The sequence below is a fragment of the Corynebacterium sp. AOP40-9SA-29 genome (assembly GCF_052377405.1).
In the GTDB taxonomy this organism is placed as follows: domain Bacteria; phylum Actinomycetota; class Actinomycetes; order Mycobacteriales; family Mycobacteriaceae; genus Corynebacterium.
On record NZ_JBQSWR010000007.1, the window covers coordinates 57,672 to 114,030 of the forward strand.

Annotated in this window: 54 protein-coding genes and 1 pseudogene (2 of these 55 only partly in view); 35 read left to right on the forward strand and 20 right to left on the reverse strand. The window is 67.3% G+C overall.

Going from position 1 to position 56,359, the window contains the following annotated elements; translation table 11 throughout:
- The 3 genes in view from ACT3SZ_RS12645 to ACT3SZ_RS12655 are tightly spaced (at most 29 nt apart) and all read right to left on the reverse strand, a layout consistent with a single transcriptional unit that may run on beyond the window.
- A protein-coding gene (locus ACT3SZ_RS12645; RefSeq protein ID WP_444619132.1) for an N-acetylglutamate synthase, CG3035 family crosses the window boundary here: on the reverse strand, positions 1-686 show its 5' portion. 463 nt of this gene lie to the left of the window's left edge; only the first 686 of its 1,149 coding nucleotides appear in the window; its start codon is at positions 684-686; the stop codon falls past the left edge of the window.
- Positions 679-1,314, reverse strand: coding sequence for a peptide deformylase (locus ACT3SZ_RS12650; RefSeq protein WP_444619134.1), 636 nt, complete (start codon positions 1,312-1,314; stop codon positions 679-681). The genes ACT3SZ_RS12645 and ACT3SZ_RS12650 overlap by 8 nt, the downstream gene beginning before the upstream one ends.
- A 29-nt stretch (positions 1,315-1,343) precedes the next feature.
- A complete protein-coding gene (locus tag ACT3SZ_RS12655; protein WP_444619136.1) occupies positions 1,344-2,654 on the reverse strand; it encodes an MFS transporter in 1,311 nt (436 codons plus the stop codon).
- A 133-nt stretch (positions 2,655-2,787) separates the two neighbouring features.
- Here ACT3SZ_RS12655 and ACT3SZ_RS12660 point away from each other — a divergent pair, with 133 nt between their 5' ends.
- From ACT3SZ_RS12660 to ACT3SZ_RS12670, 3 genes are read left to right on the forward strand one after another with little or no spacing between them, the layout of a single operon-like run.
- Complete coding sequence (locus ACT3SZ_RS12660; protein WP_444619138.1) at positions 2,788-3,024, forward strand: DUF3263 domain-containing protein; 237 nt, start codon at positions 2,788-2,790, stop codon at positions 3,022-3,024.
- A gap of 52 nt (positions 3,025-3,076) precedes the next feature.
- Positions 3,077-3,913 carry a LytR C-terminal domain-containing protein gene (locus ACT3SZ_RS12665; RefSeq protein WP_444619139.1) on the forward strand — a complete coding sequence of 279 codons (837 nt, stop codon included), beginning with the start codon at positions 3,077-3,079 and terminating at the stop codon, positions 3,911-3,913.
- A 24-nt stretch (positions 3,914-3,937) separates the two neighbouring features.
- Positions 3,938-5,119 carry a glutamate--cysteine ligase gene (locus tag ACT3SZ_RS12670; protein WP_444619141.1) on the forward strand — a complete coding sequence of 394 codons (1,182 nt, stop codon included), beginning with the start codon at positions 3,938-3,940 and terminating at the stop codon, positions 5,117-5,119.
- A 93-nt stretch (positions 5,120-5,212) separates the two neighbouring features.
- On the opposite strand, the gene ACT3SZ_RS12675 is transcribed toward ACT3SZ_RS12670, so the two are convergent.
- Both ACT3SZ_RS12675 and ACT3SZ_RS12680 read right to left on the reverse strand, forming a co-directional pair.
- The gene (locus tag ACT3SZ_RS12675) at positions 5,213-5,812 is read right to left on the reverse strand and encodes a hypothetical protein (protein ID WP_444619143.1); all 600 of its coding nucleotides are present in this window, start codon (positions 5,810-5,812) and stop codon (positions 5,213-5,215) included.
- A gap of 228 nt (positions 5,813-6,040) precedes the next feature.
- A complete protein-coding gene (locus ACT3SZ_RS12680) occupies positions 6,041-7,465 on the reverse strand; it encodes a M20/M25/M40 family metallo-hydrolase (protein ID WP_444619145.1) in 1,425 nt (474 codons plus the stop codon).
- 177 nt (positions 7,466-7,642) lie between these two features.
- Here ACT3SZ_RS12680 and ACT3SZ_RS12685 point away from each other — a divergent pair, with 177 nt between their 5' ends.
- Positions 7,643-9,142: a glycosyltransferase family 2 protein gene (locus ACT3SZ_RS12685; protein WP_444619147.1), complete on the forward strand. Its 1,500-nt coding sequence runs from the start codon at positions 7,643-7,645 to the stop codon at positions 9,140-9,142.
- Between the two features lie 98 nt (positions 9,143-9,240).
- Here ACT3SZ_RS12685 and ACT3SZ_RS12690 read toward each other — a convergent pair whose 3' ends face one another.
- Entirely contained in the window at positions 9,241-10,164 is a 924-nt protein-coding gene (locus ACT3SZ_RS12690) for a response regulator transcription factor (protein WP_444619149.1), read from the reverse strand.
- Between the two features lie 182 nt (positions 10,165-10,346).
- Here ACT3SZ_RS12690 and ACT3SZ_RS12695 point away from each other — a divergent pair, with 182 nt between their 5' ends.
- The 3 genes from ACT3SZ_RS12695 to ppk2 all read left to right on the forward strand — a co-directional run bounded on the left by ACT3SZ_RS12695 (position 10,347) and on the right by ppk2 (position 14,983).
- Positions 10,347-12,056, forward strand: a complete 1,710-nt coding sequence (locus ACT3SZ_RS12695; RefSeq protein ID WP_444619151.1) for an ATP-binding protein — start codon at positions 10,347-10,349, stop codon at positions 12,054-12,056.
- A 164-nt stretch (positions 12,057-12,220) separates the two neighbouring features.
- Positions 12,221-13,870 (forward strand): chaperonin GroEL, encoded by a 1,650-nt coding sequence (groL, locus tag ACT3SZ_RS12700; RefSeq protein ID WP_444619153.1) that lies wholly within the window; start codon positions 12,221-12,223, stop codon positions 13,868-13,870.
- 192 nt (positions 13,871-14,062) lie between these two features.
- Positions 14,063-14,983: a polyphosphate kinase 2 gene (ppk2, locus tag ACT3SZ_RS12705; RefSeq protein ID WP_444619155.1), complete on the forward strand. Its 921-nt coding sequence runs from the start codon at positions 14,063-14,065 to the stop codon at positions 14,981-14,983.
- A 179-nt stretch (positions 14,984-15,162) separates the two neighbouring features.
- On the opposite strand, the pseudogene ACT3SZ_RS12710 reads toward ppk2, so the two are convergent.
- Together ACT3SZ_RS12710 and ACT3SZ_RS12715 are read right to left on the reverse strand one after the other, a co-directional pair.
- Positions 15,163-15,606: pseudogene (locus ACT3SZ_RS12710) on the reverse strand (MarR family winged helix-turn-helix transcriptional regulator); the annotation flags it as partial.
- A gap of 129 nt (positions 15,607-15,735) precedes the next feature.
- Entirely contained in the window at positions 15,736-16,044 is a 309-nt protein-coding gene (locus ACT3SZ_RS12715) for a rhodanese-like domain-containing protein (RefSeq protein ID WP_441579125.1), read from the reverse strand.
- Positions 16,045-16,103: 59 nt separating this feature from the next.
- Here ACT3SZ_RS12715 and ACT3SZ_RS12720 point away from each other — a divergent pair, with 59 nt between their 5' ends.
- Positions 16,104-17,666 carry a hypothetical protein gene (locus ACT3SZ_RS12720; RefSeq protein ID WP_444619157.1) on the forward strand — a complete coding sequence of 521 codons (1,563 nt, stop codon included), beginning with the start codon at positions 16,104-16,106 and terminating at the stop codon, positions 17,664-17,666.
- 75 nt (positions 17,667-17,741) lie between these two features.
- Here the strand turns inward: ACT3SZ_RS12720 and ACT3SZ_RS12725 are convergent, their stop codons facing one another.
- Entirely contained in the window at positions 17,742-18,215 is a 474-nt protein-coding gene (locus ACT3SZ_RS12725) for an inorganic diphosphatase (RefSeq protein ID WP_301444161.1), read from the reverse strand.
- A gap of 11 nt (positions 18,216-18,226) precedes the next feature.
- Positions 18,227-18,691, reverse strand: coding sequence for an SRPBCC family protein (locus tag ACT3SZ_RS12730; RefSeq protein WP_444619158.1), 465 nt, complete (start codon positions 18,689-18,691; stop codon positions 18,227-18,229).
- A gap of 110 nt (positions 18,692-18,801) precedes the next feature.
- Here ACT3SZ_RS12730 and dacB point away from each other — a divergent pair, with 110 nt between their 5' ends.
- From dacB to ACT3SZ_RS12810, 16 genes are all read left to right on the forward strand, one after another.
- Positions 18,802-20,253, forward strand: coding sequence for a D-alanyl-D-alanine carboxypeptidase/D-alanyl-D-alanine endopeptidase (gene dacB / locus ACT3SZ_RS12735; RefSeq protein ID WP_444619160.1), 1,452 nt, complete (start codon positions 18,802-18,804; stop codon positions 20,251-20,253).
- A 135-nt stretch (positions 20,254-20,388) separates the two neighbouring features.
- Positions 20,389-21,417 carry a tRNA lysidine(34) synthetase TilS gene (gene tilS / locus ACT3SZ_RS12740; protein ID WP_444619162.1) on the forward strand — a complete coding sequence of 343 codons (1,029 nt, stop codon included), beginning with the start codon at positions 20,389-20,391 and terminating at the stop codon, positions 21,415-21,417.
- Positions 21,417-21,995, forward strand: a complete 579-nt coding sequence (hpt, locus tag ACT3SZ_RS12745; protein ID WP_444619164.1) for a hypoxanthine phosphoribosyltransferase — start codon at positions 21,417-21,419, stop codon at positions 21,993-21,995. Before tilS ends, hpt begins: the two co-directional genes overlap by 1 nt.
- Before the next feature lie 61 nt (positions 21,996-22,056).
- Complete coding sequence (gene ftsH / locus ACT3SZ_RS12750) at positions 22,057-24,483, forward strand: ATP-dependent zinc metalloprotease FtsH (RefSeq protein ID WP_444619166.1); 2,427 nt, start codon at positions 22,057-22,059, stop codon at positions 24,481-24,483.
- 9 nt (positions 24,484-24,492) lie between these two features.
- On the forward strand, positions 24,493-25,116 hold the full coding sequence (gene folE / locus ACT3SZ_RS12755) for a GTP cyclohydrolase I FolE (RefSeq protein ID WP_444619168.1): 624 nt from the start codon (positions 24,493-24,495) through the stop codon (positions 25,114-25,116).
- A 14-nt stretch (positions 25,117-25,130) separates the two neighbouring features.
- Entirely contained in the window at positions 25,131-26,006 is an 876-nt protein-coding gene (folP, locus tag ACT3SZ_RS12760; RefSeq protein WP_444619170.1) for a dihydropteroate synthase, read from the forward strand.
- Positions 25,999-26,379, forward strand: coding sequence for a dihydroneopterin aldolase (gene folB, locus ACT3SZ_RS12765; RefSeq protein ID WP_301443570.1), 381 nt, complete (start codon positions 25,999-26,001; stop codon positions 26,377-26,379). Before folP ends, folB begins: the two co-directional genes overlap by 8 nt.
- Complete coding sequence (folK, locus tag ACT3SZ_RS12770) at positions 26,376-26,930, forward strand: 2-amino-4-hydroxy-6-hydroxymethyldihydropteridine diphosphokinase (protein WP_444619171.1); 555 nt, start codon at positions 26,376-26,378, stop codon at positions 26,928-26,930. The genes folB and folK overlap by 4 nt, the downstream gene beginning before the upstream one ends.
- The gene (locus tag ACT3SZ_RS12775) at positions 26,927-27,418 is read left to right on the forward strand and encodes a DUF3180 domain-containing protein (protein WP_444619173.1); all 492 of its coding nucleotides are present in this window, start codon (positions 26,927-26,929) and stop codon (positions 27,416-27,418) included. Before folK ends, ACT3SZ_RS12775 begins: the two co-directional genes overlap by 4 nt.
- A complete protein-coding gene (locus tag ACT3SZ_RS12780) occupies positions 27,415-28,524 on the forward strand; it encodes a DUF6779 domain-containing protein (protein WP_444619174.1) in 1,110 nt (369 codons plus the stop codon). The genes ACT3SZ_RS12775 and ACT3SZ_RS12780 overlap by 4 nt, the downstream gene beginning before the upstream one ends.
- Positions 28,525-28,535: 11 nt before the next feature.
- A complete protein-coding gene (locus ACT3SZ_RS12785) occupies positions 28,536-29,468 on the forward strand; it encodes a Rossmann-like and DUF2520 domain-containing protein (protein WP_444619175.1) in 933 nt (310 codons plus the stop codon).
- A gap of 83 nt (positions 29,469-29,551) precedes the next feature.
- Positions 29,552-30,493, forward strand: a complete 942-nt coding sequence (gene panC / locus ACT3SZ_RS12790) for a pantoate--beta-alanine ligase (protein WP_444619177.1) — start codon at positions 29,552-29,554, stop codon at positions 30,491-30,493.
- Positions 30,494-30,503: 10 nt separating this feature from the next.
- Positions 30,504-30,917, forward strand: coding sequence for an aspartate 1-decarboxylase (panD, locus tag ACT3SZ_RS12795; RefSeq protein ID WP_444619179.1), 414 nt, complete (start codon positions 30,504-30,506; stop codon positions 30,915-30,917).
- A gap of 212 nt (positions 30,918-31,129) precedes the next feature.
- Positions 31,130-31,621, forward strand: coding sequence for an RrF2 family transcriptional regulator (locus tag ACT3SZ_RS12800; protein ID WP_444619181.1), 492 nt, complete (start codon positions 31,130-31,132; stop codon positions 31,619-31,621).
- 56 nt (positions 31,622-31,677) lie between these two features.
- On the forward strand, positions 31,678-32,925 hold the full coding sequence (locus ACT3SZ_RS12805) for a globin domain-containing protein (RefSeq protein ID WP_444619183.1): 1,248 nt from the start codon (positions 31,678-31,680) through the stop codon (positions 32,923-32,925).
- Between the two features lie 11 nt (positions 32,926-32,936).
- Positions 32,937-33,512: a GNAT family N-acetyltransferase gene (locus ACT3SZ_RS12810; protein ID WP_444619185.1), complete on the forward strand. Its 576-nt coding sequence runs from the start codon at positions 32,937-32,939 to the stop codon at positions 33,510-33,512.
- On the opposite strand, the gene ACT3SZ_RS12815 is transcribed toward ACT3SZ_RS12810, so the two are convergent.
- The gene (locus tag ACT3SZ_RS12815; RefSeq protein ID WP_444619187.1) at positions 33,499-34,488 is read right to left on the reverse strand and encodes a MerR family transcriptional regulator; all 990 of its coding nucleotides are present in this window, start codon (positions 34,486-34,488) and stop codon (positions 33,499-33,501) included. The two genes, ACT3SZ_RS12810 and ACT3SZ_RS12815, sit on opposite strands and share 14 nt — an antisense overlap.
- Positions 34,488-35,117 carry a HEAT repeat domain-containing protein gene (locus tag ACT3SZ_RS12820; RefSeq protein WP_444619189.1) on the reverse strand — a complete coding sequence of 210 codons (630 nt, stop codon included), beginning with the start codon at positions 35,115-35,117 and terminating at the stop codon, positions 34,488-34,490. Before ACT3SZ_RS12820 ends, ACT3SZ_RS12815 begins: the two co-directional genes overlap by 1 nt.
- A gap of 258 nt (positions 35,118-35,375) precedes the next feature.
- Between ACT3SZ_RS12820 and ACT3SZ_RS12825 the strand changes: the two genes are divergently transcribed.
- On the forward strand, positions 35,376-35,768 hold the full coding sequence (locus ACT3SZ_RS12825) for a hypothetical protein (protein WP_444619191.1): 393 nt from the start codon (positions 35,376-35,378) through the stop codon (positions 35,766-35,768).
- Positions 35,755-36,144, forward strand: coding sequence for a hypothetical protein (locus ACT3SZ_RS12830; RefSeq protein ID WP_444619193.1), 390 nt, complete (start codon positions 35,755-35,757; stop codon positions 36,142-36,144). Before ACT3SZ_RS12825 ends, ACT3SZ_RS12830 begins: the two co-directional genes overlap by 14 nt.
- Before the next feature lie 89 nt (positions 36,145-36,233).
- Here ACT3SZ_RS12830 and ACT3SZ_RS12835 read toward each other — a convergent pair whose 3' ends face one another.
- The gene (locus ACT3SZ_RS12835; RefSeq protein WP_444619195.1) at positions 36,234-37,613 is read right to left on the reverse strand and encodes a hypothetical protein; all 1,380 of its coding nucleotides are present in this window, start codon (positions 37,611-37,613) and stop codon (positions 36,234-36,236) included.
- Between the two features lie 325 nt (positions 37,614-37,938).
- Here ACT3SZ_RS12835 and ACT3SZ_RS12840 point away from each other — a divergent pair, with 325 nt between their 5' ends.
- Positions 37,939-38,331 carry a hypothetical protein gene (locus ACT3SZ_RS12840; RefSeq protein ID WP_444619197.1) on the forward strand — a complete coding sequence of 131 codons (393 nt, stop codon included), beginning with the start codon at positions 37,939-37,941 and terminating at the stop codon, positions 38,329-38,331.
- 2 nt (positions 38,332-38,333) lie between these two features.
- Here ACT3SZ_RS12840 and ACT3SZ_RS12845 read toward each other — a convergent pair whose 3' ends face one another.
- Positions 38,334-39,596 (reverse strand): YkvI family membrane protein, encoded by a 1,263-nt coding sequence (locus tag ACT3SZ_RS12845; RefSeq protein ID WP_444619199.1) that lies wholly within the window; start codon positions 39,594-39,596, stop codon positions 38,334-38,336.
- Positions 39,597-39,698: 102 nt separating this feature from the next.
- On the opposite strand from ACT3SZ_RS12845, the gene ACT3SZ_RS12850 reads away from it, so the two are divergent.
- Positions 39,699-40,007 carry a DUF503 domain-containing protein gene (locus ACT3SZ_RS12850; RefSeq protein ID WP_444619201.1) on the forward strand — a complete coding sequence of 103 codons (309 nt, stop codon included), beginning with the start codon at positions 39,699-39,701 and terminating at the stop codon, positions 40,005-40,007.
- Here the strand turns inward: ACT3SZ_RS12850 and ACT3SZ_RS12855 are convergent.
- Together ACT3SZ_RS12855 and ACT3SZ_RS12860 are read right to left on the reverse strand one after the other, a co-directional pair.
- On the reverse strand, positions 40,004-40,216 hold the full coding sequence (locus tag ACT3SZ_RS12855) for a hypothetical protein (RefSeq protein ID WP_444619203.1): 213 nt from the start codon (positions 40,214-40,216) through the stop codon (positions 40,004-40,006). The two genes, ACT3SZ_RS12850 and ACT3SZ_RS12855, sit on opposite strands and share 4 nt — an antisense overlap.
- A 2-nt stretch (positions 40,217-40,218) precedes the next feature.
- Positions 40,219-41,232, reverse strand: a complete 1,014-nt coding sequence (locus tag ACT3SZ_RS12860; protein WP_444619205.1) for an SPFH domain-containing protein — start codon at positions 41,230-41,232, stop codon at positions 40,219-40,221.
- Between the two features lie 124 nt (positions 41,233-41,356).
- On the opposite strand from ACT3SZ_RS12860, the gene lysS reads away from it, so the two are divergent.
- The 3 genes from lysS (at position 41,357) to ACT3SZ_RS12875 (ending at position 45,949) form a co-directional block, all read left to right on the forward strand.
- Positions 41,357-43,006, forward strand: a complete 1,650-nt coding sequence (gene lysS, locus ACT3SZ_RS12865; RefSeq protein WP_444619207.1) for a lysine--tRNA ligase — start codon at positions 41,357-41,359, stop codon at positions 43,004-43,006.
- Positions 43,007-43,298: 292 nt separating this feature from the next.
- The gene (locus tag ACT3SZ_RS12870; protein WP_444619209.1) at positions 43,299-44,708 is read left to right on the forward strand and encodes an acyl-CoA dehydrogenase family protein; all 1,410 of its coding nucleotides are present in this window, start codon (positions 43,299-43,301) and stop codon (positions 44,706-44,708) included.
- A 35-nt stretch (positions 44,709-44,743) separates the two neighbouring features.
- On the forward strand, positions 44,744-45,949 hold the full coding sequence (locus tag ACT3SZ_RS12875) for an acyl-CoA dehydrogenase family protein (protein ID WP_444619211.1): 1,206 nt from the start codon (positions 44,744-44,746) through the stop codon (positions 45,947-45,949).
- Between the two features lie 338 nt (positions 45,950-46,287).
- Here ACT3SZ_RS12875 and ACT3SZ_RS12880 read toward each other — a convergent pair whose 3' ends face one another.
- Positions 46,288-48,057, reverse strand: coding sequence for an AMP-binding protein (locus tag ACT3SZ_RS12880; protein ID WP_444619213.1), 1,770 nt, complete (start codon positions 48,055-48,057; stop codon positions 46,288-46,290).
- 392 nt (positions 48,058-48,449) lie between these two features.
- Here ACT3SZ_RS12880 and ACT3SZ_RS12885 point away from each other — a divergent pair, with 392 nt between their 5' ends.
- Complete coding sequence (locus tag ACT3SZ_RS12885; protein ID WP_444619215.1) at positions 48,450-51,092, forward strand: ATP-dependent Clp protease ATP-binding subunit; 2,643 nt, start codon at positions 48,450-48,452, stop codon at positions 51,090-51,092.
- 36 nt (positions 51,093-51,128) lie between these two features.
- Here ACT3SZ_RS12885 and ACT3SZ_RS12890 read toward each other — a convergent pair whose 3' ends face one another.
- A complete protein-coding gene (locus tag ACT3SZ_RS12890; protein WP_444619360.1) occupies positions 51,129-52,064 on the reverse strand; it encodes an A/G-specific adenine glycosylase in 936 nt (311 codons plus the stop codon).
- A gap of 153 nt (positions 52,065-52,217) precedes the next feature.
- Between ACT3SZ_RS12890 and ACT3SZ_RS12895 the strand changes: the two genes are divergently transcribed.
- Both ACT3SZ_RS12895 and ACT3SZ_RS12900 read left to right on the forward strand, forming a co-directional pair.
- Entirely contained in the window at positions 52,218-52,904 is a 687-nt protein-coding gene (locus ACT3SZ_RS12895) for a carbonic anhydrase (RefSeq protein WP_444619217.1), read from the forward strand.
- 95 nt (positions 52,905-52,999) lie between these two features.
- A complete protein-coding gene (locus ACT3SZ_RS12900) occupies positions 53,000-53,734 on the forward strand; it encodes a hypothetical protein (RefSeq protein WP_444619219.1) in 735 nt (244 codons plus the stop codon).
- Here ACT3SZ_RS12900 and radA read toward each other — a convergent pair.
- Complete coding sequence (radA, locus tag ACT3SZ_RS12905) at positions 53,721-55,133, reverse strand: DNA repair protein RadA (RefSeq protein ID WP_444619220.1); 1,413 nt, start codon at positions 55,131-55,133, stop codon at positions 53,721-53,723. The genes ACT3SZ_RS12900 and radA overlap by 14 nt on opposite strands.
- An 83-nt stretch (positions 55,134-55,216) precedes the next feature.
- Positions 55,217-55,816: a hypothetical protein gene (locus tag ACT3SZ_RS12910; RefSeq protein WP_444619222.1), complete on the reverse strand. Its 600-nt coding sequence runs from the start codon at positions 55,814-55,816 to the stop codon at positions 55,217-55,219.
- A gap of 223 nt (positions 55,817-56,039) precedes the next feature.
- On the opposite strand from ACT3SZ_RS12910, the gene ACT3SZ_RS12915 reads away from it, so the two are divergent.
- Positions 56,040-56,359, forward strand: the 5' portion of a protein-coding gene (locus tag ACT3SZ_RS12915) for a CarD family transcriptional regulator (protein ID WP_444619224.1). Its footprint extends 271 nt past the window's final position; only the first 320 of its 591 coding nucleotides appear in the window; it begins with the start codon at positions 56,040-56,042; the stop codon falls past the right edge of the window.

Below are 56,359 nucleotides of genomic sequence, written 5' to 3' on the forward strand. Positions count from 1 at the left end.
GCAACGTCAGGCAGCACAGGCAGCTCACCTTCCAGAGTCCGGGTCATCACGATGATCTCCGGGCCGGACGTGGCCCCGGGCAGTCCTGCCAACTGCTCGGCTGGACGCGCCACGCGGTCGGGCAGCAGGATGCGCGTCGGCAGGTCGTGGTCGCGGTAGAACTCGCGGATCTGCTCCAACGGCACCGGGGTGGTGCCGGTCTCCGGGCCCAGCGGCACCGCCGAGTTGGAGCGTTCGGTGATGCCGTCGCCGGCGCGCATCAGCCAGCCGCCGACGCTGGCGTTGGTGATGCCCGGGAACGCCGCGGCCGTCGCCGCCTCGACGGCGCGGATATCGGAGGTGCGCACCGGACGGTCCGCCAGCGTCTTGAGAACCACCACGTCGGACGCCGCGATCTCGTGCACCTCCCCGGCCGCCGTGCGCAGGCGCAGCGGGTCGACGGAGTCGACGACGCCGATGACATCGGTGACGAGCGGACGGCCCGTCGCCGGATTCATCTCGGGGCGTCCTGCGCTATTTGTGCTGTTCGCGTTCGAACGCATCAGGCGCCGCACGGTGGCGCGCACGCCCACGCGCACCCCGGCGGGGTCGGTGTGGCGCGAGACCGGGAACGGCAGGCCCGTGACGGACGGGGCGACCGCCCCGGCGTGGGCGCCGGACCAGGAAGTGTCAGGTTGCTCAGTCATCGTGGCCGAAGGGATCCGGGTCCACCCCGGGGGTCCAGGAGTTGCCGGGCACGGTCCAGCCCTCGCGCTTCACAGTCTTCTTCGCCGCACGCTTGTTCCGGCCGATGAGGGTGTCGATGTAGAGGAAGCCGTCGAGGTGGCCGACCTCGTGCTGCAGGCAGCGGGCGAAGAAGCCGTAGCCTTCCACGCTGACGGGCTCGCCGTGTTCGTCGAGCCCGGTGACGCGTGCCCAGTCGGCACGCCCGGTGGGGAAGTCGTGGCCGGGGACGGAGAGACACCCCTCCACGTCGTCCTCCTCGTCCGGCATGGTCTCCGGGATCGTGGAGGTCTCCAGCACCGGGTTGATCACGCAGCCGCGGCGCATGGGGCCGCCCTGGGCGTCGATCTCCTCGGCGGGTTTGCGCGAGCCGTCCGGCCCGTCGATATCGGGGCAGTCGTAGATGAAGAACCGCTGGGCCACGCCGACCTGGTTCGCGGCCAGGCCCACCCCGTGGGCGCGTTCCAGGGTTTCGTACATATCGGCAACCAGCTGCTGGAAGCGGTCACCGCCGATCTCCGCCTCGGCGACGGGTTCGGTGGGGCTGTGGAGGACGGGGTCGCCGCAGATGACGACGGGGAGAACTGACATGTGCTCCAGAATAACCGCCCTGCGCGGTGTCACACGCTCAGGTCACACTTTTCCACGGACTTCGGCACCAGCCACACGGCGATGCCCGACACGATCGCGATGGCGGCGAGGTAGAGCCCGATCGTCCAGGACTGTCCCGTGGAGTCCAGCAGCAGCTGGGCGATCATCGGAGCGAAGGCGCCACCGAGGATCGAGCCCAGGGCGTAGCTGATCGACGTGCCCGAGTAGCGCACTTCGGCAGGGAACATCTCGGCGTACAGCGCCGACTGCGGGGCATAGGACGGTGCCAGCCCGAAGGTGAGCACCACGATCACCAGCACCAGCCAGAGCAGCTCGCCCTTGTCGACGAAGAACCACATCGGCACCGCCCACACCGCGATCAGCGCGTAGCCGATGATGAATGTCTCGCGGCGTCCGATCTTGTCGGAGACCCGCCCGGACCAGATGGTGAGCACCAGCCAGGACACACCGCCGATGAGCGTGGCGATCAGCGTGTGGGACTTCGGCATGCCCAGCGAGTTGGAGCTGTAGGAGGAGAAGAAGGCGATGATCATGTAGCCGGCGGCGTTGTTACCAGCGAAGATCAGGGCGGCGAGCACCACGCGGCGCCAGTGGTTCTTGAACAGGCTGCCCAGCGGTGCGGAGGCCTCCTTGCGGCGCGCCTGCATCTCCAGGAACACCGGGGACTCGTCGACGGCACGGCGGATCAGGTAGCCCACGGCGATGAGCACCACCGAGGAGATGAAGGGGATGCGCCAGCCCCAACTCTGGAACGCCTCATCGGACATGTTACTGGTCAGCAGGAACATGAAGGACGACGCCAGGATCAGACCCAGCGGGACGCCGATCTGCGGGTAGGAGCCGAACATGCCGCGCTTCTCGCGCGGGGCGTGCTCCACGGCCATCAGGGCCGCGCCGCCCCACTCGCCACCGGCGGAAAGACCCTGCAGGATGCGCAGCAGGATCAGCAGCAGCGGTGCCGCCACGCCGATGGTTTCGTAGGTGGGCAGCAGACCGATCAGCGCGGTGGCCACACCCATGCCGAACAGGGTGACGACCAGGACCATCTTGCGTCCATACCGGTCGCCGAGGTGACCGGCGACAACAGCGCCGAGCGGGCGGAACAGGAAGCTAATGCCGATGGTCGCCCAGGAGATCACCTGCGCCAGCGGGGAGTCGCCCAGCGGTGCGAAGAACAGGGGAGCGAAGACGAAGGCCGCGGCCTGCGCGTAGATGAAGAAGTCGTACCACTCGATGGTGGTGCCGACGAGCGTGCCTGCAAGGACACGTCTCTGCTCCGGTGTTTGCTTCTGTGGGGCTTCTGTCGTGGCGGTGCTCATGTGTGTCTCTCCGGGTCTCTTCCGTGGGGGACGATTCACTGGCGGGTCGTTCGTCCTGGCAGCAGTACTGTACGCAACAGTGGCGCTATGTTGAGGTGAAACTACCATCCTGGCTCGTCTAAACTGATTCACCGTGGAGGAACAGAGTGCAGATACGGGGGTGGGGATCTCGCAGCGTGACCGCGAGATGCTCGACTTCGAGTCGCTGTGGTGGCGCGACGAGGGGGCGAAGGGCGAGGAGATCCGACGTCGTTTCGGCGTGACCCCGGTGCGCTACTACCAGCAACTCAATGCGTTGATCTCGCGGCCGGAGGCGCTGGACGTGGCTCCGGTGGTGGTCAGGACGCTGCTGCGGCGCAGGGGGGACTGACTGCGGGGTGTCGTGTGGACGTGACGGGTGTGACTGTCGTTAGTATTGGGGCGTGACTGATCAGAGCGGACCCCGACACGGAGACGATTCCGTCTACGACCCGAACCCGGACACGGCCTACGACGAGGACTACGCCATCGCCCCTGAGGCCGGCGCAGCAGGCGCAGGTGCTGGTGCTGGTGCTGGCGCGGCGGGTGCCGGTGCCGCTGGTGGCACCGGCGGCCCACCGCTGCGTGGCCTGGCCATGGTGCTCACCGCCGTCGCCGTGATCCTGATCGCCTGGGGCATCTACGCCGTCGTCGGCGGGGACGATGACGAGACCGACACCGCCGGCGCGACCCAGAGCGAGTCCGCCGGGCAGGACGGCGCGTCCGACGCAGATTCCGACGCAGCGTCCTCCCCGCAGGACGATGCGGACGCCGGTGCGTCCGACGATGCCGCAGCGTCCGGCACGGACGGCGCAGATGGCACGGACGGTGCGGACGCCGCAGCGTCCGGCGACGAAGGCGACGGAAACACCGACGGCGATGATGGTGCCGACGAGCCGGCCGCCGGCGAGGTCGACCGCGCCGGGACCGCCGTCACCGTGCTGAACAACAGTGGTGAGCCCGTCGCCCAGTCCACCGCCGACCGCCTGCGCGGCGAGCAGTGGACCAATATCGGCTACGGCAACCTGCGCGGACGCATCGACGGCATCAGCGAAGAGTCCCGCGTCTACTACCCCGAAGGCAACGCCCAGGCGCAGGCCGCCGCCGAGCAGGTCGCCGGCGATCTCGGGATCTCCGCCGCCGCCGGCAACCCCGACTACTACAACCGCTTCGGCGAGGCCGACGTGCGCAACGGGCCGAAGGCCGACGGTGTGGTCGTCGTGCTGACCGGCCCGCTGTGACCGTGATGCAGTAATATCCTTCCCATGGAATTTCCGTCCTCCGCCCCGACGGTCGGCATCGAGTGGGAGGTCGCCCTCGTCGACCCCAGGACCAGGGACCTTGTGCCCCGCGCCCCCGAACTCGTCGACGCGCTCGACGAACGCTTCCCGGGCCACCGGGTCACCCGCGAGTTCCTCGCCAACACCGTTGAGATGGTCACCGGCGTGCACAAGACCATCCCCGACGCCGTCGAGGACCTGCGCGAACAGCTCACGCAGATCCTCACCGTCGCCGATGACCTCGGCGTGGGCGTGTTCTCCGCCGGCACACACCCTTTCGCGCACTGGGGCGACCAGATCCTCAGCGAGAAGGACAGCTACCAGGAGATCATCCAGCGCACCCAGTACTGGGGACGCCAGATGCTGATCTGGGGCATCCACGTGCACGTCGGCGTGGGCGGTCGCGACCGGGTGTGGCCCATCATCAACGCCGTGATGACGCAGTACCCGCACGTGCTCGCGCTCTCGGCGTCCTCCCCGGCGTGGGAGGGGCTCGACACCGGCTACGCCTCCAATCGCACCCTGCTCTACCAGCAGCTCCCCACCGCCGGCATGCCCTACCAGTTCGCCGACTGGGACGAGTGGGAGGCCTTCAACGAGGACCAGGACCGCTCCGGGGTGATCAACCACACCGGCTCCATGCACTTCGACGTGCGCCCCTCCAAGTACGGGACGGTGGAGGTCCGCTTCGCCGACGCCACCATGGACATCCGCGAGGTCGGCGCCATCAGCGCCTTCATCCACTGCCTGGTCGTGTACTACGAACGCGAGTGGGAGGCAGGACGCGACCTGCCGAGTCTGCAGCACTGGCACGTCGCCGAGAACAAGTGGCGCGCGGCCCGTTATGGCCTTGAGGCCCTGATCATCACCGACCGTGACACCACGGAACGCTGGATCACCGAGGACATCGCCGACTGGCTCGACGTGCTCGCCCCCATCGCCGAGGAGTTCGGTTGTGCGGACACCCTGCAGGACGTCCGGGGGATCATGGAACGTGGTGGCGACTACGCCCTGCAGCGCGCCGCGGCCCGCGAGGCCGGTGCCGCGCTGGAGCCTGGTGTGCGCACCCGTGGTGACGTGGGCGCGGAGGAAGGGTTCACCCAGCCCGAGGCATGGATCGCCGCGGTGGACCTCACGGTGGACACGCTGAAGCGCTCGGTGAAATAGTCGCCCCTCCAGGTAGGGTTTCGGGCTGAAATGCTGCCTGGAAGGGTGATCGCGCTGCGTTGTGGGGAGGGGCGCGGGGAGAGGGGAGAGCCTCTACCCGTGCAGTCGCCCGGCGGCGGAGGTCAACGCGCTGGCGATGGAGAGGTCACGGTCGGCGCCGAAGCCCACGGCCCACACCTTCTTCGTCTCGTGCTGCGCGAAGACGAAGGTCGCGGTGGCCTCGAAGATGTCGTACTGGTGGAATTCCAGGATCTCCACGCGTCGACCGTGGTCGGCGAGGATCTGGGTCATGGCGGACGCCGCGCCCATCGAGGTGATGGAGACCTGTGTGCCGGCGTCCTCCCGCAGACCGGTCAGCGTGATGTCGAAGCAGCGCCGACCCGCAGGACGCCGCGTGGTGGTCATCGACTCGACCCGGTAGGTGGCAGGGGCGTAGGTGGCGACGAACTTGCGCCATTCCATGCCGCGGGCTTCCTGGCGCATTCCGGCGGGCAGGCGGTAGCCGAAGCGGGCCCGGAAGGGGTCCTCGGCGAAGACGCGGCTGCGGCGCTTCTCCAGGCGGGTGGGGTTGCCCTCCCGGTAGGTGACGGCGGTGGAGCGTCGCACACCAGGACGGGCGGTGTAGACGGGGGTGAGGCGTTCGTCGCGGGCGTCGTCCGTCCGTGCGAAGCGAATCATTGTGGTGGTGGGCATCCGGTTGTCCTGTGACTCGAACATCAGTGGGTCTTCCCTTTGTGCTGGTTACCGTCGGTGGGATGTGGACCGACGCAGCATCCTGCGAGTAGCGTGACTTCCCCGTGGTGGAGGGGTCAGTCCGCGCCTCCACCCGGGTGGGCTACTCGCTTGAGGGTGTTGATCATGGAGATGATGTTATCTGCATCACTGTCTGAGGGCAACCCCGCGGTGGACGGGGCCTGAACCCTAGGTGGACAATGCCCCCGAACGGGCGAGGAACAGCAGCTCGGCGGTGCCGATCGCGGCGATCTCGGTGGGGTCCACGGACTCGTCGGCGGAGTGGATGCGGCAGGACGGTTCCTCGATGCCGAACAGGGCGAGCTCGGCGTTGGGGTAGCGCTCCAGCAGGGCGTTGCTCAGCGGGATCGAGCCGCCGGAGCCGATCTCGGCGGTCTCCTCGGCGTCGTAGGCGTCCGCCAGGGCCTGCGCGAGCAGTTTCAGGGCGGGCCCGGAGGTGTCCGCGGAGAACGGGGACGCCAGCGACTGGCGTTCGATGCTGATCCGCGCGTGGTGGGGGACGTGCTCCTCCAGGTGCTTGACCAGTGCGTCCTGCCCGACCTTGGGGTCCATTCCCGGCGGGATGCGTAGGCTGACCACGGCACCGGCCTCGGCGACGACGGCGTTGACGGAGTCGGCGACCGAGAGGGAGTCCAGGCCGGTGACGGTGATCGAGGGGCGGGAGATGGTGAGGTCATTGGGGTTGAGGCCCTGCGCCGCACCGAGGACGTCGACACCGTCGAGGACGCCGGCGTCGGCGCGGAAGGTGGCCTCGTCGGGGCCGCGTCCTTCCCAGCGTGCGTCGGACGTGAGCCCGTCGACGGCGACGAGGCCGTCGTCGTCGTGCAGGGTGGCGAGCAGTCGGACGAGGGCGAGCAGGGCGTCCGGCGCGGCACCGCCGAACTGGCCGGAGTGCATGGGCTGCTCCAGGGTGCGCAGCCGGACGGTGACCGGCGCGGTACCGCGCAGGGCGGTGCAGACCGCGGGGACGCCGAGGGCGTCGTTGCCGGAGTCGGCGATGAGGAAGGTGTCGGCGGCGAAGAGCTCCGGCTCGGATGCCAGGAGGTCCTCCAGGCCGTAGCCGCCGCGCTCCTCGGAACCCTCGACGACGACGCGCACGCCGATGCTGCGCAGGGCGGTGGCGGTGGCATCGTCCAGATCGCCGGAGTCGAGCAGCGCGTTGATCGCGCGCAGCACCGCGAGGTGCATCACGACGTGGCCCTTGCAGTCCGCCGCGCCGCGTCCGTACCAACGCCCGTCGCGCTCGGTGAGCTCCCAGGGGGAGGACGTCCAGTTCTCGACGTCGCTGGCGGGCTGCACATCGTAGTGCGAGTAGAGCAGCACCGTGGGCCAGCCCTCGGCGGCCTCGCGCACGCCGATGGCCGACACCGAGCCGTCGGAGGTGGTGTGCGGCTCGACGGGCACGCCCTCGGCGCGGAAGGCGTCGGCGACCCAGCGGGCGGCGCCGGCGTTATCGTCCTCCAGGCCGGGGGTGGAGTGCACGGAGCGGAAGGCGACGAGGTCGGTCAGCGCCTGCTGCAGCCACGGCATCTGCGCGGTGACGGCGGCGCGGGCGATCTCGGCGGAGAAAGCGGTCGAAGTGTTCTCAGGCATGTCCACCAGCCTAGTCCGGTGGGTTTTGGACCCGCCCGAGTGCCTTCCGGGTGGCTTCCGGGTGGCTTGCGGGAGACCACGGTGATTTCTTGCGGAAAACTTGCGGGAAGACGGGGTCGTTCCTTGAGGTCGGTCGTTCACAATGAGTTCACAGCCACCCGGAGAGAGGAAAAACCGATGACCACCACCCAGCCCCACATGGACTCACCCGTCGTGATGCCCGTGCAGGAGAAGATCGCGCACGAGAAGATCGTGGAGACCACCGACAACGGGTTCGTGACCGTCACGTCCCAGGGGTCGGTGTCGAAGACGCGCCCGCACACCTCCATCGCCTGCGTGATTCCGGCATACAACGAGGAGGACTCCATCGCCGGAGTCCTGGACTCGCTGCTCGGCCAGTCCCGCCCGCCGGAGGTTGTTCACGTGGTCATCAACAACACCACCGACCGCACCTTCCCGATCGCCCGGAGTTACGCCGGTGAGCACCTGCAGGTGGGCGAGGGGCCCGGGCACACGGTGGAGACCTATTCCACCTATGTTTTCGTCCACGACATTGGTGAGAACGCGGATAAGAAGGTCGGGGCGCTGAACTACGGTTTCGCGAAGGTCTGCGACAGTTTCGACTACCTGCTCGGCGTCGACGGCGATACGATCCTGGAGTTCGACACCGTGGAGCGTCTCGAGCAGGAGGCGCGTTCGGAGTCGCGTATCGGCGGCATCTCGGCGATCTACACCGTCGACCACGCGTCGAGCCGGGGCATCATCTCTTCCTTCCTCACCACCGGTCAGCGGGCACAGTTCGCGGCGTTCACCATGGACAACCTGCTGCGCGGGCGCAATATGGCCGTTCTGGGCGGGCAGTGCTCGTTGTTCTCCATGCAGGCGCTGAAGGACGTGATGGAGGCCAACCGGCAGGCAACTCCGTGGGTGCGTGACAGTGAGGTCGAGGACTCCCTGCTCTCGCTGCAGCTGCGCAACATCGGGTCGGCGACGAAGATCAGCGCCACCGCGCGGGCCTCGGTCGGCGGCATGCACACGGTGCGAGCGCTCGACGGTCAGCAGGTGAAGTGGAACTTCGGGGCCATCGACCTGATGTGGCCGGGGCAGCGGTCGACGACCGCAGGCCAGCCGTTCCACCCGAATCTGCGGCTGCGGTGGTTTGAGAACATCTCGATGCTGGGCAATATCCTCATCCGCCTGGGGTTCCTGCTCCTGGTCGCCGCCTCGCTGAGCATCGACGCCTTCGTGTTCAGCCCGATCTGGCTGATCCCTCCGGCAGTTTCGGTGGTGCTGAACCTGAGGATCGCGATGTCGATCAAGGGGCACACCATGCGTGACATCCTGTTCGCCCTGCTGTTCTTCCCCTCGGAGATCTACCTGTGGATCCGCATGGGGCACTTCGTTCGGGCGTGGGCGAAGTTCTTCAGCAAGGCCCAGACCGACAACTGGGCGGCGCAGGCGAAGGCCGAGGGTGGCCGCGGTTCGGCCTTCCTGGTCCCCCTCATCGTGGCTGTGCTGATCGTCGGTGGCGCGATGTACGCGTGGTTCCAGCAGGCGGCGGTTGTGCAGTCGGCGATCCTGTCGCTGGGCTGGCCGGTGCTGTACATCACGACGATGGTCATGACCTTCTTCATGCTCCGCAAGGCAGTTCGCCGCCACCACGGTTTCACCGTCTAGTCGTGAATACGATAAAAGCAGGGCAGGACGCCCCGGCCACCTCGCGAGGCGGCCGGGGCGCTGGGGGCGTCCGGCGTGTTAGGCGCGGAGCGTGCAGGTCAGCTGGACGCAGAGGCGAGTTTGTAGCCGACGCCGCGGACCGTCTCGATGACGGCGGCTGTGGACGTGGCGGACGCCGCCGCTTCGCCGCGTCCGAGTTTCCGGCGGAGGTTTCCGATATGTACCTCCACCGCACGCTCGTCGGCCTCGCTGACGTAGGTGGCGGAACCCATCGAGTCCTCCGCCCGGAGATGCCGGACGAGGTCGGCTTTGGTGCGGACCCGGCGACCACTCGACAACAACGTGTGCAGGAGCTCGAATTCGGTCCGGGTGAGGACGATTTCCTCGGTGCCGACATTCACCGTCCGGGTGTCCGGGTCGAGCCGGAGGTCGTTGTGCGAAAGGACCTTCGAGCCGTCCGACAGGGTTGGACGCGCCGGTGCGGTGCCAAGCGGCTCGGTGATTTCGATGGATGCAGCGGATCCCGCGAGTTCAGCGTTTGCAGCGTTTTCAGCGCCTGCAGCGTTTTCAGTGGATTCGGCGGCTTCGGCGGACTCGGGGAATTCCTCGGGTTCGCCGTGCTCTGTGGCGGTGCGCGGGCGACGGAGCATGGCCGTTACGCGTGCCCGGAGTTCACGCGGACGGAAGGGCTTCGTGATGAAGTCGTCCGCCCCGGTGTTCAACGCCATCAGGGTGTCGACCTCGTCGGTGCGTGCCGAGATAATAATGACGTAGCAGTCGCTGAGCAGGCGGATCTGCCGGACGACTTCGAAGCCGTCGATTCCGGGAAGGCCCAGGTCGACGGTGGTGATGTTGGGCCGGTGGCTCTCCACGGCGTCGACACCCGTCGCCCCGTCGGAGGCGACGTGGACCTGGAAACCGGATTGTTGGAGAACCGAGGAAATCAGATCCCGGATATCGGGGTCGTCCTCGATGACCACCGCCGTCCCCGCTGCCTCCTGGCTGTCACGGCGATGAGCCATTCGGACCACTTCCCATGTTCAGATTCGTTGATTTGTCATTCAGGTTTCGCACGTCGAAGTATATCCTACGAACCGACCTGGTGCCGTGGTGAACGAGTGGGTGACTGCGGCGGCATTTTCCGTGCAGTACACAGGGCTGTTCACCGTGGCCAGGATGTGAGAGAAGCCCTATGATGAGCATCATGCCCTGGTTGATTCCCGCACTCGGTGCCTCTAAACCCCATATGCGGGAATTGGATGCCGGTGAGCGCGCGATCATCAATCAACGACCGTTTCTGATCACGGTCGGTTTTGTCGTCGTCCTGACCGCCGTCGTCCTGCCTGAGATCTACAAGGCCCCGTTATTCCTTGCCGGAATCGTGGTCGCCGTGCTCAGCAGGCTGCCCAGCTCACTGCCGTCATTACGGCACCGGGACACACTGCTGAACTGGCTGACCCCGCTGCTGCAGTTCCTCGCTATCGCCCTCCTTCGCGCCGGGGGAAGTGACAGCCTGACAGGGTTGAGCCTCATCGCCGTCTTCCCACTTATCTGGATCTCGTGGATTTTCTACGGATATCGGTGGATTCATCTTGTGAATCTGGTGGCGACGGTGGTGGTCGTCTGGAACCCGATCGTCCTTGCGGACGTGGAACTCACAGCGGCGTCGATCCTCGGACTCGTCCTCGTCCCGACGATCCTGAGCGTGGTCGGCGGCTTCACCGCGAGCTTCAGCGAGAGTATCCACGCCCAGCAACGGGAGTTGAAGGACAAGGACGCGGAACTGCGGGTCGTCGCGGCTGAGAATCAGCGTCGCGCCCAGTTGCTGGATACCGTCATTGAGGCGGTTCCGACCGGGGTGGTCGTCGTCGACGGCGACGGAAACGACGTACTGATGAACTCCCACCAGAGACAACTGCATCAGTTGGCCAGGCCCAGCGAGGTGCAGGTTCCCCGCGAGGATCAGCTGCTTGTCTTCGACGCGGACAAGACCACGGTGCTCACCGCCGAGGAACGTCCGGTCCGTCGGGCGATAGCAGGGGAGGAGGTGGTCAATCAGCTCATCTGGATCGGGGAAAACTACCCGCGTGCACTGTCGGTGTCGGCGAAGGCGATCCAGGACGAGGACGGAGCGTCCGCCGGCTCGGTGATCGTCTTCAATGACGTCACCGAGCTCATGGAGGCGCTCAAGGCGAAGGACGACTTCCTGCGTCGGGTCAGCCATGAGCTGCGCACGCCGTTGACCTCGATCCTCGGCTATGTGGACCTGGCGTTGGAGGAGGTGTCGGGGGAAGTGTCGGGAGAAGGCCCCGACCTCCGGCAGCTCGGGGCCAACCTTGAGGTGGTGGAGCGCAACGCCGAACGGCTCCTGCTGCGGGTCTCGGACCTGTTGGAGTCGGCGGCGCGTCCGTCCGTCCGGCCGCGCTCGGCGGACCTTGCCGAGGTCGTGGGTTCCGCCCTGGAGTCCGCGAAACCGTTCGCCGAGTCCGCCGGGGTCAGCCTCATCGACGAGACGACACCGGGCCTCCTCGGGGAGTTCGACCCGGCCCGTATGCACCAGGTCTTCGACAATCTTGTGGCGAACGCCGTCAAGTACTCGTCGTCCGGGGACACCGTCACGGCGACCTGCCGTACGGACGGTGGGCACCTGGAGGTCCGAGTCAGTGACACCGGGCGCGGGATGAGTGAGCAGGATAGGCTGCGGGTTTTTGACCAGTTTTACCGGAACTCGGAGGTCAAGGAGTCCGCGATTCCGGGCCTGGGGCTCGGACTCACCATCGCCAACGCCATCGTGCAGGAACACGGGGGCACCATTGCGGTAGAGAGCATCCTCAGTGAGGGCACGTCATTTACGGTGCGGATCCCGGCCGCTACCTTGCACTCGGCGGGGGAGACTGCTAGAAACGGGTGTTAGCACTTGCTCTAGTGGAGTGCCAGAACGAAGAACAACAGATTTCAAGTCTCACTCAGGTGTAGTGAGGGTGGACGTCGCGGCATGCGTCCTCCCGTGCCGTCGCGGGCGCTGGACCTGATCCGAACGTGTCGCTCCTATCTCTACAACGGAGGATCAAGAGCCACATGGCAAAGATGATTGCATTCGACGAGGAAGCTCGCCGCGGTCTGGAGAAGGGTCTGAACACCCTCGCCGACGCGGTGAAGGTCACCCTCGGCCCGAAGGGCCGCAACGTTGTGCTCGAGCGCAAGTGGGGTGCCCCGATGATCACCAACGACGGCGTCACCATCGCCCGGGAGATCGACCTCGAGGACCCCTACGAGAAGATCGGTGCCGAGCTCGTCAAGGAGGTCGCCAAGAAGACTGACGACGTCGCAGGCGACGGCACCACCACCGCCACCGTCCTGGCGCAGTCCCTGGTCAAGGAGGGCCTGCGCAACGTCGCGGCCGGCTCCAACCCCATGGGCATCAAGCGCGGCATCCAGGCCGGCGTCGAGAAGGTCACCGAGGCACTGCTTGCCGGCGCCAAGGAGATCGAGACCCGCGAGCAGATCGCAGCGACCGCTGGCATCTCCGCCGCGGACGAGAAGATCGGCGAGCTCATCGCCGAGGCGATGTACGCCGTCGGCGATGGCCAGCTCAACAAGGACGGCGTCATCACCGTCGAGGAGTCCAACGCCTTCGGCGTCACCCTCGAAACCACCGAGGGCATGCGCTTCGACAAGGGCTACCTCTCGGCTTACTTCGCCACCGACGTCGAGCGCGGCGAGGCCGTCCTGGAGGACCCCTACATCCTCCTGGTCTCCTCGAAGATCTCCAACGTCAAGGACCTGCTGCCGCTGCTGGAGAAGATCATGCAGTCCGGCAAGCCGCTGCTGATCATCGCCGAGGACCTCGAGGGTGAGGCCCTGTCCACCCTGGTGCTCAACAAGATCCGCGGCACCTTCAAGTCCGTCGCCGTCAAGGCCCCGGGCTTCGGCGACCGTCGTAAGGCGCAGCTGCAGGACATCGCCATCCTCACCGGTGGCCAGGTCATCGCCGAGGAGGTCGGCCTCTCCCTGGAGACCGCCGACCTGCCCCTGCTGGGTACCGCCCGCAAGGTCGTCGTCACCAAGGACGACACCACCATCGTCGACGGTGCAGGCTCCTCCGAGCAGCTCGCCGGCCGCGTGCGTCAGATCCGTCAGGAGATCGAGAGCGCCGACTCCGATTACGACAAGGAGAAGCTGCAGGAGCGTCTGGCCAAGCTGGCCGGCGGTGTTGCAGTTCTCCAGGTCGGTGCCGCCACCGAGGTGGAGCTCAAGGAGCGCAAGCACCGCATCGAGGACGCCGTGCGTAACGCCAAGGCTGCCGCCGATGAGGGCATCGTCGCCGGCGGTGGCGCCTCGCTGCTGCAGGCCGCCCACGTGCTGGACGGCAACCTCGGTCTCGAGGGTGACGAGGCCACGGGCGTGCAGATCGTCCAGGCCGCGCTGTCCGCACCGCTGAAGCAGATCGCCTTCAACGCCGGCCTCGAGCCCGGCGTGGTTGTCGACAAGGTCTCCGGTCTCGAGGCGGGCCACGGCCTGAACGCCGCGACCGGCGAGTACGTCGACCTGCTCTCCGCAGGCATCTCCGATCCGGTGAAGGTCACCCGTTCCGCACTGCAGAACGCTGCCTCCATCGCCAGCCTCTTCCTCACCACCGAGGCTGTTGTCGCCGATAAGCCGGAGCCCGAGGCTGCCGGCGCCGGTGCCGACGAGATGGCCGGCATGGGTGGCATGGGCGGATTCTGATCCACCCACCGCTCCCCGTGAGCTAATACCGGTGCACCCCGCTCCCGGACCGCGACTTTCTCGTGGCCCTGGGGCGGGGTTTCCGTGTGTCCGGGGCAATCCGCCACATCATCACCCCCGACCTCCTCTGACCGGGGGTGATCTGGTGGCGGCGTCGTGTGGGGACGTCGGTGACGCATTAAGATGGGGGACATGACCAACGACAGTGGCGATCAGGGCGCAGCGGCCGAGCATGACTTCCACATCGTCGACCTGGCGTCCACCGAGGGCTACATCGTGGACGACTCGGACGAGGATGATCCCGTCCTGATCACGCCGGACGGACACCGCGTGGACACGTGGCGGGAGAACTACCCCTACAGCGAGCGCATTGGCCGCGAGGAGTACGAGACGACCAAGCGTGCCCTCCAGATCGAGCTGTTGAAGTGGCAGAACTGGACCAAGGACACCGGTCAGAAGCACATTATCCTCTTTGAAGGACGCGACGCCGCCGGTAAGGGCGGCACGATCAAGCGTTTCAATGAGCACCTCAATCCCCGTGGTGCGCGCACCGTGGCGCTGGAGAAGCCCAGCCCGCGGGAGTCCACGTCCTGGTACTTCCAGCGCTACATCCAGAACTTCCCCTGCGCCGGTGAGACGGTCTTCTTCGACCGTTCCTGGTACAACCGCTCCGGTGTGGAGCGCGTGATGGGTTTCTGCACCGACGATCAGCACTCGGAGTTCCTGCGCGAGGTGCCGATGTTGGAGAACATGCTCATGGGTTCCGGGATCAGCATCACGAAGCTGTGGTTCTCGGTGACGCAGAAGGAGCAGCGCACCCGCTTCGCCATCCGTCAGGTCGATCCGGTGCGTCAGTGGAAGCTCTCGCCGATGGACCTGGCGTCCCTGGACAAGTGGGACGACTACACCCGGGCGAAGGAGGAGCAGTTCCGCTACACCGACACCAATGAGTCGCCCTGGATCACCATCAAGTCCAATGACAAGAAGCGTGCCCGGCTCAACGCCATGCGCTACGTGCTGAGCAAGTTCAACTACACCGGCAAGGACTACGACGTGGTCGGTGAGCCGGATCCGCGGATCGTCAAGCGTGGACGCGACCAGATCGGCGACTGACGCCCTGCGGCGGGTCGCCGCCGGTGGCGTCAGGCGGGCGCTGCGTCCTTCACGCCCTTGGCGTTCTTGCCGTCCTTCGCGCTCTTCGAACTCCCGGTAGCCCCCTCGGCTGCCGGGATCTTCGCGTCCGCGTCCACATCGCCGTCCCCATTGATGTCCACACCGTCGAGGTCCTCTCCATCTTCCTCGGCGGCGATGATCGACTTGGCGAGCTTCTTCAGGTGCTTGAGCTGCTTGGAGGTGGACTCGTCCAAGGCGTCGTCCTCCGCGGTCTGCACGATGGGGGACAGGACGAGCTGAGCCTTGCGGCCCTTCTTCGTCACCGAGATGATCTGCCGGCGACGATCGTTGGGATCCTTGTCCCGCTTGGCAAGTTTGCGCTTCTCCAGCGAATCCACCAGCCGTACCATGTCCGACCGGTCCACCCCGATGATCTCGCCCAGCTCCGCCTGGCTGGCGGCGTCGCCATCCACGAGGTAGGTCAGCACCCAGTACTCCCGGAGGTTGAACCCCTCGTCCTCCAGCGCGGTCTCCACGAACGTGCGGGTACGCCGACGCAGCCGTTCGAGCTGGAAGGACGGCGACTTCAAGAGCTCGCTGGGGAGGTTCGCGGTATCCGGCATGTCCCCACCCTAACGGGTGGCGAATGGGATGTACGAACTATGGGGGTCCCCCGCTATTGCGGTGGGGATGTTCCCGCCGGGTTGACCTGTGTGGTGTCGGCCCCGGGCGAGCCCTCTGCTAACCCTCTGCTAACCCTCGGTGCCGATGATCGGCAGTCCCGCGTCGCGCCAGCCGATGGTGCCGGAGCCGACGTTGATGGTGTCGATGCCGTTCATCTCCAGCCACTGCGCGGCCTTCGCCGAACGCCCGCCGGACAGGCAGATCAGGTAAATGTCGCGGTCCAGGTCGAACTCACCGTAGCGGGCCTGGAGCTCGGAGAGCGGCAGGTTCGTCGCGCCCTCGGCGTGCCACTGGTTGAACTCATCCGGCTCGCGGATGTCGATGAGCTGTGCCCCTGCCGGGACGTCGGTCGGTGTCACTGTTTCGAAATCACTCATGGTGCCCCAGTGTACGCAGCGCCCTGCGGCCTTCGCCGTACCCCGGTACGGTCAGTGGCATGGCGGATAAGGACGAGACAAGAGCGGCCGAAGAGTTCCGCGTGGAGATGCAACGCATTGCGGTGCCACCGCCGGAGCCCGCACCCGCCGGTCACCGGACACTGCCGGTGGAGATCGCGTCCTGGATGATCGAGGATGACGGGTATCCGCTGCCGTCGCTCGGTGACACTGAATCGTTTCTTCTGGTGTTCGCGGAGGTCGCAGACGGGGACCACGGTGGTGCCGATGTCGTGACGCTGGATGCCTGGGCGGAGGAGGTCCGCTCGCCGACCTGGCGCGTCGCGCGGGGAGGCACGTGGCAGTGGTCGACGATTCTGCGTGGCGACGGGTGGACGGCGCAGTGGGCGGCACCGCGGCCCGTGGTCGGCTATGTGAGGGTGACCGGCACTCTGCACCACGATCCTTACCGGATCGGTCTTCCCGACATATCTCCGACGCGGGGCCGGGTATGTCGTATCCAGCTGGCAGGTGACGACGTAGAGGTCGATGTCGGAGCTGTGCGACTGCCATTCCCGTCCGGGAGGGCCAAAAGCCGCTATGTCGACGTTCGGTCAGTACGGTTCACACTGGATCTCGACGAGGCAAAAGCGCCGGAGCCGTGGAAGGCGACACCTACCTGGTCCGAAGGATTCGCTGTCAGCCTAGGCGGCGCCGCGGATCAGTCCGAGAAGTCGGGGAGGTCGGGGAGGTCGGGGATGTCAGGGGCCCTCTGGCGTGTTGATGAGTCGCTTCCCCTGGTCTGGAAGACTGACCTGCACAGTGGAGAGTCGGAGACAGTGACTCTCCCGGTGAAGATCAGCGAATTCAAGCAGTATCCGCGGGTGATTCTGGGTCCACAGGGAAACGGGTGTGTGGTGGCGCTCAAAGGTCACCGCAGACTTCTGCTTGAGGGCGGCGACGACGGTAGCGGTATTTCTGTGAGCGAGGTGCCGGTTCCGCCGGTCCTGATGGATCACATGGACCAGGTTGTCGATGCGCCGGAGGCATGGGGCGGTTGGATTGTCGGCAGATATGAGGAGGCTGATGTGCAGGCGTCGCGTACGGCGGACCGGACGTGGCACGGCCCGGAGCAAAGGGGCGCCCTGCATCTCGGACACGTCAGCGATGAAGGGTATCTGAGCTGGCTGAACAAGGACGACTCCAACGGGCCGACCACGTGTGCCCGGATACTTGCCACGGACGAGGTAGTCATGACCTGGAAGAACAACGAGCTGCAATACCTCGACTCTGGTCTGCAGGCCGTCGGCGAGTCGCGACTGCCCGACGACGTCTCGTCCGAGTACATGGAGGTCGACACCGCGGGTCCCTGGGTGACCGTGAGGTCGGTCGTCATCGGAGGGTCTGGCAGGGGGTCGGGGTCAACGGGGCTGAGGATCTCCCTGGTCGACCCCGGGACCCTGGACGTCGTGTTCAGCGAACCCTGTGGTCCGCGCGCCCAGGTGCAGGCGGACGGTCGGGACACCGTGTGGCTCGCCGACGGCGATCTCCGGTGCGTCACCCGCGACGGGGACGGCGACTGGACGGCCCGCACGCTGTGGCGCGAGCAGGAGTCCACGGAATGACGAAACCCCCGCCGCCGTGAGGTCACGGCGGCGGGGGAGGGGGACGCCCGGGGTACCCGGGGCGTCCGGTGCGTCCTACTTGTGGCGCTCCACGGCCTCGGCGAGGATGCGCTCGGCCTCGGCCTTGTCGCCCCAGCCGGACCCGTTGACTTCCTTGCCGGGCTCCAGGTCCTTGTAGTGGACGAAGAAGTGCTCGATCTCGTCCTTGACGTCCTGTGCGACGTCGTCGATGTCCTGGAACTTCTCGAAGCGCACGTCGTCGACGACGCAGAGCAGCTTGTCGTCGCCGCCGGCCTCGTCGGTCATCTTGAACACGCCGACCGGGCGGGCCTCGACGATGACACCCGGGAACACGGACTCCGGCAGGATCACCAGGGCGTCCAACGGGTCGCCGTCCTCACCGAGGGTCTCGTCGATGAAGCCGTAGTCGGCCGGGTAGGCCATCGGGGTGAAAAGGTAACGATCCAGGTAGACCTTGCCGGTCTTGTGGTCGACCTCGTACTTGTTGCGGGAACCCTTGGGGATTTCGATGGTGACTTCGATGCTCATGGGAGGTGAGTTTACCCTGCCCGCTCCGCGCTCGACGCGATTGCCGCCAGGGTCTGTTCGATCCCCTTCTGCAACTCCCCCTCGAAGGTGTCGTTGCCGCCGAGCGCGGTGGCGACGAGAACCCGCGAGAGCAGGGACGTGTCGCCGTCCACGATGCGTGACTCGGTCAGTTCGGTGGTGCCGTCGCCGTTGTCGGTGAGTTCGAAACGCCAGTGTGAACCATTGATCGGGATCCGCCACTCCAGGGTTTCGTTGGGGCTCCACCGGGTGATCTTCGACCACGTCGGCCAGAACAGCACGCCCCGGCGGTTCAGGTTCAGCGTGGTGGTGCCGACCCCGGGCGTGCCGCCGAGCACGAACATCTTGCGGCACTGGGGGCTGCGCTCGCCGATGGCGTCGAGGTCGGTGACCGCGGCCCAGACGGCGTCGGGGGAGGCCTGGACGGTGCGGGAAGCGGTGATCAGTTCGGTGGTCATGGGGCAGACACTACGGTCCGGCGCACCTCCGCCGCAGTGTTTCGGCGAGGAAACTGCCACTCTGGCGCCACTCTGGCGCTGCCGGCCGCGTGCCAGCCTGGGACACCCCGGTGTCGTCCGATACTCTGGTGGGGATTCAGTACCGCCCCGATCCGCCCCGTCCCGACCCGTCCCCGCAGGAAGGCCCCGATGCCCCGATGAGCAAGTCCTCCTCGCGCCGTTGGCTCTACGGCATCCTCGCCTTCGTCATCGTCGTGGCCGTCGTGGTGGCCGCCGCCCTGGTCATCCACCAGCGCAACGCCTACACCGTGGCGGACGCCCCCGAGCTTCCGGAGCCCACGCCGGTCCTCGCCGCGGCACAGACCGAGGGCGCGGCACCGGATGTCAGCGACGAACTCGCCACCCCGGCGTCCGACCCGGCGTTGGGGACCCTGTCCGGCCACGTCACGGACATCGCCACCGGCGAGGAACTCTGGTCCCAGAACCCGGACAATATGCTCGTCCCGGCGTCCGCCACGAAGCTGGCTACCGCCACCGCCGCGCTGCTGACCCTTGGCGATGATGACCGTGTCGAGACCCGCGTCTACCGCGGTACGAAGCCCGGTCAGATCGTGCTCAAGGGCGACGGCGACATCACCCTGGAGCGCTCCGAGGGTTCCGGTTTCTTCACCGACCCCGCCAATGTCGACGACCTCGCCGCGCAGGTCAGCGAGTCGCTCGGGGAGGAGCAGGTCACCGAGGTGATCGTGGACAATTCCGTGCGCGCCGGGTCGCTGTTTAATGAAACCTGGTCGCGCGACGATATCGGCATGGGCAATGTCGCCCCGCTGTCGGCGGTGATGATCGACGCCGGACGCTTGGACGCCGGCGACTCCTACTCGCCGCGCTCGACGACCCCGGGGGCGGACGTCGGCAACGCGCTGGCCTCCGCGCTGGGGGCCGACGGTGCCACAGTCAGCACGTCCGACAGCGAAGTCGCCATCGGTGAAGACGCAGAGGCAGCAGATGCAGCACTGGGCACGGTCACCTCCGCCCCGCTGACCACGCGGGTGCGCGACATGCTGCTGCACAGCGACAACCTGCTGGCCGAGGCCGTGGCCCGGGAGGTCGCGGTCGCCGGTGGCGAGGAGCCGACGTTCGAGGGTGCGGCCACGGCCACGCTCGCCGCGCTGACCGAGGAGGGTCTCGACGTGGACGATGCGGTGCTGCGCGATAACTCGGGGATGAGCGAGGCGAACCGTCTTAACGCGCGCATCCTCGACGGCCTGATCACCGCCGCGGGTACGGACGATGATCTGCGCGTCCTGCTGGACGCCCTGCCGGTCGCCGCGGGCGACGGGACCCTGGTCGACCGCTACGGTACCGATTCCGGTGCCTCACAGGCCGCCGGTTGGTTGCGGGCGAAGACCGGCACGCTGGACGGGGTGAACACCTTGGCGGGCACGGTGACCACGGAGTCCGGTCGGGCGCTGAGCTTCGCTTTCCTGTCCAATGGTTCGGACATGGACGCAGGACGCGCCGCGTTGGACCGGCTGGCGGCGTCGCTGCGCGCGGCGGCGTGACGGGATGATGGCGCTGCTGCCCCGGCCCGTCCAGAAGTGTTACCACTTTTCCGCGCTGCGATTTTCGGCGACCAGGGGTTTTGCCGCTAGCCCTCCCGGAAAAGTGGTAACACTTCTGAGCGCCGGGCGGCAGCCGTGATCGACACACCCCACACCCTCGCCGTGCGGCGCAGTCTGCGTCGATTCCTCGACGCGTACGCAGGACGCACCGGCGGCCATATCGTCTGCGGCGTCTCCGGCGGTGGCGACTCGGTGGCGCTGGCCGCCGCGTGCGTCCACGCCGGCCTGCAGGTCACCACCGTCACCGTCGACCACGGCCTGCAGGACGCTTCGGCGCAGGTCGCTGAGGACGCCGCGCGTACCTGCACCGCCCTGGGAGCGTCGGCCACCACGGTGCGGGTGCAGGTCACCGGTGCCGGGGAGGCCGGCGCGCGGGCGGCGCGCTACCGGGCGTTGGGCGACTACGCGGACGGACGTCCCGTGTTCGTCGCGCACACCGCCGATGACGATGCCGAGGGGCTGCTGTTGTCGCTGGCCCGCGGGTCGGGCACCGGCAGTCTGGCCGGGCTGCGCGAGCTCGCCGAGGATCATCCGGTGGTGGACGCCGGGGCGGCGTGGCTGGGCCGCCCGGTGCTCGGGGTCTCGCGTGCGGACACCCTCGGCAGCTGCGCCGAACTGGGCCTGCCGGTGTGGCACGACCCGCACAACGAGAGTCCGGAGATCCTGCGTTCGCGGGTGCGCAATGAGTTGCTGCCCTTGGCGCGTGAGATCCTCGGCGAGCGGGTGGGGGAGTCGCTGGCCCGCTCGGCGCGGATGTTGCGACAGGACGCTGACCTGTTGGATGCACTTGCTGGAGAGGTGCTGGCCGGCGAGGACGCGACGGAAACGGATCTGCCGGTGGACGCGCTCGCCGGACGCGCGGCACCGCTGCGTCGTCGCGTCCTGCGCCAGTGGCTCGGCGGTGCAGATGGTGCTGCAGGCCCCTTGACGTCGCGGCACCTGGACGCGTTGGACGCATTGGTCGCCGACTGGCACGGGCAGGGCGGCGTGGCGGTACCGTACCGGACCTCTACAATGGGGGATACCCGTCGTCTGGTGGTGCGTCGCCGCCGGATGGACACCGGCAGCAAGTTAGTACTAGAGCTAGAGGACAGGACCCCGTGATGATCGCCAAGAACGACGACGTGCCGGACAATTGCTACCAGGACGATGTCGAGGCTGTCCTCGTCGACGAGGTCACGCTGCATGCGCGGATCGCGGAGATGGCGAAGGCCGCCAGCGACCGCTATCGCGGTGAGGACGAGGACACGATCCTGTTGTGCGTGCTCAAGGGGGCGACGTACTTCATCGCCGACTTCGCCCGCGCGATGGACGTGCCCACCCAGATGGAGTTCATGGCGTTGTCGACCTACGGGCAGTCGGCGGAGTCCTCGGGCACGGTGGAGATCCGTATGGACCTCACCCGTGACATCGAGGGGCGCAATGTGATCATCCTCGAGGACATCATCGAGTCCGGCATCACCCTGCACTGGCTGGTCGACCACCTCAAGGGGCGTGGGCCGAAGAGCCTGGAAGTGGTGACCCTGCTGCGTAAGCCGGAGGCGGTGGAGCGCCACGTGGAGACCACCGACATTGGCTTCGACATCCCCAGCGACTTCGTGGTCGGCTATGGGTTGGACTACGCCGAGCGCTACCGTGACCTGCCGTGGGTCGGTACGTTGCGGCCCAGCGTGTACAGCTAGGTGCACAGCTAGGAGTACAGCTAGAACGGCCCGCCGCGTCCTGCGATACGCTAGTGGGACTATGAACAAGAAGAGGGTTCTGAGGATCGCCGCCATTGTCGCCGCGGTTCTCGTCGTCATTTACGCCTTCGGTGTGCTCACCGATTCCACACGTGGTTACGACGACGTCGACACGTCCGTGGCCATGCAGCAGTTCGACGACAGCAATGTCGCCGAGGTGCAGATCAACGACCGTGAGCAGCAGTTGCAGATGACGCTGCGCAACGAGATCAGCGTGGACGGCAAGGACGGCATCGATCAGGTCACCGCGCAGTATCCCGCGCGTGCGGCGGACACGGTCTTCGACCGCGTCGAGGCGTCGGACGCTGACAGCTACTCCACGAATGTCACGCAGGACAGCCTGCTGGGCTCGATGCTGGTCATGCTGTTGCCGATCATCCTGATCGGTGGTCTGCTGCTGTTCTTCCTCACCCGGATGCAGGGTGGCCCGGGCGGGGCGTTCAACATTGGCAAGTCGAAGGCCAAGGAACTCAACGTCGACAACCCGGACACCACCTTCGACAATGTCGCCGGTGCCGATGAGGCGGTCGAGGAGCTCGACGAGATCCGTGACTTCCTGCAGAATCCGGAGCGCTACGAGCACCTGGGCGCGAAGATCCCGCGCGGTGTGCTGCTCTACGGTCCTCCCGGTACGGGTAAGACGTTGCTGGCCCGGGCCGTGGCCGGTGAGGCCGGTGTGCCGTTCTACACGATCTCCGGTTCGGACTTCGTGGAGATGTTCGTCGGTGTGGGTGCCTCGCGTGTGCGCGACCTGTTCAAGACCGCCAAGGAGAACAGCCCCTGCATCATCTTCGTCGACGAGATCGACGCGGTCGGCCGCCAGCGTGGCGCCGGTATGGGTGGTGGCCACGACGAGCGTGAGCAGACCCTCAACCAGCTGCTGGTGGAGATGGACGGCTTCAGCGACCGCGAGAACGTGATCTTGATGGCCGCGACGAACCGTCCGGACATCCTGGACCCGGCGCTGCTGCGCCCGGGACGATTCGACCGTCAGATCCCGGTGAGCAACCCGGACATCGCCGGGCGTGAGCAGATCCTGCGCGTGCACTCCGAGGGCAAGCCCCTGGCACCGGACGCGGACCTGAGGTCACTGGCCAAGCGGACCGTCGGCATGTCCGGCGCGGACCTGGCCAATGTGCTCAATGAGGCAGCACTGCTGACCGCCCGAGTGGACGGCAACGTGATCACCGGCGATGCGCTGGAGGAGGCGACCGACCGAGTGATCGGCGGTCCGCGCCGCAGCACGAAGATCATCTCGGAGCACGAGAAGAAGGTCACCGCCTACCACGAGGGCGGCCACACGTTGGCGGCGTGGGGCATCAAGGACATCGAGCGGGTGTACAAGGTCACGATCCTCGCGCGCGGGCGCACCGGCGGCCACGCCATGGCCGTGCCGGAGGACGACAAGGGCATGTACAACCGCTCCGAGCTCTTCGCCCGGCTGGTGTTCGCCATGGGCGGGCGCTCTGCCGAGGAGCTGGTCTTCGGCTCGCCGACGACCGGTGCGTCCTCCGATATCGAGCAGGCCACGAAGATCGCCCGCTCGATGGTCACCGAGTACGGCATGAGCCCCGAACTCGGCGCGGTGAAGTACGGCGAGGAGCAGGGCGACCCGTTCGTGGGCCGTGGTGGTCAGGGATCGCTGGAGTACTCCCCGGCGGTCGCCGCCACCATCGACGAGCAGGTTCGTATGCTCATCGAGAAGGCACACGGGGTGGCCTACCGCATCCTGCGCGACAACCGTGACTACCTGGACCGACTGGCGGAGAAGCTGCTGGAGAAGGAGACGTTGCGTCGTCCCGACCTCGAGGCGATCTTCGACGACATGGAGCCGGTGGAGGTCAGCGACGTCTTCCCGAACCAGGACGCCGGGCATCCGAAGGACTTCCGCGAGCCGGTGAAGACCCCCACCGAACTGGCACGCGAGCGTGGCGAGGAACTGCCCGCCCGCAACGACTTCTTCTCCGAGGCGCGTAAGGCGCGTATCGAGCGTCGGCGTCGTCAGCAGGCCGGCGAACTGGAGGATCAGCGCGACGGAGGCGAGCAGGGCGGCCCCGGCGCAGCCTCGCATCCGGGGCAGCAGACTCCGGGCCAGCAAGCTCCGGGCCGCTGGAGCGGTGCCTCGCACCCGGACCACCTGTGGGGTGGTCAGGACCGCGTCGATCCCGAGGCGGCCCCGGAAGCGGGAGGACGTCACCCCGGTGAGAGCAGCTACGGTGCGGGACCGTCCGGCCCCGCCTCCGCACCGGCGGAGCAGGAGCTCCGTGGTTTCCAGTTGCCGGAGAGTGAGCGTCCGGACAACCCGTGGACGAGTGATGATGCGCCGACGCGTAACCTGAGGGCCCAGAATGGCGGGGCCCAGAACGACAGGACCCCGGATGACGGTGGTCGCCATCACCGCCGCGACGACACTGACGAGAAAGACTGAACCGACACCGTGACTGACACTGAACACGATCCGGAGAACGCACCGGTCTCGCTGAGTACCGGACGTCCCTTCGACCAGGCCCGTGCCGAGGCGGCCGTGCGTGAACTGCTGCTCGCCGTGGGCGAGGACCCTGATCGCGAGGGACTGCAGGAGACCCCGGCCAGGGTGGCACGTGCTTACCGTGAGTCCTTCGGCGGGCTGTACGACGATCCTCGGGAGGTGCTCGCCAAGACCTTCAACGAGGACCACCGCGAGCTCGTCCTGGTCAAGGACATCCCGGTGTACTCCACCTGCGAGCACCACCTCGTGCCGTTCTACGGTCATGCCCACATCGGCTACATTCCCGGCGACTCGGGCACGGTCACCGGGCTGTCGAAGTTGGCGCGTCTGGCCGACGGCTTCGCCAAACGTCCCCAGGTGCAGGAGCGTCTGACCAGTCAGATCGCCGATGCGGTGTCGGAGAAGCTCAAGGCGCACGCGGTGATCGTGGTCATCGAAGCCGAGCACCTGTGCATGGCGATGCGCGGTATCCGCAAGCCCGGTGCGACCACGGTGACCTCCGCGGTGCGCGGTGGTTTCCGTGAGGACGCCCGCTCCCGTGCCGAGGCCATGAGCCTCATCCGCGGGCACTGAGCACGGCAGGCACCATGACCGGAACACCAGCATTCCCGACCGCGGTGATGGGGATCCTCAACGTCACGGACGACTCCTTTTCCGACGGTGGCATGTGGTCCACGACCGACCGTGCCCTGGCACATGCCCGGGAGATGGTCGCCGCGGGCGCGCACATCATCGACGTCGGCGGGGAGTCCACCCGCCCCGGTGCCACCCGTGTGCCGGCGGACGTCGAGGCGTCCCGGGTGGTTCCGGTGATCCGTGAACTCCACGCCGAAGGCATTATGACCAGCGTGGACACCATGCGCGCCAGCACGGCCGCCGCTGCGATGGAGGCCGGCGCGGAGATCGTCAACGACGTCTCCGGCGGGCTCGCCGACCCCAAGATGTACGCCACCGTCGGTGACGTCGGGGCCGACTACTGCCTGATGCACTGGCGCGCGCAGCGCTTCGAGTCCGCGGAAGGACGCGCCGACCACGGCGGGGACGTCGTCGCCGACGTCTGCCGGGTGCTGGCGGAACTTTCCGAGAAGGCGCAGGACGAGGGCCTCGACCGCGACCGCATCATCGTCGATCCCGGCCTGGGGTTCGCCAAGGACGCCGATGACAACTGGGCGCTGCTCTCGGGCATGAGTTCCTACCTGGAGTTGGGCCACCGGGTGCTCATCGGCGCGAGCCGCAAGAGGTTCCTCACCGCCCTGCGTCCCGGCGACGACGGTGCGCCGGGGACCCCGGAGTCCGCAGACGACGCCACCGCCGCGGTCAGCGCCCTGGCCGCGGCGTCCGGCGCCTGGGCCGTGCGCGTCCACGACGTGGCACCCAACCGCGCGGCCGTCGACGTCGCATATGCCGTGGCCACCGGCCACGGACCCGCACTACCTGGAGGATGGAGGGCCCGTCGTGGCTGACCGCATCGAATTGGCCGGCCTGGAGGTCTACGGCTACCACGGGGTCTACGACTTCGAGAAGGAGCAGGGCCAGAAGTTCATCGTCGACCTGGTGGTCTGGACGGACTTCACCGACGCCGTCGCCGACGACGACATCACCCGCACCATCTCCTACGTCGACCTCGCCGACATCGCCGTGGACATTGTCTCCGGGCCGAGCATGGACCTCATCGAGACCGTCTCGGCGACGATCGCCGACCGCATCAACGAGGTGGCCGGCGTGGTCGCCGTGGAGGTGACCGTCCACAAGCCGGACGCGCCGATCCACCACCCGTTCTCCGATGTGCGGGTCGTGGCGCGCCGGTCGCGCAAGAGCCCCGGGACGCGCACATGAGCGCCGATCGTGCTGTGCCTGCGGTGCTCGCATTCGGCTCGAACCTGCCCGGCACGCTGTCGGCTCCGGAGGACCAGATTCGCCGCGCCGCACATGCCCTGGCCGGGACGGACGGGGTGGACGGGGTCACGCCGCTGGCCGCCAGCGCGATGTACGCCACCGAGCCGTGGGGGGTGACCGACCAGGAGGAGTTCCGTAACTGCGTGCTCGTCGTGGAGACCACCCTGTCCCCGCTGACCCTGCTTCACCACTGCCAGGATCTGGAGCAGGCCGCGCGCCGCGTGCGCTCGCGGCACTGGGGGCCGCGCACCCTCGACATCGACATCATCGACTACGCCGGGGTGCGCAGTGAGGGACGCTGGGGCGAGGAACTCGTGTTGCCGCACCCGTGGGCGCACCAGCGCGCCTTCGTCCTGGCGCCGTGGCTGGACGCCGACCCGCAGGCGGTGCTCGACGGACGGCCCGTGCGTCACCTGCTCGCCGACCTCGATAGCGGGGACGGAGGGGACGCCGGAATCCGGGCGTTGCCCGACGTACGATGGGCCCCATGAACCAGACCAGTGTGGGGCTGCTCGCCACTTCGGCGGTCGCCGCCGGGGTCGTGTCCTTCGCCGCGGTGTGGGTGTTCTACGGCAGCTACCCGCCGATGCGGGTCAGCGGTTCGCTGGCGTTGTGGGTCTTCGCCGCCGTCGCCGGTGTGCTGGCCGTGATGGTGCGCCGTCGCATCGCCGACGGGGAGGTCGGGCAGGACCGGTCGCAGATGTCGCCGGTGTTCATCTCCCGCTGTGCGCTGTTCGGCACCGCCTCGGGGTGGATCGGTGCCCTGGCGATCGGTTTCTACGGTGGGGTGGCGGTGTACGTGCTGCTGCGTCACAGCGATCTACTGGCCGCCCAGCAGGACGCCCCGGGGGTGGTGGTGTCGTTGCTGGCGGCGGTGGCGATGACGGTGGCCGGTGTGCTGCTGGAACGAAGTTGTCTGGTCCCTCCCGGCGATGCCGACGGTGAGGACGGGCGCGGCGATGTATTCTTGACTCCATGAGTTCCGCGTATTCGCCCGACGATTCGCACCGGCTACCCGATCCGTCGAGCCGGAGCGGTTCCTCCACGCCGGGAAATGGTCTGAAGCTGCTGATGTACCTGGTGTTCGTTCTCGCCCTCGCGGCGACGATCATCATGTTCTTCGTCGACTCGGAGGTGTGGCTGAATGTTGCCGTGATCACCTCCCTCTGGGCGGCGTTCTTCGGCGCGATCCTCGTGTCGCGCTACTCCGGGGTTCTCGGAGAGGAGCGCAGCCGTCGGCGGGAGCAGGAGCGCCGCCACAAGGCGGAGCTGGACCGCGAACGCTCGGAGTCGCAGCGCCGCGAGGTGCAGTTGGAGAATGACTACCGCAGCCGTCTCGGCAGCGAGCACGACAAGACCCTCGACGCCATCCGCAAGGAGCTCGAGGCGATGCGTGAACAGCTCTCCGATCTGTCCGGTGGGGCGTGGGACGGCGAGCAGGTGTCGCTGAAGGCCCGTGCCGAGCGCATCATCGAGCTCGAGCGCAATGTCTCGCGTGCTGGTGAGAACGCCGGTGGCTCCGGTCATCCTGGGGCGCACGAGCGCCCCGAGGCCGCCGAGCCTGCTTCTGAACCGGCCGCCGAGCCCGCGCAGAAGAATGGGCAGAACCGTTCCGGTGGACGCCGCGGTGGTTTCTCCACGGGCACCTTCGCCGCAGTGCGCTGGTCGGGTGCGGACAGCGAGGACACCACGCAGATCCCGATGGTCGTTGACACCCGCTCGATGGATCCTGCCGATTCGGACGCCGATTCCGCCTCCGATTCCGCCTCCGATTCAGGAGCAGAGACCACCCCGGCTCCCGAGCCGCGTCCGCGTTGGTCGGAGCAGCAGGACGCAGCGGCCCCCGCGGCAGAGCCCGCCGCCGAGCCGGCACAGCCTGAGCAGCCTGCCGCACCGGTGGCTGCGCAGCCAGAGCAGCCCGAGGAGACCGCTGCACCGGCCCCGACCCCGTCACAGGGTGAGACGCAGGGCCGCCGCCGTCGCGCCGAGGAGGCCGAGGTCCATGGTCGTCGTCGTGCCGACGAGTCCGACCAGGGCGTCACCGTCGCCGAGCTGATGGCACAGATGAAGAAGAACGCCCGGTAGACTCGTCCCCCGTGAACGACACCGCACCCACCGACCGACAGGAACCACGCCTGTCGGTCGGAGTCATTTCCGCAGGCGCCGTGGGCACCGCCGTCGCCGAGAGTCTGCTGCGTGCAGGCCATCATGTACACGGTGTGGTCGCCCGTTCCGCACCATCGCGTGAGAACGCCCGAGCACGACTGCCCGGCGTGGCCGTTCACGGTGGCTCCGATGCCGAGATCGCCGAAGTCGCCCAGGCCGCACTCGTCGTGCTGGCTGTACCGGATCCGCAGTTGCCCGGGGTGGTCGAGCAAGTGGCCCGCACCGTGCGCGCTGGCCAGATCGTGGTGCACACCGCCGGTGCTTTGGGCTGCGAGGTGCTCCAACCGGTCACCGACACCGGTGCGCTTCCTTTGGCATTGCACCCGGCGATGACCTTCCGTGGACGCCCCGAGGACACCGACAACCTCGCCGGTTGTGCGTGGGGTGTGACCACCGACTCCGAGACCGGCACGGCCGTCGCCGAGCTGCTCGTCGCCTCGATGGGTGGGATCGCCGTACCGGTGGCCGAGGAGCAGCGCACCGTGTACCACGCGGCTATGGCGCATGGTGCCAACCACGTGGTTACCCAGATCGTCGAGGCCCTGCGCATGCTCGACTTCGCGCTCGGCAGCGAGGATACCGACGCGACCGCAGCGGCAGAGGATCCACGGTCGGCATTGCTGCTGCGCCGGATCCTGCCCGCCGCGGTCACCGGGGTGTTGGAGAGCAGGACGGCCGCACTGACCGGGCCGACGGCCCGCGACGACGCTGCCACCGTCCTGCGCCACCTCGCCGCACTCGGCGAGATTGGCACGCACGCTGGGGAACACGGCGGGCTCGCGGCGTCCTACCGGCAGGACGCGCTGCGCACCGCGCGAGCGGTCGGTTCATTGAACGTGGAACGCGCACTCGACCAGCCCTGACTGGGGTGGGCGGCGCCGGGGCGACTAGGGTGTTCTAGCGTTCCACGAATTTTCGTACCGTCACCCCGCAAGGAGAGTCACCGGTGAGTTTCACCCCGGGTCAGGCCACCGTCTACACCGACATCGACAGCATCGGTGAGCTCACCCGCGCCATGCGCAAGGCAGGACGCCCCGTCGTCCTCGTGCCCACGATGGGTGCGCTGCACGAAGGCCACCTCGCGCTCGTGCGCGCCGCCCAGCAGCTGCCGCGGGCGCTGGTGGTGGTGTCCGTGTTCGTCAACCCGCTGCAGTTCGGCGAGGGCGAGGACCTCGACGCCTACCCGCGCACCCTCGACTCCGACGTGGAGAAGCTCACCGCCGCCGGCGTCGACGCCGTCTTCGCCCCCAGCCCGCGGGAGATGTATCCCAACGGCCCGCGCACCACCGTGCTGCCCGGCGACACCGGCGCGACCCTGGAGGGTGCGCAGCGTCCCACGCACTTCGCCGGGGTGCTCACTGTGGTTTCCAAGCTCTTCCGAATCACGAACTGCAGCGACGCCTTCTTCGGGGAGAAGGACTACCAGCAGCTCGTGCTGATCCAGCAGATGGTCACCGACCTCAACCTGGGCGTGCAGGTCCACGGCGTGCCTGTGGTGCGTGAGGCCGACGGACTGGCGAAGTCCTCGCGCAATATCTACCTCTCGGCGGAGGAGCGCAATGCGGCGATGTCGCTGTCCGCCGCGCTGCTCGCCGGCGCGCACGTTGCCGAGGACGGGGCGGACGCCGTGCTCGATACCGCCCGCCAGGTGCTGGCCACCTCGCCGGGGATCGAGGTCGACTACCTCGAACTGCGCGGTCTTGACCTTGGCGAGGCACCCGAGAAGGGCGATGCCCGGCTGCTCGTCGCCGCCCGGGTTGGTGCCACCCGCCTGATCGACAACGTGGGTGTGCCGCTGGGTATCGGGTTCCGCAATATTGGTGACGAACAGGGCGATGGGCAAGGCGAAGAACCGGAAGCGGTTACGTCCGGCACGTCGAGCGAGTAGGGTACTGCACGTGATCCGCACCATGATGAAGTCCAAGATCCATCGGGCGACTGTCACCCAGGCCGACCTGCACTACGTGGGCTCGTGCACCATCGACGCCGACCTGATGGAGGCCGCTGATCTGCTCGAGGGCGAGCAGATCGATATCGTCGACGTCGACAACGGCGCTCGGCTGACGACCTACGCCATTACCGGCGAGCGTGGCTCCGGCATGATCTCGATCAACGGCGCCGCCGCCCACCTGGTTCACCCCGGTGACCTGGTGATCATCATCGCCTACGGCCAGTACAACGCCGAGGAGCTCAAGGACTACAACCCTCGGGTCGTCTTCGTTGATGACGCTAACGAGCAGGTCACCCTGAGCAGCGATCCGGCCGATGTGCCGGTCGGCTCCGGGCTGCTGAACCCGCGCTACCCGGCGTAGGGGGCGAATCCGGCGGGGGCTGGTCGGGGGCCGGTCGGGGGCCGGCGAGCCGAGTGACCGAGAAAATGTGACCGAGATCAATCGCCGGTCGGGCGTCCGGGGCGAACCCGCCGGTGGGGGAGCGGTAAACGTACCCTGACCTGCTGGTGGGGTGATCTTTTACGGGGTATTTCAGATGTACCTTTTAGGCGGTGGGGCCTAGCGTTGGGGTCATGCACCTCACGAAGTTCACCGACCTGGGGCTCCGCTCGCTGATGATCCTCGGTGACACCGGGGCGGCCGGGGCAGTCGATCCGGCGCAACGACGCACCATCGGCGAGCTCGCGGTCCAGACAGCGGCACCAGCCTCGCACGTGAAGAAGGTCGTGGCCCGGCTGACCGGATCCGGGATTCTCGGTTCAGTCCGTGGCCGCGCCGGTGGGGTGTACCTCGCCGAAGGTGCGCGGGCCGTCGACGTCGGCGCGCTGCTGCGCGAGCTCGAAGGACAACACGAGGTCGTGGACTGCGACGGGGACACCCCGTGCCCGCTCGCCGGGCGCGGCTGCTCACTGCGCCACCTGCTCGCCGAGGCCCAGGAGAACTTCTACTCCACCTTCGACGGCATCACCCTGGGCATGCTCATCGACCGCAACGCCGCGGGCGTGCCCCGCGGGGCAGTCGGGGTCGGTATGCCCCAGATCCCCGCATCGCGGACGCGCCCGTAGCGGCGTCCGCCCCGGCACCTGTAACCACCCGTACTCACCTCTAAGGAAGCTCCCCGATGTCAACCACCGCAACCACCGCACCCACCGCCCCCGACCTCTTCCGCGCCGGGCACCTCACCCCGGAACACGAGTCCACGGTGAAGGCCACTCTTCCGCTCGTCGGGGCGCATATCAACGAGATCACCCCGAACTTCTACGCCCGCATGTTCGAGGAGCACCCCGAACTCCTGCGCGACACCTTCAACCGTGGCAACCAGCGCGCCGGGGACCAGCAGAAGGCCCTGGCGGCCTCGGTCGCCACCTTCGCCTCGATGCTCGTCGACCCCTCCGCGCCGGACCCGGTGGCGATGCTGTCACGCATCGCCCACAAGCACGTCTCCCTGGGGATCACCGCCGACCAGTACCAGATCGTGCACGACCACCTGTTCGCCGCGATTGTCGAAGTCCTCGGCGACGCGGTCACCCCGCCGGTCGCCGAGGCCTGGGACGAGGTCTACTGGCTGATGGCGCAGGTGCTCATCGACGCCGAGACCGGGATGTACCAGTCGGCCGGGGTCGCACCCGGCGACGTCTTCCGCGATGCGGTGCTCACCGAACGCCGCGCCCTGTCGGCGACGGTCACCGAACTGACCTTCGTCGCCGCAACCGACTTCGCCGATGCCCGCCCGGGACAGTACGTCTCCATCGGCGTGGTCATGGCCGACGGTGCCCGCCAGCTGCGCCAGTACTCCCTGGTGGCGTGGGATGCCGAGGGATTCCGCATCGCCGTGCAGCGCGACGGGGAGGTCTCCACCGCGCTGGTGGACGGCATCGCCGTCGGCGACCGGGTGGACGCCACGCTGCCCGCCGGCGACCTGGTGCTGCACCGGGACGTCCTCACCGGCGCGGCACCGGTCGTCCTGGTCAGTTCCGGGATCGGTTCCACGCCGATGACCGGCATGCTGTCGGTGCTGGCCGCGCGCCCGGCGGCCGGAGCACCGGCCACAGTGACCGTCCTGCACGCCGACGAGGACGCCACCTCCCATGCGCAACGCGAGGTCACCGAGGGCTACGTTGAGGCGCTGCGGGCGGCAGGGGCGACGGTGCACGTGCAGACCGCCTACCGCGCCGACGGTGCCCGGATCGACCTTCCCACCCTCGCCGACGAGGGCGTCCTGCCGAGTGGCGCGCACTGGTATCTGTGCGGCGGCAACGGCTTCCTACAGGACATCCGTGCGCAGCTCGAGAACATGGCCGAGAGCCTCGCACCTGCTGGCGTGAACGTGGAACTGTTCAGCCCGAACGACTGGCTGCTGGGCGAGTAGTCTCGACGGGCATGAATGATCCTCATGCGCCGTTGAGCTGGCCCCTGCCGTCCGCGGACATCGTGGGCGAACTCGCGGACGGATCCACGCTGCGACTACGCGCCCCGGTGAACACCGACATCGCCGGGCTGGTCACCTCCAGCAGGCACGAGGACTCGCGGCGTTTCACCTCGCTGTCAGAGAACTACTCCACTCGCGACGCCGAGATATTCCTGCTCACCATGGCCCGCTCACCGGCGGCGATGCTGTGGATCGTCGATGACCCGACCGCGCCGGGAAGTTTCGGCGGCACGCTGGAAGTCCGCCTCGTCGACCGCCACGCTCGGTGTGTGGAGCTCGGTTATACCACCGCCCCACACCTGCGCGGCCGTGGTCTGATGAGTGCTGTGGTGGGCACGGTCGTCGACTTCCTCTTCGACTACCGGGTGCATCGCGCGCAGATCAAGGCGAACCCGGAGAACCTGGCGTCCTGCGCGGTGGCGCGCAAGGCGGGATTCCGGCACGAGGGTACGGCGCGGGACGCCGAACTGCTGCACGGAACCTTCAACGACCTCGACACCTTCGCCCGGTTGGCTACCGACGACTAAGCGCTTGGGCGGTTTTGGCAACCCGCGGGTCGGGGTCGTCGGTGAAGGGAGCGAGGGCGTCCGGGGAGTCCGGCGCGATCTCGGCGAGCGCCTGGACCACGCGCAGACGCGCGTCCGGGGCAGCGCCGGCCGCCGCCGCGACCAGGCTCGCGGGGATGTCGTCGCCGGACGCTGACCTGCGCGTGCGCATCGCCGCGAGCGCCTCGGCGGCCTCCACGTCGTGGTCGCCGGAACACACCATGTCGATGAGTGCGCCCACCAGGGCAGGGGAGTCGGTGCGGCGGGCGAGGGCGAGCGCACTGGCACCGCGGACCGGGGGAGGATCGTCCAACAGGTCGGTGAGGGCCGCGGTGGCGCGGTCATCGTCGATCTCGCGCAGCACTTCCACGATGCGCAGGCGCACCGCGGTGTCGCTGTCGGGGAGATGTGCCAGGAGTGCCGAGGTGATGTCCTCATCGGTGCGCACGAGCGACCAGCGCAGTGCGCCGGCCACGTTCGGGTCGTCCTCCCGCAGGTAGAGCGCCACCAGCGTCGCGACCGTAGGACGCTCGGGCGCGGTGAGCGCGGCCGCCTGGCGGCGTGCGGGGTCTGCAGAGCGCAGCGCCGTGAGCAGTGCGGTGAGTCCGAGGACGTCGTCCCAGGAGTTCGGGGGCGCGCCGGGACGTCCGCGTACCGCGTCGAGATGGTCCAGGAGTGCCTGCTCGGTGTGGATGCGCTCCCGGGTTTCGGCGCGCAGCCGGTCGAGGACCGCGCCGACGTCGAGGTCCGGGGCGTCCAACGCGCTGCGAACCTCCCCGACTCCCATGCCCAGGGCACGCAACGCCTCGGCCTTCATCAGCCGTTCCACGTCGTCGCGGCCATAGTCGCGATAGCCGCCGGACGTGCGCTGTGACGGGCTGACCAGGCCGCGTTCGTCGTAGTGGCGCAGCATGCGCACGCTGACACCTGATAGACGGGACACCTCACCGATGCGCATCAGTCGAGTTTAGCTTGTGCCGCCTCCGCCGCCGCGTACTCGGCGGCGTCGAATCCGAGGTCCGGGTCATCGAGCAACAGCAGCGTCGCCGCGGCGTGCAGGTTCGCCTGCGCGCGCAGGACGTCCCGGGCGTCCTCCCCGAGCTCCAGGTAGGCGCGGGTGAGGCTGCGGCGCAGCTCCCGGTCCCCGCGACCGAGCTGTCCGGCGAGCCGGACGGCCAGACGTGGTGCCTCGGGCCGCGGGACGAGCCCGGCGGCCGCGCGCCAGGCGGTGCGTGCCACCTCGTCGTCGGCGTCCTGCAGCAGGTCATCGGTGATATGAGGGTACGAGGCTTCCTCGCCGATTTTCGACAGCGTATGCAGCGCCTGCGAGCGCGCCTGCGCGGTGGGGGAGTGCAGTTCGGCGAGCAGCGAGGGCACGACGTCGGCGCTGGGATGCCTGGTCAGTGCCCAGGTCAGCATGTCGCGGACGAAGAAGTCCGGTTCCACGGCGCACTGTGCGATGAGGGCTGAGATGTCTCCGGCGCCGTCCCCGCCGCGGGGGTCGGTGCCGGCGGCGAGTGCGGCGCGCATGCGGATGCTGGCGTCCTGCGCGGTGAAGGCGGTGGTCAGGCGGGTGTCAGTGCTCATGCTTAGAGCAGACACCCTCACACTGTGAGAGGGTCAAGGGAGATGCCAAATAGACAGCTTGGTCTGTTGGTGTTAGGGTGGTGAGCACGATCAAGAAGTTCACCACAGTGGTCGCTGCCCCTCATGCGGCAGTGGCTACCCGGTTCCGGCCGGCGAGGGTGACTGGCAACCGTGTCGCGTACATCGGTGCCCCCGGAATGACGATCGGCCCCGGGCGCAGAAAGCGCGTGGGGAAACTGCGATTCACAAGGAGCAAAAATGCGGACAACGCATTGTCGCCTTTACCTGCCCGGACACACTGTCCACCACATCCACGGACGGAAACTGGGGGAGTTCCTGGCTTGTTTCCCGGAACGATGCCTGCACGCGTCGGTCACCGATCTTGGTGACGGCTGGTTGGAAGCCGAGATCGACGGGGAGACGAAAACCGGATGGAGCCACGACCCCGCCAGGGTCTCCGACTTCGCCGCCGACTCAGCCCTGGGGAAAGTGACGTACATTCCCTTCACCGGGACCCTCGCCAGCGCGATCTACAACGAGGACGGCACAAGGTTCGGAAGTACCGTGTTGTACCCGGCCTGGGGTGCGACGCCGCAAGGATTCATCGACGGGACGCTGAAGGAGTGTGAGATGGCCGATGGACCGTACTGATAGCACTGAGAGCATTCTCGACCCCAGGAAAACATGCACCGGACTCGGGCCCGGTCACGGCCGTACCGGCGGCTGGCACAGTCTGCCGATGGGGGACTTTGCCGCCGGCGGCTTCGAGCGGGTGTCGCTGAACAGTGCCCGGACCTTCGATGGAGGACAACCTGGGCGCGTGGAGTTATCCATCGGCGGGTGTAGCGAGGTCGCCTGGCACTGTGATCCTGGGTACCTGATGATCTACCGGATGCTGATGAGGGTGGAGCCCGTCTACTTCCATGCCGAGACCAGCCTGCTGGCCTGCGGGGCCCCGGAGAAGCGGCGCTTCCTCAGCATCAGCTTCGAGGAGCCGGGACCGTGTGAGCGCACAGGCAGGTTGTAGGGGCCTGGGCATCTAGGAGCCTGGGCGTAGATGTCACCTGAGTCATGCCACAGGTCGAGAATCGCCGATTTTCGTACCTGGGGCATGACTCAGCTGACAGGGCTGTGCGGCACCGGAGTCGGGCTGTCCCCGGTATCTTCGGTGTCGTCAGCCTCTTCCCCGTCGGCAGCGTCGTCGGACGCTTCCTCGATGACCTCCTCCGTCACCGCCTCGGCGAGCTTCTCGGTGTCGGCGTCAGACTCTTCCAGCGCGCGGGCCAGTGCCTTCTCCTCCTTGTGGCCGAACTCCTGGTCGTCGTCCTCTCGACGTTCGGTGAGGTCACGGATCTTCTCGCGCTGGGTGATCTCCTTGGCGATCGCCGTGCGTGCGTAGATCCACCAGCCCACGACGATGGCCACCATCACCATGCCGAGGTAGCCGAGCACCGGGTAGACGTAGGCCATGAGCGTGTCGAAGCCGACGAAGCTGACCACGTAGCCGGCGGCACATAGCGCCAGGAACGCCGGGGTGTACCAGGACGGTCGCGCGGCGGTGACCCGCTTGCCCAGGGCGTAGAACATGCCGATGGCGGTGTTGTAGATCATCGCGAAGATGATGAACACCATGATGAAGCCCATCGCCGGGTGCATGGAGTCGAAGAGGGTGAGCATCGGGACATCGTCGGAGCCGACGGTGTCGATATTGGCCAGCAAGGTGAACACGGCCAGGATCAGCAGCACGGTGTAGATAATGCCGCCGAGCAGGCCACCCATGCCGGCATCGCGCATATTGGTGTAGTTGCCACCGATGACCAGCGACATGGACACCCCGAGCAGCAAGGCCAGGCCGTTGTAGTTCAACGCCGACAACCACCAGGGGCTGACCGGCGAGTCGGCCTGCACAGCGATGTCGTTGAGCGCGCTGAAGTCCGAGGGCAGGTTGAACAGGGTGTAGATGAAGCCGATGACCACGGCGATGATCAGCAGCGGGGTCAGTGCGCCGATGATGTCGCTGACCTTGTCCACGTCCAAAAGGCCGGTGACCATGACGAGCGCGGTCATGATCAGGGCGCCGATCCAGGAGGGCAGGCCGAATTGCTGCTCCAGGTTGGACCCGGCTCCGGCGAGCATCACGAAGCCGATGCAGAACAGGGTCAGGGTGACCACGATGTCGAGGCCCCAGGACACTACCGGGTGGCTGATCGCGCGGAAGACGGCCTTGTGCTCGTCGGCGAGGAAGTAGCTGCCGAGCTGCAGGATCACGCCGCCGGCCACGGCCATGACCACGCCGGCGAGGATCGCACCCCACAGGCCGTTGAGGCCGAAGGAGGTGAAGTACTGGATGACCTCGAGGCCGGTGGCGAATCCCGCACCGACCAGGAGGCCGAGAAATGCCATGGATATCTTCAGTCGTTGCTTCACTGCCCCGGTTCCTCCTGGGATCATCCTCGCGTCGTCGGCGACGTAGGTGCGGCCGACGTACCGATTCAAGAACTCTACTCCGGGATACGCAGGCTTGCCTGTGTCCGAATAGGTGTCTCACCAGGGCATTTGTTCGGTTTATGGGTGCGCGAGTTGCGGTGCGCACTGGTTCACGACGCATGGAACTAGACTGCTCTGTCTATTGCTGTGCTAGTGTCGTGACCACGATCAAGAAGTTCATCCCGCGGTTGTTGCGTAAGGACGCACCGGCCGCCCGGGCCCCGGCCGGAGTGGGTGGCTGGCAACCGTGTCGCGGACACCGGTGCCCCCGGAGGGCGATCGGCCCCGTCGGGCACAGATGACACGACGGGGAAACGCGAAGTCAGGAAGCATTATGCGACACCCACAGTGCACCACCGTCCATCCCGGCCACCAGGTCCCCCGCGGCTTGGCGAGGAAGGTCTCCGAGGCACTCCACCCGGCGTCCGGCGGTCTTGACCGCTTCGAGGCCGTCCACCTCACCGATCTTGGCGGAGGATGGTTCGAGACAGAAATCGCCGGCGAGGTTCGTCTGGGCTGGAACCACAGCCTCGACGACGTCGCCGCCTTCGCCCGCGACTCCGTCCTCGGCGATGTCCTGTTCATCCCTGAGCAGGCGGTTCTTGTCTGCGTGCGAACCCAGTCGGACGCTTCGGCGTCCCGCCGCCGTCTGCTGTCACCGGCGTGGGGGACGTCAGGACGGTGCGTACCGTCGGACGCCACGACGCGTCGCCGGGCGCACCTCTGAAGTCACTCCTTGGCGGAGGACCCGTCCCCGTCCTCTTCCTCTCCGTTGCCTTCGGTGACCTCTTCGGTGACCTGATCGGCGAGTTCTGAGGAGTCCATGTCGGACTCCTCGAGCTCCTCGGAGAGCTGGGACTCCTCATCGGACCCGAAGTCCTGAGCGTCGTCCTCGCGGCGTTCAGTGAGATCCTGGATGGTCTCGCGGTGGCCGCTCTCCTCGGACAGGCGGGTCCGTGCGTAGAGCCACCAGCCGACGAGCATGACAACCATCGCCATGCCGAGGTAGCCGAGCACCGGGTAGACGTAGGTCATCAGCGTGTCGAAGCCGACGAAACTCACCGCGTAACCGACCGCGCACAGCGACAGGAACACCGGGGTGTACCAGCCCGGACGCGAGGAGGTGACGCGCTTGCCCAGGGCATAGAACATGCCGATGGCGGTGTTGTAGATCATCGCGAAGATGATGAACACCATCACGTACGCCATCGCCGGGTGCATCGAGTCGAACAACGTGAGCATCGGGACGTCGTCGCCGGAGACGGTCTCGATATTGGCCAGCAGGGTGAACACCGCCAGGATCAGCAGCACGGTATAGACGACGCCGCCGAGCAGCCCGCCGCGTCCCGCGGCACGCATATTCGCGTGGTTGCCGCCGATCACCAGGGACATCGACACACCCAGCAGCAAGGCTAGGCCGTTATAGTTCAGGGCCGACAGCCACCACGGGCTCACCGGCGACTCCTCCTGGACGGCGAGGTCGCTGACGGCGCTGAAATCGTCCGGCAGGTTGAACAGGGTATAGACGAAGCCGACGAGTACGGCGATGATCAGCAGCGGGGTCAGTGCGCCGATGATGTCGCTGACCTTGTCCACGTTGAGTAGCCCGGTGACCATCACCAGCACCGTCATGACCAGCGAACCGATCCAGGACGGAAGGCCGAACTGCTGCTCCAGGTTGGACCCGGCGCCGGCGAGCATCACGAAGCCGATGCAGAACAGGGTCAGGGTGACCACGATGTCCAGCGCCCAGGACGCCACCGGGTGGGTGATGCTGCGGAACACCGCCTTGTGCTCGTCGGCGAGGAAGTAACTGCCGAGCTGCAGGATCACTGCGCCGGCCACGGTCATCACCACGCCGGCCAGGACCGCACCCCACAGACCGCTCAGGCCGAAGGACGCGAAGTACTGGATGACCTCGAGGCCGGTGGCGAATCCCGCGCCGACCAGCAGCCCGAGGAATGCCATGGAAATCTTGAGTTGTTCCTTCACTAGTCCGGAGCCTCCTGAAGTAATCCGCGTGCCGCACATGGGGTGGGGCGGGGGTAGGTTGCCGGACTGTACCGGAAAAGCTCCGCTAGGGTTGCAGGCCATATGTGGATCGGAACTCTTGAACTCGACGTTCTCCTCGGTGACGTGCACTCCCTCAAGCAGAAGCGCTCCGTGGTGAGACCGGTGATCGCCGAAGTCCAGCGGAAGTTCGGGATCTCCGTCGCCGAGGTCGACCACCGTGACCTGCACCGTCGGACGGGGATCGGGGCGTCGGCGGTCAGTGCGGACCGGGAGCACGTGGTGGAGGTGCTGGAGTCGGTGGAGCGCCTCGTGGCGTCGCGCCCGGAGATCCAGGTGCTGTCGGCACGGCTGCGCTACCTGTCCTCCGAGGACCTTCCCGGGGACGTCTAACTCTCCTGCGGTGGTTCCTGCTCCTTGCGCGGCCGCCCGCGCCGGGGGAGATCCCCGGTGGACGACGGCAGGCGTCCTGCGCGGCGCAGCTGGTCGCGCAACATCACCTCGATCTGGGCGTTTACGCTGCGCAGGTCGTCGTGCGCCCAGCGGGCGATGGCGTCGTACACCGCCGGGTCGATGCGCAGGGGGACGTTCTTACGCGCCATGACTACGCGCCATGGAGGCCGCCGGTGTTGATCACCGGCTGGGTGGAGGAGTCGGAGCACAGCACCACGAGCAGGTTGGACACCATCGAGGCGCGGCGTTCCGGGTCGAGGTCCACGATGTCGCGGTCCTCCAGCTGGTCCAGGGCGGTCTGGACCATCGACACCGCTCCGTCCACGATCTGCTCGCGGGCATCCACCACGGCCTGGGCCTGCTGACGCTGCAGCATGGCACCGGCGATCTCCGGGGCGTAGGACAGTGCGGAGATCCTGGCCTCCACGATCTCCAATCCGGCGACGGCCACGCGGGCGGCGACCTCGTCGGCGAGCTCCTGGGAGACCACGTCGGTGGAGCCGGCGAGGCTGGTGGCGGCCTCGCCGGGGGTGCCGTCGGCGTTGATGCGGCCCGGCACGGAGTCGTAGGGGTGGGTGGTGGCGACGTGGCGCAGTGCGGACTCGGACTGGGAGTGGATGAACTCCTCGACGTCCTCCACGGAGAAGGTGGCCTTGGCGGTGTCGGAAACCTGCCAGACGACGATGGCTCCGATCTTCACCGGGTTGCCGTTGAGGTCGTTGACCTTAATCTCGTTGGTCTCGAAGTTACGGACACGCACGCTGACCTTGCGCGTGGTCGCCAGCGGCGGGACGAGCGTGAGGCCAGTGGTGCGGTTGGTGCCGAGGTAGCGTCCGAAGAACTGCACGACTTGCGTGTGGCCGGGGTTGATCACGCGCAGCATGGTCAGCACGACCACGGAGAGCAGGATGATGACGACGGCGAGGCCGATGAGCGAGCCGCCGAGGCCGCCGCCCAGGTTCCCGGATTCCAGGCCGACGGCGGCCCAGACGATCAGAGCGATCGGTGCGAGGAAGAGGACGATGCCGCCGAGCAGTGCGGCGACGGCCAGGCCGGTGGAGCCGGACCACGCGCGGTGCTCGCTGATGCTGACGTTGGTGCCTTCGTGGCCGACGGGGGTTCCGGCGACGGCGTCGGGTGCTGGGGCGGGGGTCTCGGGTGACATGGTGTCCTTTCCTTTTTCCCGGCGTCTCCGGGGACGGTCGCCAGTCTACGCTAAAGTGATATCACTTTGATGTCACTGGGAGGACGGTCGGTGTCCGTTGGGCCATGCAGTAGGCTTGATCACCGTGACTGACGCGAAGAACTCCTCCCAGAACGCATCCCAGAACGCCGCCCCTGCCGTCGATGGCGGGGACAACGACCTTCCCGAGCAGGTCAAGGTTCGTCGCGACAAGCGCGACCGCCTCATCGCCGAGGGCGTCGACCCCTACCCGGTGGAGGTCGCACGCACGCACGCGCTGAAGGACGTCGTGGCGTCCTACGCGGTTCTGCCGAAGGACGGCGCCGACGGGGAGGACGCGCCGGACGAGGCGCGCGCCGAGGGCGTCACCTATCTCGCCGCCGGCGACGAGACCGACGTGCAGGTCGGCATCGCCGGACGCGTGATCTTCGTGCGCAACACCGGCAAGCTCGCCTTCGCGCGCATTCAGGACGGCGACGGCACGCAGCTGCAGGCCATGCTGTCGCTGGCCGAGGTGGGGGAGGACGCCCTGGCGTCCTGGAAGGCCACCGTGGACCTCGGCGACATCGTCTTCATCCACGGTCGTGTCGTGGCCTCGAAGCGCGGCGAGCTCTCCGTGATGGCGGACTCCTGGTCGATGGCGTCGAAGTCGCTGCGTCCGCTGCCGGTCGCGCACAAGGAGCTCAGCGAGGACACCCGCATCCGGCACCGCTACACCGACCTGATCATGCGTGAGCAGGCCCGGACGAACGCGGTGACCCGCATCAAGGTGATGCGCGCGCTGCGTCATGCACTCGAGCGCCGCGAGTTCCTCGAGGTCGAGACCCCGATGCTGCAGACCCTGCACGGCGGGGCCGCGGCGCGTCCCTTCGAGACGCACTCCAACGCGCTCGACATCGACCTCTACCTGCGCATCGCCCCAGAGCTCTACCTCAAGCGCTGCGTGGTGGGTGGCATCGACAAGGTCTTCGAGGTCAACCGCAACTTCCGCAATGAGGGTGTGGACTCCTCGCACTCCCCGGAATTCGCCATGCTGGAGACCTACCAGGCCTACGGCACCTACGACACCGGTGCCACGCTGATCCGCGAGGTCATCCAGGAGATCGCCGAGGAAGTCTTCGGCACCACCACCGTGACCCTGGTCGACGGCACCGAGTACGACCTCGGCGGGCAGTGGCGCACCATCGAGATGTACCCCTCGCTTAACGAGGCGCTCGCCGAGAAGTTCCCCGATCAGGATGTGCTCGACGAGGTCACCGTGGACAGCTCCGTGGAGGACCTCAAGGCCTTGGCCGCCGTGGTCGGGCTGCCCGTCCCGGCGAAGGGTGGCTGGGGCCACGGCAAGCTCGTCGAGGAGATCTGGGAGCACCTGTGTGAAGACCAGCTCTACGGGCCCGTCTTCGTCCGCGACTTCCCGGTCGAGACCTCTCCGTTGACCCGCCAGCACCGCACGAAGCGGGGCATCACCGAGAAGTGGGACCTCTACGTGCGCGGCTTCGAGCTGGCCACCGGCTACTCCGAGCTGGTGGACCCGGTCGTGCAGCGTGAGCGCTTCGAGGACCAGGCTCGCCTGGCCGCCGGCGGTGACGATGAGGCCATGGTGCTCGACGAGGACTTCCTCGCCGCGATGGAGCAGGGCATGCCTCCGACCTCGGGTAATGGCATGGGCATCGACCGTCTGCTGATGGCGCTGACCGGGCTGGGGATCCGTGAGACGGTGCTGTTCCCGATGGTGAAGCCGGAGCGCGACAGCTAGTCGCGAGGCAGGCTGCAGTGTCAGCCGAGATGGCGTCCCTGGAAGGCCCGTTCGGCCTGTAGGGGGCGCTACGGGGGTGGTTCCGGGGGGTGCGGGGTGGGGTGTCTCACCTGCTGTGATGGCTCAGTCGTGGAAAGTATCTGTGGGCCAGGCGGTATTCGGGGCTTTTTGTGACGGGGATCATGATTCGTCGTTATGATGTAATCATTATCTGTCCGACCCAATCCATGACTGTGTGTTCTCCCGTTGACATCGGGTGATACCGAGTACAGCGAAAGGTAGCTGCCTCACCATGAGTGACCGAAGCAAGCGGAACGACTCCACACCGGGCCTCAACACCATCAAGCGGGACGCCATCGGTACCGCTATGCGTGTACTGACCCGTTTCACCGGCTCTGACCTGGCCACCAAGTACGGCCTGAGCGAGAAGGTCGACCGTGTGGCCTACGAGTCCACCAAGGGCGGCATGCGCACCCTCGGTGCCATCAACCGCCAGTTCAAGAAGTCCAAGGGCTCCGGCAAGCCGGTCCGCCTGGAGAGCCAGGGCAGTGAGGGCGACGGCACCACCGAGCCCAAGAAGCCCGCCAAGGTTCTCTTCGACCTGACTCCCTCCGAGGATCAGGAGATGCTGACCTCCGCCGTGCGCGAGTTCGCCGAGGAGCAGCTGCGCCCCGGTGCCCACGACGCCGACGAGGCTGCCGAGACCTCCAAGGAAGTCCTCGACACCGCCGCTGAGCTGGGTATCTCCCTGGTTAGCCTGCCGGAGGAGTTCGAGGGGCTGGCCTCCGAGTCCGCCTCCACCACCTCCGCCCTCGTCGCCGAGGCTCTCGCCTTCGGTGACATGGGCCAGGCCGTCGCCATCCTGGCACCCGCCGGTGTTGCGACCACCATCACCAACTACGGTGACGACGCCCAGCAGAAGACCTACCTGCCGGAGTTCGCCGGCGAGTCCGTCCCGCAGGCCGCCGTGATCGTCAATGAGTCCCGCGCCCTGTTCGATCCCTTCGTGCTGCAGACCACCGCGAAGCGTGAGGGCGACAACATCATCATCAACGGTGTGAAGACCATGGTGCCCAGCGCCGGTTCCGCCGAGCTCTTCGTCGTCGCCGTGGACCTGGACGGGGTCAACACCTTCGCCATCGTCGAGTCGTCCACCGAGGGCGTCGTCGTCGAGGCCGACCCGTCCATGGGTATCCGTGCCGCTGGCCTGGGTCGCGTCCTGCTCAAGGACGTCAAGGTCCCCGCCTCCAACCTGCTTGGTGGTGCCGAGCTCGATTCCGAGACCCGCACCGACAACTACGCCGAGATCATCCGCCGTGCCCGCCTGGGCTGGGCCGCCCTCGCCGCCGGTACTTCCGAGGCCGTGCTCGAGTACGTCAAGCCCTACGTCAAGGAGCGTCAGGCCTTCGGTGAGCCCATCGCGCACCGTCAGTCCGTCGCCTTCATGGTCGCCAACATCCGTATCGAGCTCGACGGCCTGCGCATGATCCTGCTGCGCGGCGTCTCCCGCATCGACCAGGGTCTGTCCTACAACCGTGAGGCCGGCCTCGCCCGCCGCTTCGCCGCAGACCGCGGTATGCAGATCGGTCTCGACGGCGTCCAGCTGCTCGGCGGCCACGGCTACACCAAGGAGCACCCGGTGGAGAAGTGGTACCGCGACCTGCGAGCCGTCGGCGTCGCCGAGGGCGTCGTGGTCCTGTAAGTCCCCGTCAGTAACAACATCGAAGGAGCACTGAAATGATCAACCTGGAACTCCCGAAGAAGCTGCGCGGGACCATCAACCAGGCCCACCAGGCCGCAGCGGAGATCTTCCGCCCCATCGCCCGCAAGTACGACCTCGCCGAGCACGAGCGTCCCATCGAGCTCGACACCATGGCATCCCTCGTCGAGGGCATGACCGACGGTGGCGGCAACCTCGCCGGTGCGTCCGGTGGCCGTGGCGACAAGAAGAACGACGGTTCCGTCCGCAATGGCGGCAACATGTCCTCCCTGGTCAACGTCATCGAGACCTGCTGGGGTGATGTCGGACTGACCCTGTCGATCCCTTACCAGGGCCTCGGCAACTCCGCGATCGCCGCCGTCGCCACCGACGAGCAGCTCGAGCGCTTCGGCAAGGTCTGGGCTTCGATGGCCATCACCGAGCCGCAGTTCGGTTCGGACTCCGCCGCCGTCGCCACCACCGCGAAGCTGGACGGCGACGAGTACGTCCTCAACGGCGAGAAGATCTTCGTCACCGCCGGTGACCGTTGCACCCACGTCGTCGTGTGGGCCTCGGTGGACAAGTCCGCCGGCCGCGCCGCCATCAAGTCCTTCGTGGTCCCCCGCGACACCCCGGGCTTCGAGCTCGCCCGCCTGGAGCACAAGCTGGGTATCCGTGCCTCGGACACAGCTCACTTCATCCTGGACAACGTGCGCGTCCCGAAGGAGAACCTGCTGGGTTCCCCCGAGGTCGACACGAAGAAGGGCTTCGGCGGGGTCATGGCGACCTTCGACAACACCCGCCCGCTGGTGGCCGGCATGGCCGTCGGTGTTGCCCGCGCCTCCCTGGAGAAGCTGCGCAAGATCCTGACGAAGGCTGGCCTGGAGATCGACTACGACGCACCGAGCTGGAACCAGCCCGCCGCCGTCGCCGAGTACATCCGCCTGGAGTCCGACTGGGAAGCCGCCTACCTGATGACGCTGCGTGCCGCCTGGATGGCCGACAACAAGCAGCCGAACAACAAGGAAGCTTCCGAGTGCAAGGCGAAGGCCGGCCGCATGGCCACCGACCTGACCCTGCGCGCCGTCGAGCTCGCCGGCACCTACGGCTACTCCGAGCGGTCCCTGCTCGAGAAGTGGTCCCGCGACTCGAAGATCCTGGACATCTTCGAGGGCACCCAGCAGATCCAGCAGCTGGTCGTCGCCCGTCGTGAGCTGGAGCTGTCTTCCGCACAGCTGAAGTAGCAGTTCACAGCCCTAGAAGCGGCTACCGGTCATATCGACCGGGGGCCGCTTTCGGCATGTCCGGGCCCGTGGTGTCGCGGCACCGGCCCGCACAGTGCCCGTACGTCCCGCGTGCATCCCGCACGAGGCGGCCTCTAGGCTCAAGGGTGAGCCAGCAACCGGTGGAGGGTGGTGTGACGCAACCCTGGGGGTTGCCGTTCGATCGTAGGGCGGAGCAGGGCGGGCGACGGTACGCTATGAGAGAGCCGTCGACGGGTGGGCACACACAAAAGAGACGGCCCCGGAGGAGAGAATTACTCTCCTCCGGGGCCGTCAACAGGGCCGTCGTCGGTACTGCGTTAGGCGTCCGAACCCTTCGCTTCGCCGACCTCACCGGTGCCGGCGTTGACCTCCGGCAGTTCGCGGGGGACAACCTTGCCCACCGCATTGCGGGGGAGGCGGTCCAGGAAGACGTAGTTGCGCGGGACGTTGTGGCGGGCCAGGTGCTCCTTGACCTCGGCCTTGGCCTTGTCCTTGAAGCCGTCCTCGTCGCTACCGGGCTTCAGGACCACGTACGCGCAGAGCGACTGTCCGAAGTCGTCGTCGGCGATACCGTGAACGTGCACCTCCTCGACCTCGGGCAGGCCGTAGAGGACGTCCTCGGTCTCCTGCGGGTAGACGTTCTCGCCACCGGAGACGATCATGTCATCGCTACGTCCGGCGATGTAGAGCAGTCCGTCCTGGTAGTAGCCGAGGTCGCCGGTGGCGACGAGACCCTGGATGGTCTCCTTGTCCACGCCAGGCCGGGTGTAGCCCTCGAAGAGCATGTCATTGCCCACGAAGATACGGCCGATCTCGCCCTCGGGGAGCTCCTTGTCATCGTCCCCGAAGATCTTGAGGACCGTGGCCAGCGGCGGCTTGCCGGCGGTCGTCGGGTGCTCCGCAAGCTCCTCGGGTCGGGCGATGGACGCCCAGCTGACCTCGGTGGAACCGTAGAGGTTGTAGAGGACCTTGCCGAACTTCTCGGTCGTCTCCTCGATCACGGTCGGCGGCAGGGCCTCACCGCAGGCGGTGATGACCTGCGTGCCGGGGTTGAACTTCTCCGGCACGGCGGTGAGCAGGCGGCGCAGCATGGTCGGCACGATCGCGATGGCGTACGGACGGTTCGCCTCGATCAGCTTCACGGCACCGCGGGGTGAGAACTTGCGCTGCAGGATCAGGGTGCTGCGCAGGGCCAGGCCCAGCTGGATCTGGGCGAAGCCCCAGGTGTGGAACATCGGTGCGGCCACGTAGTACCCGCGGTGATGCTTCAGCGGGATGCGCGACATGATCGACGACGCCGGCAAGTAGGTGCGCGGCTCAGGACGACGGGCACCCTTCGGGGTACCGGTCGTTCCCGAGGTGAGAATAATGGTGCGTCCACGACGGGGGCGGGTGGGGATCTTCTGCTCGTGCGGCGTGGTGCGCAGGACCTCGGTCAGCGTGGGCCAGTCCGGGTTGCGGGTGGCGTGGTCCTCGGACGCGGTCGCCTCGGCGACGTTGCTGGCGTACTCGACAGCGTCGTCCTCGTCGTCCTCCGGTGCCAGGGCAGCGGTGGTCTGGTTCTCTTCCCAGTTCACGATCACGGGGCACTGGTCGAAGCCCTTGGGCAGCAACGGGATGAACTCCTCGTCGATGAACAGGAGGTCGAGCTTCTGCTCCTTGACGACGGCGCGGGTCTGCTTGGCGGATGCGCCGGTGTTGAGCAGCACAATGTCGGTGCCCAGGCGGCCGTGGGCGCACAGCGCCATGATGAAGCCGCGGTGGTTGCGCGACAGGACGCCCACGCGGTCACGCTCACGCACGCCCGTGCGGTAGAGGGCCTTGGCCAGCAGGTTCGTCTGCTCGTGGAGCTCGGAGTAGGTGATCGAGCCTGCGTCATCGATGATGGCGGTGTGGTACGGGTCGCGGGCAGCGCCGAGGGCGAGGATGCCGGCCGGCAGGAACTCCCACTGATAGATGTACTTGAGAGCCTTGCCCATGGCCACCGGGGACATGGCACCGAGGACTCCTGCCTTGAACAAAGGCACCGTCCCCTTCGCGAGGATGGGCAACTGGTCAAGGGTAACTGCGGGCTGGGATCCGCTCATGGTGCTCCTTCGGGGTGCTCGTGTGAACAGCGACGATGGGGTTTCCGTCTCATTATTATCGTTAAGAGTACATAACAATGGACAGGCCGTCCGGCGTTTCGTGAACTTCACCTGACCGATCGCCGCGCCCGTCATGACAGTTCCCTCACGAGGACGCCGCCGGCGGCCGCAGGGCGTCGGAGCGTCCTGCGCGGGGCCTGTTCGCTGTCGGCGTACACATCGGGAAAGGGCCATGAAAACACGCTCTGACCTGCGCTTAAATAGGGCAAAAGGGGGGTATGGGGCCGTGGAACAAGCTCAGGGGGCCCGTCGTTGTACACAGTGACTGAACGTGGGAACACTGAATCACTAAGGTGGTCCCCACATCCGGACCTTGAAGTGAGGGAGAGCAAATGTTCGAGAGGTTCACCGACCGTGCGCGACGAGTCGTCGTCCTGGCGCAGGAAGAAGCCCGCGCGCTCAACCACAACTACATCGGCACCGAGCACATCCTGCTCGGGCTGATCCACGAGGGGGAGGGAGTCGCAGCTAAGGCGCTGGAGTCCATGGGAATCTCCCTGGAGGCCGTGCGTACCGAGGTCGAGGACATCATCGGCACCGGCGGCCACCCGCCGAGCGGCTACATCCCCTTCACCCCGCGGGCCAAGAAGGTCCTGGAGCTCGCCCTGCGCGAGGCTCTGCAGCTGGGGCACAAGTACATCGGCACCGAGCACATCCTGCTCGGCCTCATCCGCGAGGGCGAGGGCGTCGCGGCCCAGGTGCTGGTCAAGCTCGGCGCCGACCTGTCGCGCGTGCGTCAGCAGGTCATCCAGCTGCTCTCGGGTTACGAGGGCACCGAGCCCGAGGCTGCTCCGGACGAGCCGGCCACGGCAGGCGTTGGCCAGCCGTCCGACTCTGGCTCCGGCGGCAAGCCCGGCCAGAAGTCCAACTCCCTGGTCCTGGACCAGTTCGGCCGCAACCTGACCCAGGCTGCCAAGGACGGCAAGCTGGATCCGGTCGTGGGACGGGAGAAGGAAGTCGAGCGCATCATGCAGGTGCTCTCGCGCCGCACCAAGAACAACCCGGTGCTCATCGGCGAGCCCGGTGTGGGTAAGACCGCCGTGGTCGAGGGCCTGGCCCTGGACATCGTCAACGGCAAGGTGCCGGAGACCCTGAAGGACAAGCAGCTCTACTCGCTGGACCTGGGTTCCCTGGTCGCCGGTTCCCGCTACCGCGGTGACTTCGAGGAGCGCCTGAAGAAGGTGCTCAAGGAGATCAACCAGCGCGGCGACATCATCCTGTTCATCGACGAGATCCACACCCTGGTGGGTGCCGGTGCCGCCGAGGGTGCGATCGACGCGGCCAGCATCCTCAAGCCGAAGCTGGCCCGTGGTGAGCTGCAGACCATCGGTGCGACCACGCTGGACGAGTACCGCAAGCACATCGAGAAGGACGCCGCCCTGGAGCGTCGTTTCCAGCCGGTGCAGGTGCCCGAGCCGAGCGCCGAGATGACCATCGAGATCCTCAAGGGTCTGCGCGACCGCTACGAGGCGCACCACCGCGTGTCCATCACCGACGGTGCCCTGGCTGCCGCCGCCCGGCTGTCGGACCGCTACATCAACGACCGTTTCCTGCCGGACAAGGCCGTCGACCTCATCGACGAGGCCGGTGCCCGTATGCGCATCAAGCGCATGACCGCGCCGAAGGCGATCCAGGACGTCGACGACAAGATCGCCGAAGTCCGTCGCGCCAAGGAAGCCGCGATCGACGACCAGGATTTCGAGAAGGCCGCGTCCCTGCGCGACGACGAGCGCAAGCTCACCGACGAGCGCGCCGAGAAGGAGAAGCAGTGGCGCGCCGGTGAACTCGACGACGTCGCCGAGGTCGGGGAGGAGCAGATCGCCGAGGTGCTGGGCACCTGGACGGGCATCCCCGTCGTGCGGCTCACCGAGGAGGAGTCCACCCGGCTACTCCACATGGAGGATGAGCTGCACAAGCGCATCATCGGGCAGGACGACGCGGTCAAGGCCGTCTCCCGGGCGATCCGCCGTACCCGTGCGGGTCTGAAGGACCCGAAGCGGCCCAGCGGTTCGTTCATCTTCGCCGGCCCGTCCGGCGTGGGTAAGACCGAGCTGTCGAAGGCGCTGGCGGAGTTCCTCTTCGGCGACGACGACTCGCTGATCCAGATCGACATGGGCGAGTTCCACGACAAGTTCACCGCCTCGCGCCTGTTCGGTGCACCTCCCGGATACGTCGGCTACGACGAGGGCGGCCAGCTGACCGAGAAGGTCCGCCGCAAGCCGTTCTCCGTGGTCCTGTTCGACGAGATCGAGAAGGCACACTCGGAGATCTACAACACCCTGCTGCAGGTCCTCGAGGACGGTCGTCTCACCGACGGCCAGGGTCGCATGGTCGACTTCAAGAACACCGTGCTGATCTTCACCTCGAACCTGGGTACCAGGGACATCTCCAAGGCCGTGGGCATGGGCTTCACCGGCTCCGGTGAGACCGATGAGGACGCCCAGTACGACCGGATGAAGTCGAAGGTCAACGACGAGCTGAAGAAGCACTTCCGCCCGGAGTTCCTCAACCGTATCGACGACATCGTGGTCTTCCACCAGCTCACCCGCGAGCAGATCGTGCAGATGGTCGACCTGCTCACCGGCCGGGTGCGCAAGGCCCTGTCGGAGAAGGACATGGGTCTGGAGATCTCCGAGGAGGCCAAGAGCCTGCTGGCTGTGCGTGGTTTCGACCCGGTGCTCGGTGCCCGTCCGCTGCGTAGGACGATCCAGCGCGAGATCGAGGACCACCTGTCCGAGAAGATCCTCTTCGGCGAGATCGGTGCCGGCGAGATCGTGACCGTGGACGTGGAGAATTGGGACGGCACCGGCAAGGGCGAGGGCGCGAAGTTCGTCTTCGGTTCCCGTCCGAAGCCGCTGCCCGAGATCGCCGCGGAACCGGCCGAGGACGCGCAGGACGACGTCATCGATGCCGCGTCCGACGAGGACTCGCTGCCCGAGACGCAGGACGTCTCCGCCGGCGAGCACCGCGAGTAACAGCAGCCAGAACCGGCGCCGGGGTGCGGCGTCCGTCTACCGGGGTAACCGGTAGCGGGCGTCGGCCCCGGCGCCCGTCTGTGTCACGAGACCGTCGACGACGAGGGACGTTAGGGCGCGGGTACGCTGCTCAGCGTCCTCGCTCGTGGCATCGAAGTCGCCGGACGGGACGTCCCCGGCACCCTCGGCGCGCAGGATCGCCATGATGCGTCCGCGGACCTGCCGGTCGGTGCCCTCGAACTTCTGGACGCGCTTCTTCGCCGCGGCGGTGTCCGCGCTGCTGGGGGCGGGGCGTCCCAACGCGATCCAGCGGCAACGCGCCGCGACGGGACAGCGGTCGCACTGCGGGGCGCGGGCGGTGCATACCGTCGCGCCGAGTTCCATGAGCGAGGAGCACATGCCCAGCGCTTCGTCCTGCAGTGTCGGCGTGTGCCGCGGGTTGCGGTAGCCACGTCGGCGCAGCCCCGGATCCTCGTCGACCCAGGGCATCAAGTCGGCGACGTCGGCGAGGTCTCCGGCTTTGGCCGGGCCCTGCAGGAACTCCCCGCGGGCCAGGCGCCGGTGCACCCGCCGCACGTTCGTGTCGACCACGGGCACGGCGCGTCCGAAAGCGAAGGCGGCGACGGCACGGGCGGTGTACTCACCGATCCCCGGCAAGGCCAGCAGGTCGGCGACGGTGCCGGGCACCTCCCCGTCGTGCTCGGCCACGATGGCGCGGGCGCACTCGCGCAGACGCAGGGCACGCCGCGGATAGCCCAGGTTCGCCCAGGCGCGCAGGATCTCGTCGGTCGGGGCGTCGGCCAGATCCGACGGGGTGGGCCAGCGTTCCAGCCACGCCTCCCACAGCGGGACCACGCGGGCGACCGGGGTCTGCTGGGACATGATCTCGCTGAGCAGGACGGCCCACGGTGTGGTCCCGGGGCGTCGCCACGGCAAGTCGCGGGCGTTCTCGTGGAACCACCCGTTGAGCACCGCGCCAAGGCTCGGCTGCGCCGACCCAGCGTGCTCTGCCGTTTTTGTCGTCGCTGCAGTCTCCGTCGCGTCGTGCCTTTGTGCCGTGCCCACGGGAACCCACTGTGCCGCACCGGTGCGCATCCGGCAAAAGGCGGTGGCACAATGGTTCGCATGACTAATGACGACTCGGCTCCGGCCCAGCACACCAACGAATCCTCCGGCCCCCTGACACCGCAGGAGGCCGTCGAGATGTTGATGGCCGGCAACCGTCGCTTCATGGATGAATCCTCCGCCCACCCGAATCAGGACCGTGGACGCCGGGAACTGCTCACCGGCGGTCAGCGACCCAATGCAGTGGTGCTGGCCTGCTCGGACTCGCGCGTGCCGGTGGAGATCGTATTCGACCAGGGACTCGGCGATATCTTCGTGATCCGCACCGCCGGTGAGATCACGGACCTGTCGGTGCTGGCATCGCTGGAGTTCGCCGTCGTCTCCCTCGGTGTGCCGCTGGTCGTGGTACTTGGACACGAGAGCTGTGGTGCGGTCGCCGCCGCCCAGACCGCCCTGGCGACCGGCAGCATGCCGCCCGGTTTCCAGCGAGTTCTGGTGGAGAAGGTCACTCCCTCCCTGTTGGCGGCGCGGTCCCAGGGCGCCGACACCGGCGAGGATTTCGAAAAGCACCATGTGGTGGAGATTGCCAACCACATCGTGGACCGCTCCCCGGGGATCCTGCAGCGTCTGCGTGAGGGCAACTGCGGCGTGGTCGGCATGCGCTACCGCCTGTCGGACGGCCTGGCGGAGCCCGTCGCCTCCTACGGTCTCGAGGTCGAGGGCGTGACCCCCACCGAGGTTCCCTGAACCGTTCCGTAGATGTCCGTAAACGGATGTACTTCACTAGGGCTAGCGGGGTGTCATGACACCGCGGCATCGTCGCTGCTAGTTACACTGGGCCTGTGACCCAGCACAACGACCCCCGCCCTCTGCCCCCGGAAATCTACCAGCGCCGTCGCGTCGGCGCGGTCGTGGCTCTTGTCCTGGTCGTGGCATTGTTGTGGTGGGTGGTCAGTTCGCTGACCGGCGGGGACGAGGGGCAGGACCAGGTCGCCCAGACTTCTCAGTCTTCGCAGAGCTCCGCAGCGTCGGAGGCTCCTGCTTCCTCGGAGCCGTCTGAATCCGAGAGTGTTTCGGAGTCGGCCGACCCGTCCTCCTCGGCGTCCGCTGACCCGTCGGAGTCCGAGGAGCCGACGGAGAGCTCGGCGGCGGGCGTGCCCGACGAGGTGGCCAACAAGGACACCTGTGAACTCGACGACCTGCAGCTCACGGTGCGTCCCGGTGCGCCGACGTTCCGGGACGGCCAGCAGCCGAACTTCTTCCTCGAGGTCAGCAATCCCACTCAGGGCGACTGCAATATTGACCTGAGCGACAATGAGCTGAGCTTCGAGGTCTTCACCATGGACTCTGGTTACTCACGGGTGTGGAGTGACACCGACTGCAATGCGCCGACCTCGACCGGCCGGTTGCGCTTGGATCCGGGGCAGTCCCGCACCTATGAGATGACCGCCTGGTCACGCACGAGTTCCTCGCCGGACTCCTGCGAGAACCGTGAGGCCGTCGGCAATGGTGCATACATGCTCTACGGGCACATCGGGGAGAAGACCTCGGAGTCGGAGACCTTTAACCTCGCATGACCCCGATCTTCGCCACGGCCTCCTGGACGGTGCCGACGGCGATGATCTTCAACCCCTTCGGCGGTGTGGCACGATCCGACCCGCGGGTGGAGTCTGGGACGACGGCGGTGGTGAATCCCAGCCGGCGGGCCTCGGCGAGGCGCTGACGCAGATCGGGGACGCGACGGACCTCACCGCCGAGCCCCACCTCACCCACCGCGACGAGCCCGGTGGGCAGGGCTTTGCCGGAGGCAGTCGAGGCCATCGCCAAGGCCAGCGCTAGGTCTGCGCCGGGTTCGTTGATCTTCATCCCGCCGACGGTGGCGGCGTAGACCTCGTGACCCATCAGATCTACCCCGGCCCGTTTGGCGAGCACGGCCAGCACCACGGCCACACGACTGGCGTCGATCCCGGTGACGACCCTGCGCGGGGTGTGCATCTGAGTCTCCAGGGCGAGGGTCTGGATCTCGCCGAGCATGGGACGACGTCCGTCCATCAGCACCGTTACCGCGGTGCCGGCGACGGGGTCGTCGCGGTGGTGCAGGAACAATCCGGACGGGTCGGAGACCTCACGGATGCCCTCGGCGGTCTGTTCGAAACAGCCGACCTCGTCGGTGGCACCGAAGCGGTTCTTCTGGCCGCGCAGAAAACGCAGGGAACTGTGGCGGTCACCTTCGAAGTTCAGTACCGCGTCCACGAGGTGCTCCACGGTGCGCGGCCCGGCGACGTTGCCGTCCTTGGTCACGTGGCCGACGAGCAGCACGGGGACACCGGTGGACTTCGCCAGGGTGGTCAGCGTGGCGGCGACGGCGCGGGTCTGGGCCACGCCACCGGCGACACCCTCCACACCGGAGGCGTTGAGCGTTTGCAGGGAGTCGACGATGACCAGTTCGGGCTGCACGGCGTCAATCTGGCCCAGGGCAGTCTCCAGGTCGTGTTCAGCGGCGAGGAAGAGCGAACTCGACAGGGCACCGGTGCGTTCGGCACGGTGGCGCACCTGCCCCACGGACTCCTCGGCGGTGATGTAGAGGACGCTGCGGTCCTGGCGCGCCCAGCGGTTGGCGACCTCCAGCAGCAGCGTGGACTTGCCCACCCCGGGTTCGCCGGCGAGCAGGACGGCGCTGCCGGGGACCACGCCACCACCGAGCACCCGGTCGAGCTCCCCGATCCCGCTGGGACGGTGGTTGGCGATCGCCGGGTCGATGTCGGTGACCGCCTTGGCTGGCGAGGTCGGGGTCAGCCCCGTGGCGCGCGCCCCGCCCGCGCCACCGGCCCCGCCGGCAGCGGCGGGGGCCACCGCGTCCATCGTCCCCCATTCCTGGCAGGAGGGGCACCGGCCCACCCACTTCGACACCTGGTGGCCGCAGGACGTGCAGGCGTAGGAGCTGCGGGACTTTTTCGGTGCGGTCTTCGTGGCCATGCTCCACACACTAGTACCGGGCACGGACATGAAAAACGCGCCTTCCCCTGTGGCAGGGGAAGACGCGTTCGACTAGCGGAAAACTAGCCGATGTCGGCGCCCTCGTGGTCGCCGTCGATGGTGTCGGTGCCCTGGCGGGTCACGCCGTCCTGGTGGCGGTTGGTGTGGCCGGCCTCGGCGTACCAGGCGGTGATGGGGGCGTTGATCTCGAGATCGCCGTTGCTGAACTCGAAGGTCACGACGCGGGCGGCACCGGTGTAGAAGTTCTCGCCCTCGACCGTGGTCTCCAGGTACTCGACGCAGCCGGCGTCGGCGTCCTCCGGGTTCATGTCCGCGATCGCGGACTCGGAGTCGGCCACCAGCGAGCAGTCCGGGGAGACGGTCACGTTGCCGCCGATGTCCAGGGTGGCGTCCTGCACGGAGACGCTCTCCAGGGTGATGTCGTTGCCCTCGATGCCCTGGTTGGCGAGGTTGAACTTCAGTGCGACGGAGTTGTCCTCCTGGGTGATCAGGGTGACGTCCCGCACGGCGGCGTCCCCGAGGTCGCCGTCCGTGCCGTTGACGGCGGCCACCTGGTTCGCGGTCTGGGAGATCTGACCCGCGCCACAGGCGGTCAGGGCCAGGGCCGCAAAGCCGGCGGTGACGGCGAGCAGCCGACGCGCGGCGGGCTTCCGGTTCTTCACTGTTGTTCTCCTCCATCTGAGGCCCGTTTCGGGGGGCCGTCAACTGCAGATGATATGTCCCGACACGTGTCACGGTGACGGGTCTCGTCGAGTCCACATTAACCTGTGAGGGGGCTGGACACATAGTCGGAGGAGTTATCTAGGGGTGGCGTGCAGGGTGGCGCACAGGATGAGGTGCCCGTGGCGGGCGGGGTTGAGCAGCAGGGTGCTAAACTGGCTCGTCATGGAGTTCAACATCGGGGACGTCGTCGTTTACCCCCACCACGGTGCCGCAGTGATCGAGGGAATTGAGCAGCGCGTTTTCAAGGGGGAGCCGGTCGATTACCTCGTGCTCCGGGTGAACCAGGGGGACCTGCTCGTCCGGGTGCCCGCAGCGAATGCCGAGACCGTCGGTGTGCGCGACGTCGTCGGTGAGGAGGGGCTGCTGAAGGTCTTCTCCGTCCTGCGTGAGACGGACGTCGAGGAGGCGGGCAACTGGTCCCGCCGCTACAAGGCCAACCAGGAGCGTCTGGCCTCCGGCGACGTGAACCGGGTGGCCGAGGT

Coding starts and splice junctions, on each gene's coding strand:
- ACT3SZ_RS12650 (WP_444619134.1), bottom strand. CDS start 1,314: ATGTCAGTTCTCCCCGTCGTCATCTGCGGCGACCCCGTCCTCCACAGC.
- ACT3SZ_RS12655 (WP_444619136.1), bottom strand. CDS start 2,654: ATGAGCACCGCCACGACAGAAGCCCCACAGAAGCAAACACCGGAGCAG.
- ACT3SZ_RS12670 (WP_444619141.1), top strand. CDS start 3,938: ATGGAATTTCCGTCCTCCGCCCCGACGGTCGGCATCGAGTGGGAGGTC.
- ACT3SZ_RS12675 (WP_444619143.1), bottom strand. CDS start 5,812: ATGCCCACCACCACAATGATTCGCTTCGCACGGACGGACGACGCCCGC.
- ACT3SZ_RS12680 (WP_444619145.1), bottom strand. CDS start 7,465: ATGCCTGAGAACACTTCGACCGCTTTCTCCGCCGAGATCGCCCGCGCC.
- ACT3SZ_RS12685 (WP_444619147.1), top strand. CDS start 7,643: ATGACCACCACCCAGCCCCACATGGACTCACCCGTCGTGATGCCCGTG.
- ACT3SZ_RS12690 (WP_444619149.1), bottom strand. CDS start 10,164: ATGGCTCATCGCCGTGACAGCCAGGAGGCAGCGGGGACGGCGGTGGTC.
- ACT3SZ_RS12695 (WP_444619151.1), top strand. CDS start 10,347: ATGCCCTGGTTGATTCCCGCACTCGGTGCCTCTAAACCCCATATGCGG.
- groL (WP_444619153.1), top strand. CDS start 12,221: ATGGCAAAGATGATTGCATTCGACGAGGAAGCTCGCCGCGGTCTGGAG.
- ppk2 (WP_444619155.1), top strand. CDS start 14,063: ATGACCAACGACAGTGGCGATCAGGGCGCAGCGGCCGAGCATGACTTC.
- ACT3SZ_RS12715 (WP_441579125.1), bottom strand. CDS start 16,044: ATGAGTGATTTCGAAACAGTGACACCGACCGACGTCCCGGCAGGGGCA.
- ACT3SZ_RS12720 (WP_444619157.1), top strand. CDS start 16,104: ATGGCGGATAAGGACGAGACAAGAGCGGCCGAAGAGTTCCGCGTGGAG.
- ACT3SZ_RS12725 (WP_301444161.1), bottom strand. CDS start 18,215: ATGAGCATCGAAGTCACCATCGAAATCCCCAAGGGTTCCCGCAACAAG.
- ACT3SZ_RS12730 (WP_444619158.1), bottom strand. CDS start 18,691: ATGACCACCGAACTGATCACCGCTTCCCGCACCGTCCAGGCCTCCCCC.
- hpt (WP_444619164.1), top strand. CDS start 21,417: ATGATCGCCAAGAACGACGACGTGCCGGACAATTGCTACCAGGACGAT.
- ftsH (WP_444619166.1), top strand. CDS start 22,057: ATGAACAAGAAGAGGGTTCTGAGGATCGCCGCCATTGTCGCCGCGGTT.
- folP (WP_444619170.1), top strand. CDS start 25,131: ATGACCGGAACACCAGCATTCCCGACCGCGGTGATGGGGATCCTCAAC.
- folK (WP_444619171.1), top strand. CDS start 26,376: ATGAGCGCCGATCGTGCTGTGCCTGCGGTGCTCGCATTCGGCTCGAAC.
- ACT3SZ_RS12775 (WP_444619173.1), top strand. CDS start 26,927: ATGAACCAGACCAGTGTGGGGCTGCTCGCCACTTCGGCGGTCGCCGCC.
- ACT3SZ_RS12780 (WP_444619174.1), top strand. CDS start 27,415: ATGAGTTCCGCGTATTCGCCCGACGATTCGCACCGGCTACCCGATCCG.
- ACT3SZ_RS12800 (WP_444619181.1), top strand. CDS start 31,130: ATGCACCTCACGAAGTTCACCGACCTGGGGCTCCGCTCGCTGATGATC.
- ACT3SZ_RS12805 (WP_444619183.1), top strand. CDS start 31,678: ATGTCAACCACCGCAACCACCGCACCCACCGCCCCCGACCTCTTCCGC.
- ACT3SZ_RS12810 (WP_444619185.1), top strand. CDS start 32,937: ATGAATGATCCTCATGCGCCGTTGAGCTGGCCCCTGCCGTCCGCGGAC.
- ACT3SZ_RS12815 (WP_444619187.1), bottom strand. CDS start 34,488: ATGCGCATCGGTGAGGTGTCCCGTCTATCAGGTGTCAGCGTGCGCATG.
- ACT3SZ_RS12820 (WP_444619189.1), bottom strand. CDS start 35,117: ATGAGCACTGACACCCGCCTGACCACCGCCTTCACCGCGCAGGACGCC.
- ACT3SZ_RS12825 (WP_444619191.1), top strand. CDS start 35,376: ATGCGGACAACGCATTGTCGCCTTTACCTGCCCGGACACACTGTCCAC.
- ACT3SZ_RS12830 (WP_444619193.1), top strand. CDS start 35,755: ATGGACCGTACTGATAGCACTGAGAGCATTCTCGACCCCAGGAAAACA.
- ACT3SZ_RS12840 (WP_444619197.1), top strand. CDS start 37,939: ATGCGACACCCACAGTGCACCACCGTCCATCCCGGCCACCAGGTCCCC.
- ACT3SZ_RS12850 (WP_444619201.1), top strand. CDS start 39,699: ATGTGGATCGGAACTCTTGAACTCGACGTTCTCCTCGGTGACGTGCAC.
- ACT3SZ_RS12855 (WP_444619203.1), bottom strand. CDS start 40,216: ATGGCGCGTAAGAACGTCCCCCTGCGCATCGACCCGGCGGTGTACGAC.
- ACT3SZ_RS12860 (WP_444619205.1), bottom strand. CDS start 41,232: ATGTCACCCGAGACCCCCGCCCCAGCACCCGACGCCGTCGCCGGAACC.
- ACT3SZ_RS12870 (WP_444619209.1), top strand. CDS start 43,299: ATGAGTGACCGAAGCAAGCGGAACGACTCCACACCGGGCCTCAACACC.
- ACT3SZ_RS12875 (WP_444619211.1), top strand. CDS start 44,744: ATGATCAACCTGGAACTCCCGAAGAAGCTGCGCGGGACCATCAACCAG.
- ACT3SZ_RS12880 (WP_444619213.1), bottom strand. CDS start 48,057: ATGAGCGGATCCCAGCCCGCAGTTACCCTTGACCAGTTGCCCATCCTC.
- ACT3SZ_RS12885 (WP_444619215.1), top strand. CDS start 48,450: ATGTTCGAGAGGTTCACCGACCGTGCGCGACGAGTCGTCGTCCTGGCG.
- ACT3SZ_RS12895 (WP_444619217.1), top strand. CDS start 52,218: ATGACTAATGACGACTCGGCTCCGGCCCAGCACACCAACGAATCCTCC.
- radA (WP_444619220.1), bottom strand. CDS start 55,133: ATGGCCACGAAGACCGCACCGAAAAAGTCCCGCAGCTCCTACGCCTGC.